At 55.7% G+C, this 57,671-nt stretch carries 55 protein-coding genes, 2 pseudogenes and 1 riboswitch (1 of these 58 cut by a window edge); of the genes and pseudogenes, 39 read left to right on the top strand and 18 right to left on the bottom strand.

The features are described 5' to 3' along the window. The 19 genes and pseudogenes from D7024_RS05410 to D7024_RS05500 form a co-directional block, all read left to right on the top strand. Positions 1 to 315: pseudogene (locus D7024_RS05410) on the top strand (hypothetical protein); the annotation flags it as partial. 87 nt (positions 316 to 402) lie between these two features. Then, a complete protein-coding gene (locus tag D7024_RS05415; protein WP_121450873.1) occupies positions 403 to 609 on the top strand; it encodes a hypothetical protein in 207 nt (68 codons plus the stop codon). An 11-nt stretch (positions 610 to 620) separates the two neighbouring features. Continuing rightward, a complete protein-coding gene (locus tag D7024_RS05420; protein WP_125185628.1) occupies positions 621 to 2,339 on the top strand; it encodes a recombinase family protein in 1,719 nt (572 codons plus the stop codon). Between the two features lie 53 nt (positions 2,340 to 2,392). Continuing rightward, positions 2,393 to 2,761 (top strand): annotated as a pseudogene (locus D7024_RS05425) (ClpP family protease); the annotation flags it as partial. Continuing rightward, positions 2,758 to 2,991, top strand: coding sequence for a YlzJ-like family protein (locus tag D7024_RS05430; RefSeq protein ID WP_121450875.1), 234 nt, complete (start codon positions 2,758 to 2,760; stop codon positions 2,989 to 2,991). The pseudogene D7024_RS05425 and the gene D7024_RS05430, both read left to right, overlap by 4 nt. A gap of 210 nt (positions 2,992 to 3,201) precedes the next feature. Continuing rightward, on the top strand, positions 3,202 to 3,990 hold the full coding sequence (uppP, locus tag D7024_RS05435; protein ID WP_121450876.1) for an undecaprenyl-diphosphatase UppP: 789 nt from the start codon (positions 3,202 to 3,204) through the stop codon (positions 3,988 to 3,990). Positions 3,991 to 4,009: 19 nt separating this feature from the next. Beyond that, on the top strand, positions 4,010 to 4,750 hold the full coding sequence (locus D7024_RS05440; protein ID WP_121450877.1) for a FadR/GntR family transcriptional regulator: 741 nt from the start codon (positions 4,010 to 4,012) through the stop codon (positions 4,748 to 4,750). A gap of 480 nt (positions 4,751 to 5,230) precedes the next feature. Continuing rightward, positions 5,231 to 6,991: an L-lactate permease gene (locus D7024_RS05445; protein ID WP_121450878.1), complete on the top strand. Its 1,761-nt coding sequence runs from the start codon at positions 5,231 to 5,233 to the stop codon at positions 6,989 to 6,991. Between the two features lie 80 nt (positions 6,992 to 7,071). Beyond that, entirely contained in the window at positions 7,072 to 7,671 is a 600-nt protein-coding gene (locus D7024_RS05450; protein WP_121450879.1) for a LutC/YkgG family protein, read from the top strand. Then, positions 7,664 to 9,829: an L-lactate dehydrogenase (quinone) large subunit LdhH gene (ldhH, locus tag D7024_RS05455; protein WP_121450880.1), complete on the top strand. Its 2,166-nt coding sequence runs from the start codon at positions 7,664 to 7,666 to the stop codon at positions 9,827 to 9,829. The genes D7024_RS05450 and ldhH overlap by 8 nt, the downstream gene beginning before the upstream one ends. A 279-nt stretch (positions 9,830 to 10,108) precedes the next feature. Beyond that, on the top strand, positions 10,109 to 12,307 hold the full coding sequence (locus D7024_RS05460; RefSeq protein ID WP_121450881.1) for an FtsK/SpoIIIE family DNA translocase: 2,199 nt from the start codon (positions 10,109 to 10,111) through the stop codon (positions 12,305 to 12,307). A gap of 153 nt (positions 12,308 to 12,460) precedes the next feature. Further along, positions 12,461 to 13,591 (top strand): tRNA 2-selenouridine(34) synthase MnmH, encoded by a 1,131-nt coding sequence (gene mnmH / locus D7024_RS05465; protein WP_121450882.1) that lies wholly within the window; start codon positions 12,461 to 12,463, stop codon positions 13,589 to 13,591. Further along, positions 13,527 to 14,303, top strand: coding sequence for a helix-turn-helix domain-containing protein (locus D7024_RS05470; RefSeq protein ID WP_121450883.1), 777 nt, complete (start codon positions 13,527 to 13,529; stop codon positions 14,301 to 14,303). The genes mnmH and D7024_RS05470 overlap by 65 nt, the downstream gene beginning before the upstream one ends. 11 nt (positions 14,304 to 14,314) lie before the next feature. Further along, the gene (locus tag D7024_RS05475; protein ID WP_121450884.1) at positions 14,315 to 14,638 is read left to right on the top strand and encodes a hypothetical protein; all 324 of its coding nucleotides are present in this window, start codon (positions 14,315 to 14,317) and stop codon (positions 14,636 to 14,638) included. 99 nt (positions 14,639 to 14,737) lie between these two features. Continuing rightward, the gene (gene rimO / locus D7024_RS05480) at positions 14,738 to 16,063 is read left to right on the top strand and encodes a 30S ribosomal protein S12 methylthiotransferase RimO (protein WP_121450885.1); all 1,326 of its coding nucleotides are present in this window, start codon (positions 14,738 to 14,740) and stop codon (positions 16,061 to 16,063) included. Then, complete coding sequence (pgsA, locus tag D7024_RS05485) at positions 16,060 to 16,605, top strand: CDP-diacylglycerol--glycerol-3-phosphate 3-phosphatidyltransferase (protein ID WP_121450886.1); 546 nt, start codon at positions 16,060 to 16,062, stop codon at positions 16,603 to 16,605. Before rimO ends, pgsA begins: the two co-directional genes overlap by 4 nt. A 75-nt stretch (positions 16,606 to 16,680) precedes the next feature. Then, positions 16,681 to 17,226 carry a hypothetical protein gene (locus D7024_RS05490; protein ID WP_121450887.1) on the top strand — a complete coding sequence of 182 codons (546 nt, stop codon included), beginning with the start codon at positions 16,681 to 16,683 and terminating at the stop codon, positions 17,224 to 17,226. Between the two features lie 134 nt (positions 17,227 to 17,360). Beyond that, positions 17,361 to 18,839 carry an AAA family ATPase gene (locus D7024_RS05495; protein ID WP_121450888.1) on the top strand — a complete coding sequence of 493 codons (1,479 nt, stop codon included), beginning with the start codon at positions 17,361 to 17,363 and terminating at the stop codon, positions 18,837 to 18,839. A 157-nt stretch (positions 18,840 to 18,996) separates the two neighbouring features. Then, positions 18,997 to 20,238 carry a competence/damage-inducible protein A gene (locus D7024_RS05500; RefSeq protein ID WP_121450889.1) on the top strand — a complete coding sequence of 414 codons (1,242 nt, stop codon included), beginning with the start codon at positions 18,997 to 18,999 and terminating at the stop codon, positions 20,236 to 20,238. On the opposite strand, the gene D7024_RS05505 is transcribed toward D7024_RS05500, so the two are convergent. Both D7024_RS05505 and D7024_RS05510 read right to left on the bottom strand, forming a co-directional pair. Next, on the bottom strand, positions 20,235 to 20,555 hold the full coding sequence (locus D7024_RS05505; protein WP_121450890.1) for an AzlD domain-containing protein: 321 nt from the start codon (positions 20,553 to 20,555) through the stop codon (positions 20,235 to 20,237). The genes D7024_RS05500 and D7024_RS05505 overlap by 4 nt on opposite strands. Then, positions 20,510 to 21,223 (bottom strand): AzlC family ABC transporter permease, encoded by a 714-nt coding sequence (locus D7024_RS05510; protein ID WP_121450891.1) that lies wholly within the window; start codon positions 21,221 to 21,223, stop codon positions 20,510 to 20,512. The genes D7024_RS05505 and D7024_RS05510 overlap by 46 nt, the downstream gene beginning before the upstream one ends. A 112-nt stretch (positions 21,224 to 21,335) precedes the next feature. On the opposite strand from D7024_RS05510, the gene recA reads away from it, so the two are divergent. The 19 genes from recA (at position 21,336) to thiM (ending at position 40,781) form a co-directional block, all read left to right on the top strand. Then, positions 21,336 to 22,367, top strand: a complete 1,032-nt coding sequence (gene recA, locus D7024_RS05515) for a recombinase RecA (protein ID WP_121450892.1) — start codon at positions 21,336 to 21,338, stop codon at positions 22,365 to 22,367. A 369-nt stretch (positions 22,368 to 22,736) separates the two neighbouring features. Then, the gene (rny, locus tag D7024_RS05520) at positions 22,737 to 24,275 is read left to right on the top strand and encodes a ribonuclease Y (RefSeq protein WP_121450893.1); all 1,539 of its coding nucleotides are present in this window, start codon (positions 22,737 to 22,739) and stop codon (positions 24,273 to 24,275) included. 126 nt (positions 24,276 to 24,401) lie between these two features. Then, positions 24,402 to 24,920 (top strand): hypothetical protein, encoded by a 519-nt coding sequence (locus D7024_RS05525; RefSeq protein WP_121450894.1) that lies wholly within the window; start codon positions 24,402 to 24,404, stop codon positions 24,918 to 24,920. A gap of 17 nt (positions 24,921 to 24,937) precedes the next feature. Continuing rightward, on the top strand, positions 24,938 to 25,717 hold the full coding sequence (locus D7024_RS05530) for a TIGR00282 family metallophosphoesterase (protein WP_121450895.1): 780 nt from the start codon (positions 24,938 to 24,940) through the stop codon (positions 25,715 to 25,717). A 134-nt stretch (positions 25,718 to 25,851) separates the two neighbouring features. Further along, positions 25,852 to 26,112: a stage V sporulation protein S gene (locus tag D7024_RS05535; RefSeq protein ID WP_013823423.1), complete on the top strand. Its 261-nt coding sequence runs from the start codon at positions 25,852 to 25,854 to the stop codon at positions 26,110 to 26,112. Between the two features lie 92 nt (positions 26,113 to 26,204). After that, the gene (locus D7024_RS05540) at positions 26,205 to 27,209 is read left to right on the top strand and encodes a dipeptidase (protein WP_121450896.1); all 1,005 of its coding nucleotides are present in this window, start codon (positions 26,205 to 26,207) and stop codon (positions 27,207 to 27,209) included. After that, a complete protein-coding gene (locus D7024_RS05545; protein WP_121450897.1) occupies positions 27,210 to 28,040 on the top strand; it encodes a PHP domain-containing protein in 831 nt (276 codons plus the stop codon). A gap of 27 nt (positions 28,041 to 28,067) precedes the next feature. Beyond that, positions 28,068 to 29,234: an LL-diaminopimelate aminotransferase gene (locus tag D7024_RS05550; RefSeq protein WP_121450898.1), complete on the top strand. Its 1,167-nt coding sequence runs from the start codon at positions 28,068 to 28,070 to the stop codon at positions 29,232 to 29,234. Between the two features lie 68 nt (positions 29,235 to 29,302). Further along, positions 29,303 to 29,593, top strand: a complete 291-nt coding sequence (locus D7024_RS05555) for a translation initiation factor 2 (RefSeq protein WP_121450899.1) — start codon at positions 29,303 to 29,305, stop codon at positions 29,591 to 29,593. A 143-nt stretch (positions 29,594 to 29,736) separates the two neighbouring features. Continuing rightward, positions 29,737 to 30,153 carry a DUF3842 family protein gene (locus D7024_RS05560; RefSeq protein ID WP_121450900.1) on the top strand — a complete coding sequence of 139 codons (417 nt, stop codon included), beginning with the start codon at positions 29,737 to 29,739 and terminating at the stop codon, positions 30,151 to 30,153. A gap of 45 nt (positions 30,154 to 30,198) precedes the next feature. Continuing rightward, positions 30,199 to 30,371: riboswitch (cobalamin riboswitch) on the top strand. A 107-nt stretch (positions 30,372 to 30,478) separates the two neighbouring features. Further along, a complete protein-coding gene (gene cobU, locus D7024_RS05565) occupies positions 30,479 to 31,081 on the top strand; it encodes a bifunctional adenosylcobinamide kinase/adenosylcobinamide-phosphate guanylyltransferase (protein WP_121450901.1) in 603 nt (200 codons plus the stop codon). Positions 31,082 to 31,129: 48 nt separating this feature from the next. Further along, positions 31,130 to 32,701, top strand: a complete 1,572-nt coding sequence (locus D7024_RS05570; RefSeq protein WP_121450902.1) for a cobyric acid synthase — start codon at positions 31,130 to 31,132, stop codon at positions 32,699 to 32,701. Between the two features lie 151 nt (positions 32,702 to 32,852). Continuing rightward, positions 32,853 to 33,809 (top strand): adenosylcobinamide-phosphate synthase CbiB, encoded by a 957-nt coding sequence (cbiB, locus tag D7024_RS05575; RefSeq protein WP_121450903.1) that lies wholly within the window; start codon positions 32,853 to 32,855, stop codon positions 33,807 to 33,809. Positions 33,810 to 33,823: 14 nt separating this feature from the next. Further along, positions 33,824 to 35,224, top strand: a complete 1,401-nt coding sequence (locus D7024_RS05580) for a cobyrinic acid a,c-diamide synthase CobB (protein ID WP_121450904.1) — start codon at positions 33,824 to 33,826, stop codon at positions 35,222 to 35,224. Beyond that, positions 35,218 to 35,973: an adenosylcobinamide-GDP ribazoletransferase gene (gene cobS / locus D7024_RS05585; protein WP_121450905.1), complete on the top strand. Its 756-nt coding sequence runs from the start codon at positions 35,218 to 35,220 to the stop codon at positions 35,971 to 35,973. Before D7024_RS05580 ends, cobS begins: the two co-directional genes overlap by 7 nt. 15 nt (positions 35,974 to 35,988) lie before the next feature. Then, the gene (cobD, locus tag D7024_RS05590) at positions 35,989 to 37,101 is read left to right on the top strand and encodes a threonine-phosphate decarboxylase CobD (protein WP_243113705.1); all 1,113 of its coding nucleotides are present in this window, start codon (positions 35,989 to 35,991) and stop codon (positions 37,099 to 37,101) included. A gap of 15 nt (positions 37,102 to 37,116) precedes the next feature. After that, positions 37,117 to 37,740: an alpha-ribazole phosphatase gene (gene cobC / locus D7024_RS05595; RefSeq protein ID WP_121450906.1), complete on the top strand. Its 624-nt coding sequence runs from the start codon at positions 37,117 to 37,119 to the stop codon at positions 37,738 to 37,740. 2 nt (positions 37,741 to 37,742) lie between these two features. Then, positions 37,743 to 39,833: a penicillin-binding transpeptidase domain-containing protein gene (locus D7024_RS05600; RefSeq protein ID WP_121450907.1), complete on the top strand. Its 2,091-nt coding sequence runs from the start codon at positions 37,743 to 37,745 to the stop codon at positions 39,831 to 39,833. A gap of 144 nt (positions 39,834 to 39,977) precedes the next feature. Then, entirely contained in the window at positions 39,978 to 40,781 is an 804-nt protein-coding gene (gene thiM, locus D7024_RS05605) for a hydroxyethylthiazole kinase (RefSeq protein WP_121450908.1), read from the top strand. Positions 40,782 to 40,960: 179 nt separating this feature from the next. Here thiM and D7024_RS05610 read toward each other — a convergent pair whose 3' ends face one another. Continuing rightward, positions 40,961 to 42,016, bottom strand: a complete 1,056-nt coding sequence (locus D7024_RS05610; protein WP_121450909.1) for a GNAT family N-acetyltransferase — start codon at positions 42,014 to 42,016, stop codon at positions 40,961 to 40,963. Between the two features lie 111 nt (positions 42,017 to 42,127). Here D7024_RS05610 and D7024_RS05615 point away from each other — a divergent pair, with 111 nt between their 5' ends. Beyond that, the gene (locus tag D7024_RS05615) at positions 42,128 to 42,388 is read left to right on the top strand and encodes a hypothetical protein (protein WP_121450910.1); all 261 of its coding nucleotides are present in this window, start codon (positions 42,128 to 42,130) and stop codon (positions 42,386 to 42,388) included. Here D7024_RS05615 and D7024_RS14755 read toward each other — a convergent pair. From D7024_RS14755 to D7024_RS05680, 15 genes are all read right to left on the bottom strand, one after another. Next, positions 42,378 to 42,539 (bottom strand): hypothetical protein, encoded by a 162-nt coding sequence (locus D7024_RS14755; protein ID WP_165859287.1) that lies wholly within the window; start codon positions 42,537 to 42,539, stop codon positions 42,378 to 42,380. The two genes, D7024_RS05615 and D7024_RS14755, sit on opposite strands and share 11 nt — an antisense overlap. 72 nt (positions 42,540 to 42,611) lie before the next feature. After that, a complete protein-coding gene (locus tag D7024_RS05620; RefSeq protein WP_243113706.1) occupies positions 42,612 to 43,481 on the bottom strand; it encodes a Gmad2 immunoglobulin-like domain-containing protein in 870 nt (289 codons plus the stop codon). 237 nt (positions 43,482 to 43,718) lie between these two features. After that, entirely contained in the window at positions 43,719 to 43,856 is a 138-nt protein-coding gene (locus tag D7024_RS14760) for a hypothetical protein (RefSeq protein ID WP_165859288.1), read from the bottom strand. A gap of 115 nt (positions 43,857 to 43,971) precedes the next feature. Further along, entirely contained in the window at positions 43,972 to 46,242 is a 2,271-nt protein-coding gene (locus D7024_RS05625) for an FtsK/SpoIIIE family DNA translocase (protein WP_121450911.1), read from the bottom strand. Between the two features lie 197 nt (positions 46,243 to 46,439). After that, positions 46,440 to 46,727 (bottom strand): hypothetical protein, encoded by a 288-nt coding sequence (locus tag D7024_RS05630; protein WP_121450912.1) that lies wholly within the window; start codon positions 46,725 to 46,727, stop codon positions 46,440 to 46,442. A gap of 121 nt (positions 46,728 to 46,848) precedes the next feature. Next, entirely contained in the window at positions 46,849 to 47,652 is an 804-nt protein-coding gene (lgt, locus tag D7024_RS05635) for a prolipoprotein diacylglyceryl transferase (protein WP_121450913.1), read from the bottom strand. A gap of 106 nt (positions 47,653 to 47,758) precedes the next feature. Beyond that, positions 47,759 to 47,983, bottom strand: a complete 225-nt coding sequence (locus D7024_RS05640; protein WP_341466949.1) for a hypothetical protein — start codon at positions 47,981 to 47,983, stop codon at positions 47,759 to 47,761. 150 nt (positions 47,984 to 48,133) lie between these two features. After that, positions 48,134 to 49,207, bottom strand: a complete 1,074-nt coding sequence (locus D7024_RS05645; protein ID WP_165859289.1) for a Ger(x)C family spore germination protein — start codon at positions 49,205 to 49,207, stop codon at positions 48,134 to 48,136. Then, entirely contained in the window at positions 49,200 to 50,300 is a 1,101-nt protein-coding gene (locus tag D7024_RS05650) for a GerAB/ArcD/ProY family transporter (protein WP_121450916.1), read from the bottom strand. The genes D7024_RS05645 and D7024_RS05650 overlap by 8 nt, the downstream gene beginning before the upstream one ends. 13 nt (positions 50,301 to 50,313) lie before the next feature. Continuing rightward, entirely contained in the window at positions 50,314 to 51,936 is a 1,623-nt protein-coding gene (locus tag D7024_RS05655) for a spore germination protein (protein WP_121450917.1), read from the bottom strand. Positions 51,937 to 52,096: 160 nt separating this feature from the next. Then, complete coding sequence (locus D7024_RS05660; protein ID WP_121450918.1) at positions 52,097 to 52,399, bottom strand: zinc-ribbon domain containing protein; 303 nt, start codon at positions 52,397 to 52,399, stop codon at positions 52,097 to 52,099. Between the two features lie 197 nt (positions 52,400 to 52,596). Next, the gene (locus D7024_RS05665) at positions 52,597 to 54,426 is read right to left on the bottom strand and encodes a hydantoinase B/oxoprolinase family protein (RefSeq protein ID WP_121450919.1); all 1,830 of its coding nucleotides are present in this window, start codon (positions 54,424 to 54,426) and stop codon (positions 52,597 to 52,599) included. Then, complete coding sequence (locus tag D7024_RS05670; RefSeq protein WP_121450920.1) at positions 54,427 to 56,574, bottom strand: hydantoinase/oxoprolinase family protein; 2,148 nt, start codon at positions 56,572 to 56,574, stop codon at positions 54,427 to 54,429. A gap of 16 nt (positions 56,575 to 56,590) precedes the next feature. Then, positions 56,591 to 57,370, bottom strand: a complete 780-nt coding sequence (locus D7024_RS05675) for an alpha/beta hydrolase (protein ID WP_243113827.1) — start codon at positions 57,368 to 57,370, stop codon at positions 56,591 to 56,593. A 30-nt stretch (positions 57,371 to 57,400) separates the two neighbouring features. Further along, on the bottom strand, positions 57,401 to 57,671 hold the 3' end of the coding sequence (locus D7024_RS05680; RefSeq protein ID WP_121450922.1) for an acetate--CoA ligase family protein. Its footprint extends 1,835 nt past the window's final position; only the last 271 of its 2,106 coding nucleotides appear in the window; its start codon lies beyond the right edge, outside the window; its stop codon occupies positions 57,401 to 57,403.

The following is a 57,671-nucleotide window of genomic DNA, read 5'->3' on the forward strand; positions in this document are numbered from 1 at the left end:
ATGCGTTCGAAGTTCTGCCTGGCCTTCCTGCCGGACGGTACGCCCCCCGCAAAACTGCGGGTGCTGGATTATGAAAACTTTCCCGAAGCAAAAGATTTAAAGCGCTTAAACAGAATCAAATCGGAGGCGGGAAGTCCTGAACATCCCAGGCTTATATTCGAAGAGCCCGATGTTTGTAATACAACTGTTGCTGAACTTGAAACCTTTACACCTTCTGAGAATCAAATCTCGTACGATGCCTCCAGCAAAACGGCAATAAAAGGAGAGGAAACAACGGGTGCGTCCGGTGCCGTGCGGGCCGGGGTGCCCTGGTAGGCATGAGCCGCAGATAGTTTGCGTTTCAAATCGTCGGGACATACTTTATTTCATTCCGGAGACTCTATGCGATAAGGAGGGGATGATATGTCAAAATTGCCCGGGAAGGTTTTGATAAATGATGTAGAATATATTGTAGAAGAAGGCCTGGGCCACATGAAATTAAGAAGGCATGACCCCGTGTCGGGTATGAAAGTGGAGAATGTTTTCATACCCGTGCCCGATTCCAGGGAACGCATGGTAAATTTCAAGGCTAAAGCGGCCCAACTTATTCTGGAGGAAATCACGAAGTAGGGGTGCTTTCCATGACCATTCCGGTAGCATCATTATACAGGGTATCGACCGCCAAGCAGTTGAAAAATAACGAGGAAGACAGCATACCGCTTCAGGCAAACGTAATACGCGAATTCGTTGCACAACATCCGGAATGGGAACTTGTGAAAGAATACGCGGAGGAAGGCGTATCAGCATTTAAATACAGCAAAGACGACAGAGACATCCTGCAGAACGTTCTTGCCGACGCGTTAATGGGTAAATTTAAGATTCTGCTTGTATTTAAGGCCGACCGCCTCTCACGCAAAAGCCTGGAGTACCCGATAGTCTTATGGCAGCTTCACCGTGCCGGTGTCGAGGTCATCGCCGTCGCCGATGTGCCTGGAGGTAAAAAGCTGGAGCTTAAGGACCAGTATGACAAGCTCCTGCGGTTTATCGAAGGGTGGCAATCGGAGACGGAAAGTGTGAACACCAGAATTCGCGTGTCTCATGTTATGCGGCAGAAAGCCAAACAGGGATGCTGGACCGGTGGCCGCCCTCCATACGGGTTCAGGCTATCCGAGTCCAAAAAAGGTTTGCCGCTGGAAGTGGATCGGGAAGAGGCCGCGGTGATTAAGGAAATGTGCAGACTCTACCTGGAAGAAGGCTTGGGAAGCAAAAGGATAGCCGCTGCGTTGAACGAACATGGGTACCGCACCCGGGAAGGCAGGTTGTGGACCGACACCCGGGTGCGGCAGGTGCTTCAGAACCCAATAATCTGCGGGCTTCCGGCCTATGACAGGACGAAACCGGGAAACACTCCCACTTCCAGGGTTCGCATCAAAGGATATACGGACCTGAACAATTTCATCATTCCCCGGGATCAGAATGGAAACCCGAAGCCGGTACCCGAATATTCCATTATTCCCCTGGAAACATGGCAACGGTTAATCCGCAAGATGCAGGAAAATTGTATGTCGAAAACACAAAAAGGAGGAACTCCCAATCCCCGCGCCATGTCCAGCAGTGCACTCCTGACCGGTTTTCTTGTGTGCGGTTACTGCGGCCGCGGCTTTATCAGCTCCGGCCATAACTGGCGCAAACGTAACGGCAAGGTATACCCCTGTAAAAAAAGGGTTTACAGGTGTGTTACCCACGCCCGGGTGGGTGGGGGAGAGAAGCTGTGTGAAGGGCAGGGATCGTACTCCCAGAAAAAGATAGACCGAATTTTCCTCCAGGAACTTGAAAATTTCCTGTCCGGGTTGAATTGTGAAGATCTTTTACAGTATGTTGAACAGAAGCAGGTGGACTACCTGGCTGAAGCGACAAATCGGGTGAAGGCCCTGGAGAAGGAGTTAAGCAAAAACAGGAAAATCTATAATGCCTGGGTAAGACGGTTGGACGATTATTTCGCCGATCCGGACGGCAGTTTGTATTCGGAGCAACTGCTGGCTGAGAAAGTGAACGAATACGGCAGGATAGTAGAATCACTAGAAAAGGAGCTTGAAGAAGTAAAGTCGCAGGCGCGCGTGGAGAAGCATCGGAGAAGCCAGCTGATGGAATTTTCCATGCGTGCCCCTCATTGGTTCAAGCTGTTCATGGAGGCCCCGGTCGAGACGAAAAAGCAGATGCTCGCCCAGATCATCAGCAAGGTGGTTTTGTACCGGGATAAGATTGAGATTCATTATAATGTCGACCTTGCCGAATTCCTGGGGCGGGAAGAAAAACTGGAGCAGGAAAGGTTCGAACTCAAGGTGCTGGCAACGTTTTAACGGGGCGGAAAGTTTCCGTCCTTCGCTCTTTATCAGGGGGTAGCGACATGGGCAGCATCGGGGTGCCCATAGCCGTCGCCGCCCGGTATAGTTTCATTGCTGAAACAGCCAGCATGACCATTCATCCCATTCGTTTAAATGGTCTGGTTATAGGTGTACCCCAAACCTACGAGTATCTGGACAAGATGCAGGACCGGGTGGTGCGCTTCGTAACCCAGCATTCCCGCATCAGCGAAGCCTCTTTTCGCGATCTAATGTTTCGCACGGGGGAACTGGCCCGGGATATTGGGACAGTTCTCATAGGGCGGGAAGCGGTAGAAAAGGGCCTGATCGATGAGGTGGGAGGAGTAGGGCAGGCGGTAAATAAGCTTAAGTTAATGATTGAGGAATGGAAACTGCGAAATGGGGTGCCGGTACAGTGATCTTATATACTCCCATGCAGTTAGAGTTAGTTTTTGAAGGCCTGGAGGAAATGCAGCATGCTCCCACCAGAGAGGTAAACATTGATGGCGTGCCTGTGTTGGTTCAGGACACCGGGCCCGGAGAGGGCAGGGTGGTACGCCTTTTAAGTACCGATCCCCTGGATTATCTCAGAAGCGATCTTTATCCCGGCGTAGTAGTAAAGTTATTTAGATGTACCCAGACGGGCTGACATTCGTGAAAGGCCGGGTTTTCCACCGGCCGGGGGCGATGCCAGCCCTAATTGTTTTGTAGGGAGAGGCTTTTGGCCCGCCTTAGCGTCGCTTTACAATTTGATATGTCAACTTTTTGAACATCTATCTAGCCATATATTTTACCATTATGCTATAATGATAGAGTTAGTGTTGTATAACTGGAAGCAATTACACACGGGGTGATTTAATTGAGCTTGTTTGAGGCCGTAATCCTGGGCGTAGTCCAGGGAGTCGGTGAGTTTTTGCCCATTTCCAGTTCGGCCCACCTGGTGCTTGTTCCCTGGTTGATGGGCTGGCATTATGCGGGATTAACTTTTGACGTGGCGCTGCATGTGGGTACTCTGGTGGCCGTGGTGGCTTTTTTCTGGAAGGACTGGTTAATTTTGATGCACGATGGTTTGCTGCGGCGCCGTACCACCGAAGGCCGTTTGTTCTGGTATTTAGTGGTCGCCACCATTCCCGGTGCGGCCATTGGTTACATGTTTGAGGAACAGGCGGAAACAATTTTCCGGGAGCCCCTGGTAATTGGGATCATGCTCATAGTCATGGGGGTAATCCTTTATCTGGCTGATACCCGGGCTCCCGCTTACAAGCGATTGGAAGAGGTTGGTTTGGGGGAAAGCCTCTGGATCGGCCTGTCTCAGGCTTTGGCGATCATCCCGGGAGTTTCCCGCTCGGGCATCACCATGGCCGTGGGGCGCATGGCCGGCCTGGATCGGGAAACGGCAGCCCGCTTTTCTTTTCTCATGTCTACGCCTATCATTTTCGGGGCTGGAGTAATGCAGTTGCCCAAATTAACTCCCGCCGACCTGAACCTTTCTTTTTTAGTTGGCGTGGCTGTTTCGGCGGTGGTGGGTTTTATTTCCATTAAATTTCTTTTGCGTTTTCTCACCCGCCATAGTTTCGGCATTTTTATCTGGTACCGCCTGATCCTGGGGGCGGCGGTAATAGTCCTGGCTCTTGCCGGAGTCAGATAAAACATTGGGGTAGGAGCAAATGAAGGCCGAATTTAAACCAGTAAAAACTAAACGCACTTCTGAAAGCATTCTGGAACAGATCAAGAAACTGATCATTGAAGGCCAGCTGGCACCCGGTGATAAATTACTTACGGAAAGGGAGCTTTCCGAACGGTTACAGGTGAGCCGGGCCTCGGTGAGGGAGGCTCTTTCCGCCTTGAACCTGGCCGGCATTCTGGAAATCAGGCATGGAGAAGGGATTTACATCAAGCGGCCTGCCTCCAACGCCGTTATTGAACCCCTCACCTTTATTTTGCTGCTGGAAAAAGACAAACTGCAAAATATTCTGGAGGTGCGCAAGGCCCTGGAAGTAGAGGCCGCCGGCCTGGCTGCCGAAAGATGTACTCCCGGACTGTTGCAGGAACTGAAGGCAGTGGTGGAAGAGATGGAAGAAGATCTCCCCGCAGGAGAGAAAGCCGAGCAGCTGGATTTGCGCTTTCACCTTGCCCTGGCCGAAGCCAGCCAGAACCCCTTGTTAAGCCGCTTGATGAATACCGTTCAGGAGATTATCGGTCAAACGTTAAAGGTGACCCGGGCGCTTTGGCTTTCCGCCACTTCCGGCACCGCCCGGCGATTATTTGAAGAGCACCGGGATATTTACCTGGCCGTTGCCGCGCGGGATAGGTACCGGGCCAGGGAATTAATGTACCAGCACCTGTGGAAGGTGGAGGTGGAACTGCTTCGGGTCAACCTGCATAAGCTTCGACAAAATCAAAATTGATATTTTTGCAAAAATTTAATTCGACAAGTCCCCCTTTTTAGGGGAACTTTTTTGCGAAAATTTCGTTATCCAGAAGGATTTTATTAGCCTGCATAGAATAATTTTGAGAATTGGTCAGGCCACCGACTGTTAAGATATACTGATTTTCATGTGATGCTTTTCCTGGCCTTTATGTTGCTGTGAGAGCCGCGGCCTGGTGTAATTGTGGAGGTGAGTCATTCTCTATCACTGTCGCTTTTTTAAAAATAAACGTGATTTTCGGGAAAGAAAAAGATTGTCGAAGAAGGAAAATTTATTATCTTCTAGAATTATAAATCTTGATGGTCAGGCCACCATATTATATGCTGGCACAGACTTCAAAAATATGATGAAAGGGTGGTGGGAGTTATAAAGGACTGATAATTAACATGTATCACTTCAAGTCGAGTTTTCGGACTAATCACTTTCTTGTAAAACTTATTAATAAGGAGGAATTATGCCATGACGTGGACACAGGCAATCAACCCCCTGGGCAACCCGGGTCTTTCGGCTCTGGTAGACGCCCTGCCCATCATCTTTTTGTTCTGTGCCCTGGCCATATGGCGGATGAAAGGGTACATTGCCGGTCTTATCACCCTGTCCCTGGCCTTAGTATTGGCCATAGTAGTTCATGGCATGCCGGCAAACATGGCGTTTTTAACCGCCCTTTACGGCGCGATGGTGGGACTTTTCCCCATTGGCTGGATAGTGGTTACGGCAGTTTTCCTGTATAACCTTACGGTGAAAACCGGCCAGTTTGAAATAATCAAAGATTCCATTGCTTCCATTACTGAAGACCGCCGCCTGCAGGCGCTGTTAATTGCCTTTTCCTTCGGTGCCTTTCTGGAGGGGGCGGCTGGCTTCGGAACACCTGTGGCCATTACAGCGGCCATGCTGGCCGGCCTTGGTTTCAACCCCCTTTATGCCGCCGGTATTTGCCTGATTGCCAACACTGCCCCGGTGGCCTTCGGCGGTATCGGTATTCCCATCATTACTGCCGGTGCGGTAACCGGTATCGATGCCATGGCCATCAGCCAGATGGTCGGCCGTCAGCTACCCTTCCTTTCGGTCTTTGTACCTTTCTGGCTGGTCTTCATCATGGCCGGGTGGAGGGGAGCTATGGAAGTCATGCCTGCCATCCTGGTCAGCGGCGTTTCCTTTGCCGTGGCCCAGTGGTTTTCTTCCAACTATATGACGCCCATGCTGCCGGACATCCTTTCCTCCCTGGTTTCCATAGTTGCCCTGGTTTTCTTGCTCCGGGTGTGGAAACCGAAGAAAGTCTGGCGTTTTGCCGATGAGCCCCAGGCCACATTGAAAGTGAAAAAGCATTCCGCCGGGGCGGTGCTCAAGGCCTGGTCTCCCTTTATCGTGTTGACGGTGCTGATCAGTGACTGGGGTCTGAAGCCGGTCAAGGCGGTCCTGGATACGGTATCCATCAAAATTGTATTCAGTGGCCTGGATCAGGCCATCATTGCTGGCGGTAAGCCCATGAGCGTGGTGTACAACTTCAACTGGCTCTCTGCCGGTGGGACGGCCATTTTGATTTCGGCCATCATCAGCGCCATGATCCTGCGGATCGGCCCCGGCCAGTTCCTGGAGGTCTTTGCAAGAACCTTAAAGGACCTGCGCTTTGCCCTGTTGACTATCGCTTCCGTACTGGGCTTTGCCTTTGTGGCCAACTGGTCCGGCATGACCCCCACCCTGGGGAAGGCCTTCACCGTAACCGGCAGCTTCTTCCCCTTTGTGGCCCCCATCCTGGGCTGGCTGGGAGTGGTGATAACCGGTAGCGACACTTCCTCCAACGCCCTGTTCTGTAAGATGCAGCAGATTACCGCCGAACAAATCGGAGTAAACCCGGTACTTACCGTGGCGGCCAACAGCAGCGGCGGAGTGGCCGGCAAGATGATTTCGCCCCAGAGTATTGCCGTGGGAGCGGCCGCTACAGGCCTGGTGGGTAGGGAAGGCGACCTGTTCCGCTTTACCCTGGCGCACAGTATCTTCTTTGCCCTGATTATCTCGATGATCACCTACCTGCAGGCTTACGTTCTAACCTGGATGATACCGCCACTGACCATGGCCAGTACGGCTGCGGCGACAGCCAAGGCGGTTAGCGGAGGGACAACCATCCTCATGGTTACGGGAATATTCATAGTGATCCTGGGATTGGTCGCTTCCCGGCAGAGGAGCTCTCTGGACGCCTTGAACGGTCGCCGGAGTGCATAGAAGACATTAAAAAGGAGGTATTTGACCCGGCCGGATGGAATGATCCGGCCGGGATCTTCCGAGAAAGGGATGAATAGCCCGTGGCTTTAAACAAAGCGGTATTGCCGGATGCTAACCGGAATCTGGAGCAACTATACGAGGAATTTGTTACCAGGGCCCGGGCCTTGGGAACTGAAGTTTACCGGGTGCCCAATCTGGCTAAAGCCAGGGAACTGGTGGGTAAGCTGGTTCAGGAGATGGGTGTGAGAAAGGTCGCCCTGTCCGAATCACCTCTTGTAACCGCCCTTGACCTGGCGGCAGCAGTAGCCGGGGCCGGAGCGGAAGTTACCGGCGGTAACCCCCGGGAGCGGGCCGAGGCGGCAGACCTGGGTATTTCGTCCTTTGAAATGGCCATCGCGGAGACGGGGACGCTGGTGCAGGACGCCACTGAGATTAACCGGCGGCTGGTGTCCATGCTTCCTCCCGCACACCTGGCCCTGGTATCCACCAACCGGCTGGTGGGTACTCTGCAGGAAGCAATCAATAACCTGGCGGCCCGGGGTCAAATCCCCGGTTACCTGGCCTTTGTTTCCGGCCCCAGCCGTACGGCGGATATCGAGCGCGTGCTCACCATTGGCGTGCACGGGCCGGGCAAAGTGGTGGTCATTTTTATTGACGAGGGAGGGGATGCCGGTGAGTAAGGCAGCCTTGCGGCAGGCGACCCGGGAGGCCCTGGCCAATACAAATGTTTGTTCCGCCCTGGGAAAGTTTGCCGATAACTATGTCATTGCCCGGGAACAGGCTTACCGGCATAAGGATTTTGAGGGACTGCGCCGGGAAGTAGCCCGGATTAAACGGGAAGCGGCGGAACGCATGGAAGAGCTGGCCGCACAATTTACCCGGGAGGCTACCCGTCGTGGCGCCACTGTTTTCCGGGCGGCTACCGCCCAGGATGCCCGGGAGTACATTGCCCGGCTGGCCAGGTCCAGGGGCATCAAGACCATCGTCAAGTCCAAGTCCATGGCCAGCGAGGAGATCCATTTAAACAAATATTTAAAGGAACAGGGTTTGGATGCCGTGGAAACGGATCTGGGTGAGTGGATCATCCAGCTTGCCTGTCAACGGCCTTCCCACATGGTCATGCCGGCCATTCACATGAGCCGGAACGAAGTGGCTGAAATTTTCAGCCGGGAAATTAAAAAGCCGGTAGAACCGGAGATTTCCTCCATGGTCCAGCTGGCCCGCAGGGAGCTGCGCAGGAAATTCCTTTCCTCCTGGATGGGCATTTCCGGTGCCAACATTGCCGTGGCCGAAACGGGTACCATCGTCATGGTCACCAATGAAGGCAACGGGCGGTTGACCACTACCCTGCCCCCGGTGCACGTAATCATCGTCGGCCTGGAAAAACTGGTGCCCTGCTTTACGGACATAGCACCCATACTGGAAGTGCTGCCGCGCAGTGCCACGGCCCAGCACATTACCACCTACGTGACCATGATTACCGGTACTGTGCCCGCGGTGGACCCCGATGGTAATTACCACGAGAAAAAGGAACTGCATATCATTCTTCTGGATAACGGCCGCACCCGGATGGCCGCCGATCCCGTTTTTAAAGAAGCCCTGCAGTGCGTGCGCTGTGCCGCCTGTTTAAACGTCTGTCCCATTTACCAGCTGGTCGGGGGGGTGTTTGGGGATGTTTATACCGGCGGCATTGGGACCGTGCTCACTGCCTTCTTCACCGACCCGCAAAAGGCGCAGCAGGTGCAGAACTTGTGTTTGGGTTGCGGGCGCTGCCGGGATTACTGTTCGGGCAACATTGACCTGCCTGCCCTGATTAGCGAGCTCAGGCGGCGAACGGTTGAAAGGGAAGGCCTGGGCTATGTTGAGAAAGTAATTTTTGAAAGGGTGCTGGTCAATCGAAGGCTATTCCACAGGCTTCTTAAAACGGCTTCCCGGTTGCAGAAACCCTTTGCCAGGGGAGGGAAAATACGTCACTTACCCCTCTTCCTTTCCGGTTTAACCGAAGGACGCACTTTGCCCGCCATTGCCGACATTCCCTTCCGGGATCGGGTTGGTACCCTGCCCCGCCCGGACAGGGCAACCGGCCGCGTAGCTATATTTTCGGGATGCCTGATTGATTTTGTCTACCCCGGTATTGGTGAGTCGGTAGCTAAAGTCCTGGCGGCCCTGGGATTTGAAATCGTTCACCCGGAACAACAAACCTGCTGCGGGTACCCGGCCAAACAGGCCGGTTTGACGAACATTTTTGCCGAGCTGGCACGGCAAAATATTGCAGCTTTTGCGGGTATAGATGCCGGGCATATCCTTACCGCCTGTCCCACCTGTGCCGAAGCCCTGAAGTTCTTGTATCCGGAACTTCTGGCCGGTGATCCGGTTTGGAGCAAACGGGCCAGGGCGCTGGCGGAAAAAGTAACGGATTTTTCCTCTTTTGTTTTTGCTCACAGGGAAAAGCTGGTTACGTTCATGATACCCCTGAAGAAAAAGGTTACTTACCACGATTCCTGCCACTTGAAGCGCCGCCTGCGGGTAACCGGTGAACCGCGCCAGTTGCTGATTGACGCCGGGGCGGAACTGGTGGAAATGACTCCCGCTGATCTCTGTTGTGGTTTTGGGGGGTCCTATTCCATTAAGTTTCCGGAGCTTTCCAGATCTGTCCTGGACCGCAAGCTGCAGGCCGTACTGGGCAGTGGGGCAGAGGTAGTGGCACTGGACTGTCCGGGTTGCCAGATGCAGATTGGCGGCGGTATGGACCGCCAAAATCCGCGCGTACAGGTCATGCATACGGCGGAGATACTGGCCCGGTGCCTTGCCGGTACGGGCCGGGTGCAAAACGGGTAGAGTAAATGTTCAAGTCAACCTGCTTTAGGCACGGCGTTGTCCAGAGCGAACGATTTTGTGGAGCGCCGGTAACAGCACCCCTTGAGCTGAGGTTGCCGGCTCGGCTCTCGAGGACGCCAACTTAGGAAGCAAGGCAGTCCCCGGAAAAATCCGGGGGCTTTTTTATTTGTTGATTTACCCGGGAGATAACAAGCCCATGTTCTTTTTCGTGGTAAAATATAGATAAAATGCAGCACATTACCATTTAATGTGATATAATTAGGACGGAGGCTGGTTTGAGTGAAAGTAAGACCGGTAAAAGACCTGCAAAAGTACGAACTTGCCGGCATTGGTTTAATTTGTATGGCCCTTTTGGCCTTGATCAGCCTGGCAAACCCCGACGTAGGACTGGTCAGCTGGGGGGTAGAGCGGATGCTGCGGGGAATAGCCGGAGAGGGAAGATATCTTTTCCCCCTCCTGCTCGCTTTTTGGGGCTTTAGACTGATCCGGGGAAAGGCCTACGGGAGAGCCGCTGGCCGGCGATTTTACGGGGGTGTCCTGCTCTTTGTGGTGGCCCTCACTCTGTTACACATGCTGGTGCCACAGGATTACTCCCTTGAGGCCGGTCTGGCCGGGGAGGGGGGGGGCCTGGTGGGGGCGGTTTGCTTTTTCCTTCTGGAGCGTTCCTTCGGTTTTACGGGCACCTGCATTGTCCTGGCTACTTTGACTTTGATGGGAGTGCTTTTGAGCAGTAACGTTTCTTTAAGTACATTGTTAGCCAGGCTAATGGGGGTTCTTAAAAATCTCTACGAGCGCGTTGGGGGTTTGTTATTCACGGAAGCGGAAGAGATAGTGGAAGAGCCCGACCCCAGGCCGGTGATCATTGATCAAAGCGGGCCGGGGATATCAACCGGGGAAGCAGCCAGCCCGGAAGTGACCGGTGAAAAGCCCGGTAACAGTAATGCAAGCAATACGGGTATGACCCGGGCTTTGTGCATTGTTCCTTCTCCCGTTTCCCCATCCGGCGGAACCGCCGGGGAAAAGGAGGTTTCATCCGGCTCTTTCCCTTACCAGTTTCCTCCCTTGAGCCTGCTTTCCAAACCGGTACGGCCCAAAAGCATCAAGAATAGCAGGGATATTACCGAAAATATTCGTATACTGGAAGAAACTCTAAGCAGCTTTGGGGTAAAAGCCAGGGTGGTGCAGGTTTCCCGGGGACCGGCCATTACCCGATATGAGATTCAGCCTCCGGCGGGTATCAAAGTCAGCCGTATTGTCGGCCTGGCCGATGATATTGCCCTGTCCATGGCAGCGCCGGACGTGCGGATTGAGGCACCCATTCCGGGCAAAGCGGCCGTAGGTATTGAAGTGCCCAACCGGGAGGTTTCCATGGTCTATTTAAGGGAACTGCTGGAAACGCCCGATTTCCAGCAGGCGCCTTCCCGGCTCACCGTGGCCCTGGGCAAAGATATTGCTGGCAACCCGGTAGTGGCCGACCTGGCCCGCATGCCCCACCTGCTTATCGCCGGCGCAACAGGTTCCGGAAAAAGTGTCTGCCTGAATACCATCATTGCCAGCATTCTTTTTAAGGCCACGCCCGGCGAAGTAAAGTTTTTAATTATCGACCCCAAGATGGTGGAACTGGCCACCTACAACGGGATTCCCCACCTGGTATCGCCTGTGGTTACGGACCCCAAAAAGGCGGCCACCTCCCTGCGCTGGGCCGTTAAGGAAATGGAACACCGCTATGAACTCTTTGCCGCGGCCGGGGTAAGGGATATTACCCGTTACAATGATCTCTGCCGCAGCCAGGAGACGGGTACGGGGACACGGGGACCACTCCCGTTGATTATAATCATCATCGATGAACTGGCTGATTTAATGATGGTAGCGCCGGCCGATGTGGAGGACGCGGTTTGCCGCCTGGCCCAGATGGCCCGGGCCGCAGGCATCCACCTGGTAGTGGCCACCCAGCGCCCTTCAGTGGATGTCATAACCGGCCTGATCAAAGCCAATATTCCATCCCGGATTTCTTTTGCCGTGTCTTCCCAGATTGATTCCCGCACCATCCTGGACATGGCCGGGGCGGAAAAGCTTTTGGGAAAGGGGGACATGCTCTTTTTCCCGGTGGGGGCGCCGAAACCCATCCGGGTCCAGGGAGCCTATCTCTCCGATCAGGAAGTGGAAGCGCTTGTTTCTTTCCTGAAGAAACAGGCCGCCCCTCACTTTGAAGCACAGGTCGTTCATGAGGAAGGCCATGGAGAACAGGAAGAGGAACTGGAAGATGAGTTGTTGCCCCGGGCCGTAGAAATTTTTATTGAAACGGGCCACGCATCCATTTCCCTGTTGCAAAGACGCCTCCGGGTGGGGTACGCCCGGGCGGCCCGGTTAATGGACATTATGGAAAGGAAGGGTATCGTGGGAGGGTACGAGGGCAGTAAGCCCCGGTCCGTGCTCATTACCCTGGAGCAGTTCAAGCAGACTTTCAAAAAAAGGTAGGTTAAAAATTCGTGGTTCGAAAGGAAACCGGCGTTAAGTGTAGAAAAACACTTTGTGGATTACGCCAAAGACACGCCCGGAATAGCATAATGCGAAAGGAAAGTATACTAGGGAAAAGTAATAATTGTGGCCAGTACGACGTAAGGTGACATTATGGTTAAAGATATCAACGTTGCCGAAGCCCTGTCTTTGTCGGATGTTCTGGTAGTAGATGTGCGTTCGGAAGGTGAGTACAGCGAGGCAACCATCCCGGGGGCAGTAAATGTTCCTCTGCTGGATAATGTGGAGCGGGCGCTGGTCGGAACTGTCTATAAGGAAAAAGGGCCAGCAGAGGCCCGTAAATTGGGTTTGGAACTGGTTTCTCCCCGCCTTCCCCGTTGGGTCGAGACTGTAGAACGTCTGGCCCGCGGCAGACGGCTGGTCCTCTTTTGCTGGCGGGGAGGGTTGCGCAGTCAATTTGCCGCGGCCATCCTTGATGTCATGGGCTTTGCCGTCTACCGCATCCTGGGTGGTTATAAGGCCTACCGCCGCTTTGTCAACTCTTACCTGGGGGTAGAAGAACTGCCTGTAAAGGCAGTGGTAATCCACGGGTTGACGGGGGTGGGCAAAACCACTTTGCTTCGCCGCCTGGCGGAACAGGGTCTGCCCGTGTTAGACCTGGAGGGCCTGGCCCGGCACCGGGGTTCGGTTTACGGCAAGATCGGCTTGCCCCCTTCCCCCAGCCAGAAAATGTTCGAGGGTCTTATTGTCCGGGCCTTGATGGCGGCAGAGGAAAAAGGGGTATTCGTTGTCGAATGTGAAAGCCGCCGCCTGGGCAATCTGCTGGTCCCGGCGGTGGTGTTAAGGGCGATGGAAAAAGGGTACAGGGTACTGCTCTATGATTCCCTGGAAAACCGTGTAAGGCGTATCCGCCAGGAGTATACCAGTGGTCCCCAGCAAAACATTCCCGCTTTGCAGGAGGCCACCTCTGCCCTGGCAAAGTATCTGGGAGCACGTCGCGTGGCGGAGCTGAACCAGTTGCTGGCCGGGGGGGAATTTGACCAGGTTTTTTCCTATCTTTTGACCAAATATTATGATCCTCTCTACGGGTATCCAGGTGAGCCCAGCCCGGATTATGACCTTTGTGTGAACACGGCTGATATGGACGAGGCAGTTAACCGGGTGAGGGAGTGGATTACAGGCCTGCCCGAATATGGTCGGGTAGAGGGAGGTGAACCCGATGGATATAGGAAACATACTACGGGAAGCCCGCCAGGCCCGGGGGTTGTCCCTGGAGCAGGCTGAGGAACAAACGAAAATCCGCCGCAAATACCTGGAGGCGCTGGAGGAGGAAGCCTTTGATGTGCTGCCCGGACGGGTTTATGTACGGGGTTTTCTCCGGAATTACGCCAGGTTTTTGGGGCTGGATGCCGAGGCCCTGGTGGCCCGGTTTGAGGAAATGTTCCCTCTGGAGGAGACACAGCCTGTCACGCAGCCGCTTGCCGGAGTCGAGAAAAAACTGCGGCTGAGCTGGCCCTCTGGCCGCCTCGCTTACGTGGCAACGGGACTGCTCCTGGCCGTCCTGCTCTTATGGGGTGCCGGGTGGCTCGTTGGTCTCACCCGGGATACGGCTTATGATGTCGTGTCCCAGGATAAACCCGCCGGTACACCCGGTAGGTCGTCCCCAGGGAACACCGGTCATACGCAAAACCAGGACGCTCCTTTCCCCGCACCAACTTCAACCGGAACCGATAACCGCACGCCGGAAGGGGTTCACCTGGTGCTCAACGTTACCGACGAAACCTGCTGGATGCGGGTGGTGGTTGATGGTAAAACCATGTTTACCGGTGAGGTGGCGGCCAACCAATCCAAGTCCTTCCAGGCCAGGGAGCACATCTGGGTTAAGCTGGGCAATGCCGGTGTGGTAAATGTACAGGTAAATGGCCGGGATCTGGGTGTGCTGGGCGATCGGGGACAGGTGGTGAGCCGGGAGTTTTCTGCCTCTACCCAGGGATAGGAGGGCTTGTGATGGGTTCCTTTATCTGTGACTCCTGCGGTCAAGAGGTCGGCCTGTATGATGGCGTTCTTTCCTGGTACCGGGAAGGGCGGGAACTGGGCAACTTCGCCATTACCCACCGTCCCGGCCAGCACTGTTTGGGGCAGCTAAACAACAACGTGTACCGTGATCTTTTCCGGGTGGCTTCGGTGAAAGGCTATCTTGCCTTTGTACAGTACCTGATCACCCGGTGGAGTGAGGGTTACATTCTTAAGGATTTCCCTTCCTTACAAAAAACTATTGCTCAGATCAACTCCCATATCCATGAAGGAATGGCAAACTTGCTGGGCGAATAAACCCGGTTTTTGCCCGGGCGGCCCTCGCGGGCCGCGCCTTTTTTTGACAGGGCCGTTTTTTTTGAGTTATACTGAACCTGGGTTGGTGAGATAGAGAAAATGTCGTACCGCGTTGGTATGGTCAGTCTGGGTTGTGCGAAAAACCTGGTGGATACGGAACTAATGTTGGGGCAGCTGAATGCGGCCGGATTTATCATTACGCCCCGTCCCGAAGAGGCGGATGTCCTGATCGTAAATACCTGCGGGTTTATTACCCCCGCCAAGGAAGAATCCATCGACCAGATCCTGGACCTGGCGCAGTACAAAAAAAGCGGGCGCTGCCGGGTGCTCCTGGTGACCGGCTGCCTGGCCCAGCGTTACCCCGGGGAATTGCTGGATGAAATGCCCGAAATCGACGGTGTTTTAGGTACTGGAATGGTCAACCGGGTGGTGGACGTGGTCCGGCGGGCTCTGGCCGGCGAGCGGGTTTTAGCCGTAGGGGAGCCCGGTTTTGATTATAATGCCGACCTGCCCCGGATTAGAACCACGGGGGGGTATACGGCCTATGTAAAAATTGCCGAAGGCTGCAGCAACTGCTGTACTTACTGTGCCATTCCCTCCATCCGGGGTCCTTATCGCAGCCGCACCATGGAATCCATCCGGCAAGAGGTGGAAGCCCTGGCCGCTGGGGGGGGTAAAGAGGTTATCCTGGTAGCCCAGGATACTACCCGCTATGGTCTTGATCTTTACGGTGAGCGGAAGCTGGCCCCGCTGTTGCGTTCCCTGAACGGGATATCCGGCATACGCTGGATCCGCGTGCTTTACGGCCATCCCGACGGGATTACCGATGAGTTGATCGATGTTTTTTCATCTTGCGATAAAGTCTGCCGCTATATCGATTTGCCCCTGCAGCACGCCAGTCCGGCAGTGCTGGCCCGCATGGGGCGGGGCCGGAGTGCCTCCAGGTTACGAGAGCTTGTCTGTAAACTGCGCCGGGCTATTCCCGGATTAACCCTGCGCACTACTTTCTTGGTTGGTTTTCCCGGAGAAAGGGAAGAAGACTTTCAACAGTTGCTTGACTTTATGCGCGAGATGCATTTTGAAAGGGCGGGAGTATTTAAATTCTGTGCCGAGGAAGGTACACCGGCTGCTGCCATGACCGATCAAGTGCCGGAAGAGGTTAAAGAAGAGCGCTACCACAGGGCCATGGCTTTGCAACAGCAAATATCCCTGGAATATAACCGTTCTCTTGTGGGTAGCCTCGTGAGCGTTCTGGTGGAAGGGAAAAAGGGCAGCCGTTATTTTGGCCGTACCGAGGCCGATGCTCCCGAAATAGATGGTCGGGTGTACTTTACCGCCGGTCGTATGACTCTTAGCCCGGGTGATTTTGTGGTGGTAAAGATTACCCGGGCCAGTGAGTACGACTTGATGGGGGAGCTCGCATGAATTTGCCCAACCGTTTAACCCTGGCCAGGATATTTTTGGTTCCTATTTTTTTAACGGTGGTATCCCTTCAGGTGCCCTACGGGGATTACGTCGCTGCTGCCGTTTTTATTTTAGCCGCCAGCACCGATGGTTTGGACGGCTACCTTGCCAGAAAGCGCCAGCTGGTTACCCGGTTGGGCAAGCTAATGGATCCCCTGGCAGACAAGCTTTTAGTTTCCAGTGCCTTGATTTCCCTGGTTGAACTGCACCGTTTACCCGGTTGGGTGGCCATGATCATTATTGGGCGGGAATTTGCCGTTACAGGACTGCGCTCTTTAATTGCCGCTGAGGGTACCGTTTTGGGGGCCAGTATCCTGGGTAAGCTCAAAACCATCACCCAAATTGTAGCTATTGTAGCCCTCCTTTTACAGGACTCTCCCTTTAGCGTTGCCCGTTTAACCCCCGGGAATCTGGCCATGTGGATAGCCATTGCTTTTACCATCTGGTCGGGGCTGGACTACCTTAATCGGGGCTGGGCGGTACTGAAAAAGGGCGGTTTTTAGCCGGATTTTTCCTGACATACAGGCCTTCTTCTTCGTGTTATATTTAAACTGAAAATCATTGAAGGGATCAGGTATATGCAGTGGTACGGATGGCGTATTCCAGTTATATTGGCAGCACTGCTGGTTGGCCTTTCTTTTTTCTTTGCAGTTCAGTGGCTCTATAACCGTTATAACTATCAGGAACCCCTGATCCGGGTTTTGGAGGCTGATGGGGCGGTTCAAGCTTTTTCCATTGAAAAGCAGGATCGCGTTTTTAAAATTGCCGTGCAGTTAAAGGATACGGTTGATCTGGGGGAAACCTACCGGAGGTTGAAAAAATCAATTCAGGGGGTTCTTGGTCGCCAACCCTTTGCCCTGGAATTAGAGGATAACCGGGACCAGGAGCTAAAAAAAGCTTTTTATTACAGCCAGTTTGCCCTTTATGAGGCCCAGATACGGGGCAATTACCGGGAGATGGTGCGTTATATTGAAGACCGGGCAGCGTCAGTAGGGGTTGAAGCCATTATTTCCCTTGATGAAGAAAATATCTACGTGCACATGAAACACCGGGACCGCCACCTCTATGAAGTGATCCCCCGCAGGGCCGTTTTAAACCCCGAAACCGCTGGCGTACCCCGGTAGGCATGGCGTTATCACGCCCACTCCAATTGTGGCATAGATTACCTGGACCGGTCATCCCCTTTAGTATGATATAATGAAAATGCTCTGACCAAAAAACTTGCCGGTTAATCAGCTGATTGAAGGGAAGGTATTTCATGTTGAAGGAAATTGGCCTGGGTCTGGTTTTGGCCGGTATCCTTTTCCTGCTCATCAACGGCCATGATGTAACTCCCCTGATCTTTGTGGGCGCGGCCGGGGCGGGTTTATATTATGTGGCCCGGTCCCGCGGCCTGCTGGCCCGCAACTTTGCGGGTGAACAGGTGATTTCCCGGCAAGAGATTTCCTTTGCCGATATCGGCGGTCAGGCGGCAGCCATTCAGGAATTGCGCGAGGCCCTTGATTTTATTAAAAACTATCACCATATCCAAAAGCTGGGTATCAGGCCTTTAAAGGGCATTTTGTTGACGGGGCCGCCTGGCACAGGGAAAACCCTGCTGGCCCGGGCGGCGGCCAGTTATACCGATGCCGCCTTTGTGGCCTGCAGCGGTTCGGAATTTATCGAAATGTATGCCGGGGTAGGTGCCCAGCGGGTAAGGCGCCTCTTCCAGGCGGCCCGGGAAAGTGCGTTAAAGCAGGGCAAGAAGCATGCCCTGATCTTTATTGACGAGATCGATATTCTCGGTGCCAGGCGGGGACAAACCACCAGCCACCACGAATATGATCAGACCCTTAACCAGCTGCTGGTGGAGATGGACGGCCTGAAGGTGGATGACAAGGTGCAGGTACTGGTGGTGGCGGCCACCAACCGGGTGGATATGCTGGACCCTGCCCTGTTAAGGCCCGGTCGCTTTGACCGCCAGGTAAGGGTGGATTTGCCGGACAAGCAGGGAAGACTGGAAATTTTAAAGCTGCACACCAAAAATAAACCCCTGGCCGGTGATGTTTCCCTGGAGGCTCTGGCCAAGGAAACCTTTGGCTTCAGCGGTGCCCATTTGGAGAGCCTGGCCAATGAGGCAGCCATTCTGGCCATGCGCGAGGGTTGCGAAGTCATCCACCAGCGGCATTTCCACGAAGCAGTGGATAAGGTCATGATGGGCGACCGGCTGGATCGCCGGCCCGCCCCGGCCGAGTTGAGGCGGGTGGCCATCCACGAAACCGGCCATGCCCTCTTAAGTGAGCTGGTGAGAAGTGGTTCCGTATCCACCCTGACCATTACTCCCCGGGGGCAGGCCCTGGGTTACATGCGCCAGATCCCCGAAGACGACACCTATTTGTACACCAGGGACTACCTGGAGAATCAGATTGCCGTCATGCTGGCCGGAGCAGTGGCCGAGGAATTGATCCTGGGCAATCGTAGCACTGGCGCGGGCAACGATTTCCGGGAGGCCACCCGCGTGGCAGAGCAGATTATCAGAAACGGCATGTCCCGTCTGGGTGTGGTGGATGTGGAAAGTCTTCCCGGCGGTTTACGTTACCGGGTGCTTACGGAAATTCTGCGGGAACAGGAGGAACGGGTACGTTCCTACCTGAGTGAAAAGCGGAGTGTCCTGGAACGGGTGGCCCAGTTGCTTTTAGAGCAGGAAAAGGTTACCGGCGAGGAGTTCCGTAGATTGATCGACCCGCCGGCTGCATAACAGGGGAGACAAAGGGGTAAATTTGATGGAGGGGAGGTCGCCTTCTGACCTCCCCGTACTACATTTTTCCGGCGGCGGCAGGGTTTCGAGGGGGCCTGGCGAAAAGATAAATGAAGGAGAGGCAAGCAGGGATAGGAAAGGGCAGGGAAGTGAGCATATGCAGGCCGAGCTAATTTTCACCGGTACCGAACTGCTTTTAGGAGAGGTGCTGAATACCCATGCCCAGTATCTGGGCCGGCAAATGGCGGCCCATGGGATTGAGGTTATCCTGCACACCACTGTGGGCGATAACTGGGACCGTCTGGCCCAGGTTCTAAAGGCCGCCCTGGAAAGGGCGGATCTGATCATTGTTACCGGCGGTCTGGGTCCCACCACTGATGACCTGACCAAGGATACGGTAGCCCGGGTGCTGGGGTTACCCATGGTACTCGATGAGCCAACGATGCAGTGGCTCCGGGAGTTCATGGCCCGGCGGGGGACGCCCGTGTCCGAGAGTATGGCCAGGCAGGCCTACTTCCCCGCAGGGGCCAAAGTGTTACCCAATCCCGCAGGTACCGCCCCGGGGGCCATGCTGGAACACCAGGGCAAGGTGGTCATCCTCCTTCCCGGACCGCCGCGGGAACTAAAAGCCATGTTTGAGACCTCGGTGGTTCCCTACCTGGCCTCCCTGGGCAACCCGGGGATGGTTACCCGCACCAGATTGCTCAAGGTGACCGGTATCTCTGAATCGGAGGTCCAGGAGCTCATCGGCGACCTGGGGGGACAGGACAACCCCGGAATAGCCTACGTGGCCAAGCCCGGCGAAGTGCATGTGCGCATTAGTGCCCGGGCTGCCGACGGTGCTGTCGCCGAACAAATGATAACCGGGTTGCTGGAGAAGGTGCGGGAACGCCTGGCCGGTTACCTGTTTGGGATGGATGACGACGTCCTGGAGGAGGTGGTGGGACGGTTGCTGGCTCAAAATGGCTTGACCTGCGCCCTGGCGGAATCCTGTACCGGTGGATTGACCGCCGCCCGCTTAACCTCCGTACCCGGCAGTTCCGAGTATTTTTTGGGCAGTATCGTGGCTTACGATAACCGGGTTAAGGAAAAAGTCCTGGGTGTCCCGGCCGAGACTCTTCAAGCCCATGGTGCCGTAAGCCAGCAAACTGCCGTGGCCATGGCCGAAGGAGTGAGATCCCTTGCCGGAGCACATTTGGGGCTGTCCATTACGGGTATTGCCGGGCCGGGCGGGGGCACCCCGGCCAAACCGGTAGGGCTGACTTATATTGCCCTGGCTGCCCCCGATGGTACCAGGTGCCGGGAATTTCACTTTCCCGGCCACCGTCAGGCGGTGAGACAGGGGGCGGCCAACGCCGCCCTGAACATGATCCGCCTTTATTTACTCACCCGGTTCTAGTCCAGGGCATTTAAAAGGATCATGGAGGCTACGCCTACCAGCAGGGTGAAAAGTAAGCTCCTGGTTTTGACGGCCACCAGAAAGGTGGGAATGGCGGCCAGGAGGTTCTTGTTCTCGAGCGTTAGTGCCGGCTTCCCCCCGGCCAGAAAAATTTCCGGGGCAATCAGGGCCGCCAGTACGGCTGCCGGTACGTAACCCAGCCACCTGGCCCAGAGCGGAGGGATCTGGATCCGGCTTAAAAGTAAAAGCGGGGTCATCCGGAACAGGTAATTTAACGCGGCGATACCGAGGATGATCGTCCAGATGGTTTTTTCCATTTTTCCATCAACACTCCCACCGTAGCGGCCAGGATAGTGGCCACAATGATATTCCATCCGCCGCCGATCATGGAGGCCACCACGACCGAAACCAGCCCGGCCAGGCAGGCTACCATGATGGTGACGCTGTTTCTCAACTGCAGGATTAACAGGCTAATAAACATGGCCGTGAGGGCAAAATTAAGCCCCCAGCGGGCGGTATCCCCCAGCAGCCTGCCCAGTATTCCTCCCGCCGCACTGCCTCCTAACCAGGCCATGTGGGCAGTGACGAACAACCCGGTGAGGTACCACTGGTTAGCGGGCTTTTCGCCCATCCGGCCCATAGCCACGGCGTAGGTTTCATCGGTGATGCCGTGGGCCAGGAAAGAGAGTACGGGAGCGGTCATACGGGAAAGATGGGGTGCCAGGGAGGCACTTAAAAGTATTAAGCGGGAATTGACCAGCATAATGGCGGCAATAATGCTGGCCGGGGCCGCCCCGGCTCCCAGCATGCCCACGGCAATAAACTGGGCCGAGCCGGAATAGATCATGAAAGACATGGCCAGCACCTGGCCAATGGAAAGGTGGCTGGAGCGGGCCAGCACCCCGAAGGCCATGGCCAGGGGGAGGTAGCCCAGCACAACAGGCAGGGCGTCCTTGACCCCCAGCAGGAAATGTCTTTTGTTCATCTTTTACCTGTCCTCTCCTTTCCGTACGATTATAATCATAATCCATCGCGTTAGTTGTGGCCAGGCCTTTTTGGCCGAGTCCGGTGACTTCTTTTTTAAGGTGGTGTTGGGAATGTCCAATGAGAGATTAAAGGTTCTGGAAGCGACCCTGAGTAAAATTGAACAGAATTTCGGTAAAGGGGCCATCATGAGACTGGGCGAGACTGCCAGGCTCAACGTGGAGGTGATTCCCACCGGTGCCCTGTCCCTGGATATTGCCCTGGGGGTGGGCGGGGTGCCCCGGGGCCGGGTGGTGGAAATCTTCGGTCCGGAGTCTTCGGGCAAGACCACCGTGGCCCTGCATATTATCGCCGAAGCCCAAAAAGCCGGCGGCATTGCCGCTTTTATTGATGCGGAACATGCCCTGGATCCGGTTTACGCCAAAAACCTGGGGGTGGATATTGAAAATCTGCTGGTGTCCCAGCCCGACACCGGCGAGCAGGCCCTGGAGATCTGTGAAGCGCTGGTACGGAGCGGTGCTATAGACGTGGTGGTCATCGACTCGGTGGCGGCCCTGGTGCCAAAGGCGGAAATTGAAGGGGAAATGGGCGAGCTCCAGGTCGGCCTGCAGGCCCGCCTGATGTCCCAGGCCTTGCGCAAACTAACCGGTGCCATCAGTAAATCCCGCACTACGGCCATTTTTATTAACCAGTTGCGGGAAAAGGTGGGCATAATGTTTGGCAACCCGGAGACCACACCCGGCGGCAGGGCGCTAAAGTTTTACGCTTCCGTACGCCTGGAGGTGCGCAAGCTGGAAGCATTAAAGCAGGGTTCGGACATCATTGGCTGCCGGACCCGGGTGAAGGTAGTCAAAAACAAGCTGGCTCCGCCCTTCAAACAAGCAGATTTTGATATCATGTACGGTACGGGGATTTCCAGGGAAGGGACGCTTTTGGATCTGGCCACAGAGATGAAGATCGTCACCAAAAGCGGCACCTGGTATTCTTACGGAGAGGAACGGCTGGGACAGGGCCGGGAGAATGTGAAGGAATACTTGCGGGATCACCCGGAGGTAGCCCGGGAAATTGAGCAAAAAATCCGCCAGCAACTGCAGATGGGCGGCATTAAGATGGCTTCAGCAGGCGATCAGACCACAGAGGAGTAATTTTGAACTGCTGGGATGTTAACAACTACCAGTTGTGTTACCCGTTGCCAGTGAGGGATGAACCTTGACATTCTCTAATAAAATATATAGAATTATCGTTGGGAGAAAATAGAATTGGTTACTACTGGTACGGGTTTGAAATAGATACAACCTTCCCAAAAGGAAGGAACATAACCTCAAGATTGACCTCTGAAAAAGGGGTTTAAGGGGTTTTTCTGCCCGTGTCCGAAAACAAAAAGTAGTACCGATTCTTTTTCTACCGAGTTTGACTCGGTCTTTTTTTTGTATACCTGTAACATCCCGGCAGGCCCGGCGGGCTAAAAAGCTGGGGATACCTGCAGGGAGCATGCGTTAAGGAGGTGAGATAATTTGCAAGCCATTACCGTAGTCGTAACAGTGATCGCCGCAGTGGTTGCTTTTGCCATTGGGTATCTGGTTCGCAAATACCTGGTAGAGGCCAAGATTGCTTCGGCCGAAACTGAAGCCAGGAAGATAATAGAAGAGGCAGAAAAGGCTGCAGAGGCGAAAAAACGGGAAGCTATCCTTGAGGCTAAAGAAGAGGTCTTGCGGTTACGGAATGAGATGGAGAGGGAGAACAAGGAGCGCCGGTCCGAGCTACAGCGCCTGGAACGGCGACTGCTGCAAAAGGAGGAAACCCTCGACCGTAAAATTGAGTCCATTGAACGCAAGGAAGAAGCCCTTAACCGCAAGGAGGCAGAGATTGAAAGTCTAAAAGCGCGTTTAAGCGAGATTTATCAACAACAGGTTAGCGAACTTGAACGGATCTCGGGGCTAACTTCAGAGGAAGCACGTCAGCAGCTACTTGCCGGCATTGAAAAGGAAGTGCAACACGAAGCGGCCCTGATGATCAAGGATGTGGAAAACAAGGCCCGGGAGGAGGCGGAAAGGCGCGCCCGGGAGATTATTTCCCTGGCCATTCAGCGGTGTGCCGCAGATCACGTCACCGAAACTACGGTGGCGGTTATTCCCCTGCCCAGCGATGAGATGAAGGGGCGCATCATTGGCCGGGAAGGGCGCAACATTCGCGCTTTTGAAACTCTAACCGGGATCGATTTAATTATCGACGACACTCCGGAAGCAGTAATTCTATCGGGGTTTGATCCCATCCGGCGGGAAATTGCCCGTATTGCCCTGGAAAAGCTCATCGTTGACGGGCGCATTCACCCCGCCCGGATTGAAGAAATGGTTGAGAAGGCCCGCAAGGAAGTGGAAGCCCAAATTCGCGAGGCCGGGGAACAGGCCACCTTCGAAACCGGGGTGCACGGTTTGCATCCCGAGCTAATCACCCTTTTAGGACGTTTAAAATTCCGTACCAGCTACGGGCAAAACGTCCTCAAACACTCCATTGAAGTGGCTCACCTGGCCGGACTGATGGCCGCTGAACTGGGCGTGGACGCACAAATAGCCAAACGGGCCGGTTTGTTGCACGACATCGGCAAGGCGGTGGACCACGAGGTAGAGGGTCCCCACGTATCCATTGGCGTGGAGCTGGCCAAAAAGTACCGCGAGCATCCCGAGGTAATCAACGCCATTGCCGCCCACCATGGGGATCAGGAAGCCCAGACCATTACTGCGGTGCTGGTACAGGCGGCCGATGCCATATCGGCGGCCCGACCGGGAGCCCGGCGGGAAACCTTAGAGGCCTATATCAAGAGGCTACAGAAGCTGGAAGAGATCGCCGGCTCCTTTGAGGGTGTGGAAAAATGCTATGCCATCCAGGCAGGGCGGGAGATCAGGATTATGGTTAAGCCAGATAAGGTTGATGACCTGGGAGCCGTCCGCCTGGGTCGGGAAATTGCCAAGAAAATCGAAAAAGAACTGGACTATCCGGGTCAGATTAAGGTGACCATTATACGGGAAACCCGGGTGGTGGATTACGCGAAATGACCCCGTACAGGGGTCATTTCCCTTCCATGGAATAAATTTTTTTTTGAACTACCTCCGGAAAGAGGCAGGAACTCGCCCGATAAAACCGAATTTAAACGTATTGCTGGTATGAGGGATAAAAGGAAGGTGAATTTTTTGGTTACGGGCAGGGAAGACGTTACAGATAGTGTGGGATTGTTAATTTCCATCCTGGTGCGTTACCCCGAGGTGGCCACCATTAATTTTGATCCCGGCAGGCAGGTTTTGAAGTTTACCTTCATTGCTTCCCGGGTCCTTAATCGCCGGGAGATAGCAGCAGTAAAAGAAAAGCTGCTTGATAGTATAGAGGTTTTCAGCATGCTGGAAGGCAAACAGACCCGGGTTAGCCTCATCGACCATCAAATCTGCGACCACCTGACCATGATTGAGGTTCAGCGTGATGTGGAAACCCTGGTTCAGGAAGAAATAGCCCTTATCGTACAGCTTTTGCGCCAGCTTCTGAACGATAACCTGGTTGCCGAAGCCAATGATTCCCTCTTTGAAGAGGATCTGCTGATCCAGGAAGAAATTATTGAACACATGCTTGACAGCATGCGCGCTGCAGCCGAAGACAAGCATCTTTTTGCCTTTCGTGAGGACGGTCGCGTACTGGTTTTTAACAAGTGACCAGGGGGAAACCTCCAGTGCGTTTGCTTTTCATCGGCGATATTGTAGGCCGCCCCGGCAGGCGGGCTTTAAAAGAAAACCTGCCCGGGCTGCAGCGGGAACTGGACATCGATTTTATTGTGGCCAACGGTGAAAATGCCGCCGGAGGTAACGGCATTACCCGGGAAGTGGCCAGGGAACTTCTGGCCAGCGGCATTGATGTCATCACCATGGGCAATCACGTTTGGGATCACAAGGAAATCTTCGACCTTATCGAACAGGAAAAAAGGATCTTGCGCCCGGCCAATTATCCTCCCGGGGTACCGGGGGCGGGTTTTTACGTATATGAGACCGGGCGTAATGGAAAGATAGCCGTTTTAAACCTGGCCGGACGCGTTTTTATGTCCGAACTTGATTGTCCCTTCCGTAAGGCAGACCAGTTGCTCGCCCAGCTGGGGGGGGTAACCAGGGTGATCCTGGTGGATTTTCATGCCGAAGCTACCTCGGAAAAAATGGCTATGGGCTGGTATCTGGCCGGACGGGTATCGGCAGTTTGCGGTACCCATACCCACGTCCAGACGGCCGATGAACGCATTTTACCCGGTGGCACGGCTTACATTACCGATGTGGGCATGACCGGTCCCCGGGATTCGGTGATTGGCGTTAAAAAGGAGCTGGTGCTGAGCAAGTTTCTCACCCAGTTGCCCCGCCGCTTTGAGGTAGCCTCCGGGCCCTACCAGTTCAATGCGGTGGTCATTGACATTGATGATGAAACCGGTGAAGCGCGGGAAATCAGGAGGATACAAAATTACGAATAATCAGAAGTTAGAAAAAAGATTCCGAAAGGGTGCGTCATAAAAAAGGAATTTTTTTGACCTTAGCGAATATATAATTTATGAACTGCAGCAGGTGCCGGAAAAATATTTCCACAGAAGAAGGAGGTCTTTGGCGCATGGAAGTATTAAAAGTTTCAGCAAAGTCCAACCCAAATTCTGTCGCTGGAGCCCTGGCCGGGGTTCTCCGTGAGCGTGGCTGTGCGGAAATACAGGCCATCGGTGCCGGTGCCCTTAACCAGGCCGTAAAAGCGGTAGCCATTGCCCGAGGATTCGTAGCGCCCCATGGAATGGACCTGATCTGCATACCTGCCTTCACCGATATTATCATTGACGGGGAAGAAAGAACAGCCATCAAATTAATAGTAGAGCCCAGATAAAAATTGAAATAGTAAATTTTTTGCAGGCGGCCTGTTTATTCCGTCGACGAATAAACAGGTTTTTTAGTTCGCTTATGGGAGTGAATGGACGGGTGGACTGGTCATCCCTGCACCACCACAGCCTGGTGGTAGATGCCCATTGTGATGTGCTCACGGCTATGGAGATTCAAAACCGTCATTTATCGGAGGAGGGAAAGGGCGGGCATGTGGATTTAGGCCGTTTGCGCCGGGGAGGCGTAGATGTGCTGTTTTTTGCCGCCTTTATTGCCCCGGTCCACCGGGAGCGGGCCGTTGTCAGGGCCATGGCACTTCTCGACAGGTTTTATAGTGAACTTGAGGCCAACCGGGAAGAATTAATGCTGGTTACCTGTTTTGACGATATTGCGGCGGCCCGGGCTTCAGGTAAAATCGGTGCCCTGCTGGCCATAGAGGGTGGGGAGGCCCTGGGGGGTCGTCTCGAGGTGCTGCGCATGTTTTACCGCCTGGGGGTGAGAAGCCTCACCCTGACGTGGAACGGGCGCAACGAACTGGCCGACGGGGTGGCCGAAGAGGAAACCCGGGGTGGTTTAACCCGTTTCGGCCGGGAGGTGGTGCGGGAAATGAACCGGCTGGGGATGCTGGTGGATGTCTCCCATTTATCCGAGGCCGGTTTCTGGGATGTGCTGGAAGTATCCACCCGGCCCGTGATTGCCTCCCACGCCAACACCAGGCATGTTTGCAATCACCGCCGCAACTTGAGCGACGACCAGATCCGTGCCCTGGCCGCCCGCGGTGGAGTAATAGGGCTGTGCTTTTGTCCCGAATTCGTCCATCCCTCGGAGCCCTCGCTGGACAAACTGCTGGATCATGTGGATCACATGGTTGCCCTGGGCGGGGTGGGCTGTGTGGGGATAGGTTCCGACTTTGACGGTATTAAAAATGTTACCCCGGGACTGGAAGACGTCTCCCATCTGCCCTCCTTAACCCGGGCCCTGTGGCAACGGGGATACCGGGCCGAAGAGATTTCTGCCATCCTGGGGGGTAACTTCTTGAGGGTATTGCATCAGGTTTTGCCCAAGCAGGAACAACCGCCAGCAGCATCGAATGAGGTGAAATAATTGCCCTGTGACCTGCACGTACATACCACCGCTTCCGATGGTACCGACGCTCCCGGAAAGGTTGTGGAAAAGGCCCGCAGGGCAGGTCTTTCTGCCCTGGCCATCACCGATCACGATAACGTTGATGGCCTTCTTCCCGCCCTGGACGCGGGCACAAGGCTTTCTTTTCCGGTTTTGCCTGGAGTGGAGCTGAGTACGGAGGAAGATGGCCACGAAATACATATCCTGGGCTATCTTTTTCAGATTGATCATTCTGAACTGCTGGCCCGGCTTGCCCTTTTTCGCCAGGCACGGGTGGAACGGGTGGTGAAGATGGTGGAACGGCTCCGTTGCCTGGGAATACCGGTGGAGGTGGAACAGGTGCTGGAGCTGGCGGGGGAAGGGGCGGTGGGGCGCCCCCATGTAGCCCGGGCACTGGTTCAGGTGGGGGCCGTGGCCACGGTGGGGGAAGCTTTTGAGAAGTACATCGGCAAGGACCGGGTGGCCTATGTGCCCAGGTACAAGTATACCCCCCGGGAGGCGGTGCACCTGCTTCGCCGGGCGGGCGGAATAGCGGTGCTGGCCCATCCGGGCTTGGTCCGTTGCGATCACCTCATCCCCCGGCTGGTTGCTGAAGGGTTACAGGGTCTCGAAGTGTTTTACCCGGCCCATTCAGAAGAGATGGTGTGGCATTACAAGAGACTCTGCCGGCGTTACCGCCTGGTGGCCACCGGGGGCTCTGACTACCACGGTTCGGACCATCGTGAGTATAACCGCCTGGGGGCGGCCACGGCACCGGATGAAGTAATATCTATATTACAGGAACTGGCCCGGCAAGGCCCGGGAGCTTAAACTTGTTGTCAAAAACGAGGTGGGGACATGGAAGTAGCTCAGCGCATTAAAGGTTTGGAATCGGCCATTTTTAACGAGATGGAACATTATAAGAAACAGGTAGAGGCCCGGGGAGTGAAGGTGATTAATCTGGGTGTGGGCAGCCCGGATCGTCCCCCGGCCCCCCACATCATTGCCGCCCTGCACCGGGCAATTGATAATCCAGTTAACTACCGTTATCCCCTGGAAGGTCTGCCGGCCCTCCACCAGGCGTTGGCCCGCTGGTACCGGCGGCGCTTTGGGGTGGAACTGGATCCGGATCATGAAGTGCTGGTATTAATGGGTTCCCAGGACGGTCTGGCCCACATCGCCCTGGCTTATATTAACCCGGGGGATGTGGCCCTGGTCCCCGATCCGGGTTACCCCATTTATGCCTGCAGTATTCTCTTAGCCGGCGGGGAAATTTACCCCATGCCCCTTCTGGCCGAAAACAATTTTCTGCCCGATTTGTCGGTCATCCCCGGGGAGGTGGCCCGCAAGGCCAGGTTAATGTGGCTCAACTACCCCAACAACCCGGTGGCCGTTTCGGCCAACCGCGAATTTTTTGAACAGGTGGTCGATTTTGCTCGCCATTATGATATCCTGGTTTGCCATGACGTGGCCTATGCCGAGCTGGCTTACGACGGCTTTAAACCCATGAGTTTTCTGGAAGTTCCCGGTGCCAAAGAGGTGGGTATTGAGTTCTATTCCCTGTCCAAGACCTACAATATGGCCGGCTGCCGGATAGGCTTTGCCGTGGGCAACCGGGATGTGCTGGCCGCCCTGGCCCGCATCAAGTCCAACATTGACTACGGTGTATTCCGGGCGGTTCAGGAGGCGGGCATTGCGGCCCTGGAAGGACCCCAGGATTGCGTGGAAGAGACGGCTCGCACTTACCAGCGCCGGCGGGATGTGCTGGTGGACGGACTGGCCCGTTATGGCTGGCATATGCCCAAACCCAACGCCTCCATGTTTGTCTGGGCTCCCCTGCCGGCGGGATATACTTCCTCGCGGCAGTTTGCCCTGGACTTGCTGGAGCGGGCAGGGGTGCTGGTCATTCCCGGGCTGGCCTTTGGAGCCATGGGGGAGGGCTATGTGCGCATGGCCCTGGTCCAGGAAGAGGAGTTGCTGGCCGAGGCCGTGGAACGCATTGGCAGGGCATTTTCCTTCCGGTAGCCCTTCGTCTATTGCCACCAGGAGCAGCATATACTAAAACCAGACCTGCTGCCTGGGGTGGTGGATCGATGGATGTGCTTGAAATGCAACGGCGGATCCAGGAACTGGAGGAAAAGGTGGAACAGCTCCGTTTAAGCCGCCGGGTGTTGATGAATTTAATTGAACGGATGGAGAAGGAAAAATCCTCCTTTCTGGCCCAGCTGGAAAAGGAGAATAAGCGGCTGCACCGGGCTAATTACCGTTACGCCCGGTCCCTTTTACAAAAAAATTTACAAATCCTAGAGCTGGAATCGAGACTTAAGGATTACCTGTCCCGGGATTCTGTTGAAGCGAGGCAACCGGATTCTCGCGGCGGTTAAACCGGTTTCATACCGCCTTCGCAGCGCCGGCGGGATCCGGTCCGCAGCGGGCCGGGGTGTACATCTTACGTGAAGCACCGGTGTAAGCGGGGACAAGCCCCGTTTAAGTTGTGTTTAAAACTAAAGGTTTAGGAGCGAATATTATGCGTATTGCTGTAGTGGACGGGCAGGGTGGCGGTATTGGCAAGCATATCATGGAAAGGTTGCGCCGGGAATTGCCCGAGGATGTGGATATTTTGGCCCTGGGAACCAATGCCCTGGCTACTTCGGTGATGCTCCGGGCCGGTGCTAACGAGGGAGCCACCGGCGAAAATGCGGTAATCTACAATGCGCCCCGGGTAGACCTGATCGTGGGTCCGGTAAGCATTCTTTTCCCCCACGCCATGATGGGGGAGTTAACACCGGCCATGGCCGCGGCCCTCGCCGCGAGCCCGGCAAAAAAAATTTTGTTGCCCCTGGTGCGGGGATCTGTGGAACTGGTGGGATTGCGTGCCGAACCCCTGCCCCATCTGATCGAAGAATTGATCCAGCGCGTAAAAGAATACGTAGAAAAATTTTAACTGTGAAGAGGATTTTCTTTTAAAATAGCGAATTAGCCAACAAAATAATTTTCCTGGCCCGCAGGTGCCCCAACGGGGAGAATAGGGAATCAGGTGAAACTCCTGAGCGGTCTCCGCCACTGTAACCGGGAAGCAGCCCTGCAATGCCACCGCCAGGGAAGGCGTAGGGCAGGTGATGATCCGGGAGCCAGGATACCTGCCTGCGGGTGCCTTTGACCCCTTCGTGAGAAAAGGGGCTTGGCGTATGTTCGGGGCTAGGGACTGGCCTGGCACAAGTTTCCCCGGTCTTTCGAAGGCTGGGGTTTTTGTTTTAAGGGGTGTTGTTATGGCTCTGGTGCTTGTTCTTGGCGGAGCCAGGAGTGGCAAGAGCAATTTTGCCGAAGAACTGGCCGCTTCTTCCGGTTCAAGGGTTGTTTATGTCGCTACGGCAGCCGCCGGCGACGACGAAATGGTCCGCCGGATCGTTAATCACCGCCGGCGCCGCCCTGCCGGCTGGCTTGCTGTAGAAGAAACGCACCAGCTGGAAAGGGTTATCAGGGAATACGAAAGAAAGGCAGACGTCCTTTTAATTGACTGTTTGACCATGTGGGTGACCAATCTCTTGCTGGACGAAAGTCTGCCCGCCTCCGGCGGTACGGCGGAAGATAAAGAAAGTTTCATCCTGGAACAGGCCCGGCAATTGGGCAGGACTGCGGCCGCTTCGCCGGCCCGGGTAATTATGGTAGCCAATGAGGTAGGATTGGGCCTGGTACCGGACAATGCCCTTGGCCGTTCGTTTCGCGATGTGGCGGGGCGGGTAAACCAGCTCCTGGCTCAAGAGGCGGAGGAGGTTTACCTGGTGGTGGCCGGTCTGCCGGTAGAAGTAAAGTCCCTGGCGGTTAAAAACCGCGCCGCGCGCCGGGGTTTCTTTACGACCGAGGGGCTTTGAAGCATCCTTGTTTTATTTAGTACGGATACTCAAAAAGGAGGGTCTTTCATGCTGGCCAGGACCATTATGGTGCAGGGAACCGCTTCACACGTGGGCAAAAGTGTCCTGGTGGCCGCCCTTTGTCGCATCTTTTACCAGGATGGCTACCGTGTGGCTCCGTTTAAGTCCCAGAACATGGCCCTGAACTCTTTTGTAACCCGGGATGGGGGTGAAATGGGCCGGGCTCAGGTGGTGCAGGCCGAGGCTGCCGGGGTAGAGCCGCATGTGGACATGAACCCCATTTTGCTCAAGCCCACGGGACAGGCCTCCTCCCAGGTGATTGTCCTGGGCCGGCCGGTAGGAAACCATTCCGCCCGGGAATATCATAACGGCTATGCCCAAAAGGCATGGGAAATTATATGCCAGGCCCTTGATCGGCTGCGCCGCCGTTATGAGATTGTGGCCATAGAGGGTGCCGGAAGCCCGGCAGAGGTCAACCTCCAGGCTACGGAAATTGTGAACATGCGGGTGGCCCGGCTGGCGGAGGCCCCGGTGCTTCTTACCGCCGATATAGACAAGGGTGGCGCCCTGGCCGCGGTGGTTGGCACGCTGGAATTGCTTCCGGAAGAGGATCGGCGGCGGGTGGCGGGGATCATTATCAATAAGTTTCGCGGGGATTTAAAACTTTTCCAGCCGGCGGTGGACTTCCTGGAAGCAAAAACAGGCATACCGGTGGTGGGGGTAGTTCCCTACTTTGAAGGCTTCCGGGTGCAGGAAGAGGATACGGTTTCTGAGGAAAGCCTGCGCAGAAGTCGGACACCTTCCAGGCGGGAAGTGGAAATTGCCGTCATTCACCTGCCCCATATTTCCAATTTTACTGATTTTGATCCCCTGGAGGACGAGCCCGATGTAAATTTGCGTTATATTGGGAAAGGAACTCCTTTGGGACGGCCAGATCTGATCATCCTTCCCGGAAGCAAAAATACCATTGAGGATCTGGTTTCTTTAAAGCGATCAGGCCTGGCCGGCGAAATATGCCGGTTGGCCCGGGAAGGAGTACCGGTAATCGGTATTTGCGGTGGCTTCCAGATGCTGGGCAAAGAGCTGGCCGATCCCTATCACACCGAGTCCAGCATTCCCAGAATAGAAGGGCTGGGGTTGCTGGATATCAGCACCGCCTTTGAGCCGGAAAAGGTGACCACCCAGGTGGAGGCCACAGTTACCGGCAGAGGCCCCCTTTTATCGCTGGCCCGGGGACAAAGGGTAGTGGGTTACGAGATTCACATGGGACGCACCCAACTGGGGCCCGGGGCCGTACCGGCCTTTCACATCCACCGGCGTTCCGGGGAAGCGGTGGATTGCCCGGATGGGGCACAGGATGAACGGGGACTGGTCTTTGGAACCTATATCCACGGCCTGTTTGACGACGATGGATTTCGCCGGCAGTTGCTTAACGCTTTGAGATTGAAAAAGGGGCTGGCTCCCCTGGAGCAGGGAGGTACCAGCCACCTGGAGCAGCGACAACGGGATTATGACCGGCTGGCTGCGGTAGTGCGGGGAAGCCTGGATATGGGCATAATTTACCAGCTCCTCGGTTTGCCGGGACCCAAGACCAGGGGCCCCATGGCCGGGGCGGTATGAAATTCTCTACAAGAATGAGTTTGGCCCGCGAGGCTCACCGGAGCGAGCGGGAGCCAAAACAGGGTAGTTGGAAAGTGGGGATAACTCAGACGAGAATGCACGGAAAGGGGCGACAGGCCTGGGCGTTTGGATTTGTGCCAGGTAACGGGACATGCTCGGAGTAGTGGCTGCTTACCTTGTGGACCTGCTGGTGGGAGATCCCCACTGGTTTCCCCACCCGGTAGTGATTATCGGTAAAATCATTGCCGGATTAGAAAAAATTTTCCGCCGGGTAGCTAAAAGTCCCCTTTCCCTGCGGGTTGCCGGGGTGGTCCTGGCGGCCGTGGTGGTGGGGAGCAGTTACCTGGCCACGTACCTTTTGGTCAGCCTGGCTGCCCTTGTGCATCCCTGGCTGGCCCTGGGACTGGAGGTCTGGCTGATTTCCACCACCTTTGCCGTCCGGGGGCTGGCCGGGGCGGCCCGGGATGTGCTGCGTCCCCTGTCCCGGGGCGAACTGGACCTGGCCCGCCGGCGGGTAGGCTTTATAGTTGGCAGGGATACGGACCGCATGGATGCCCGGGAAGTGGCCCGGGCTACGGTGGAAACAGTGGCCGAAAACATTGTCGATGGTTTTGTGTCCCCCCTCTTTTATGCCCTGATTGGCGGAGCGCCCCTGGCCATGGCCTACCGGGCGGTGAATACCCTTGATTCCATGGTGGGCTACCGTAACGACCTGTACCGGGATCTGGGCTGGGCCTCGGCCCGCCTGGACGATGTGGCCAATTTTTTGCCTGCACGCTGGGCGGGGCTGTTGCTGGTGGCGGCAGCCTGGCTTTCCGGACGCAGGGCTGGGGAGGCCTGGCAGGCCATAAGAAAAGATGCCCGGCGTCATCCCAGCCCCAACAGCGGCATTCCCGAGGCGGCCATGGCCGGTGCCCTGGGGATATGCCTGGGGGGGCTGAACTATTATGGCGGGGAGGTTTCCTTTCGGGCCTACTTAAACGAATCCGGCCACCCGCCGCAGATAGATCACATCCGGCAGGCGGTGGACATGCTCTACCTCACCGCCGCCCTGGCGGTGTTTAGCGGTTTAGCGGTGAAATTACTCTTTTTTTACTCACTTTTATGAGGAGGCAGGACTCTTTGAACATACCGCGCCTTTTAATTGCCGCTACCCACAGCGGTGCCGGTAAAACCACTTTGGCCACGGCCCTGATGGCCGCCTTTACGCAGGCGGGTTTTGCCGTCCAGCCTTTCAAGGTGGGCCCGGATTATATTGATCCCGGCTACCACACCGCGGCCACCGGACGGATTTCCCGCAATCTGGACACCTTTTTTTTAGGGGCGGCCGGGGTGCGGGAGGTGTTTGCCCGCGCTGCTTCCGGGGCGGACCTCTGTATAATCGAAGGGGTTATGGGTCTTTACGACGGCAAAGGGACTACGGAGCGGGGTAGCTCGGCGGAGGTGGCTAAGACCCTCGATGCCCCGGTTTTGCTGGTGGTGGATGCCCGGTCCATGTCCCGCAGTGCGGCCGCCCTGGTCCTGGGCTACCGCCTTTTTGATCCCCGGGTGCGTTTGGCCGGGGTGCTGCTCAACCGGGTGGGCAGCGCCCGGCACTACGCTACGCTTAAGGAGGCCATTGAAAAACAGGCCGGTGTTCCCGTGCTGGGTTGGGTTGGCCGCCGGGAGGAAATATCCCTTCCCCACCGGCACCTGGGTCTGTTGCCGGCGGTGGAAAAGAATGCCCTGGCCGACCATTTGGAGCTGCTGGTGGCAGTCCTGGAGGAAGGGGTGGAGCTCTTCCGCTTGCTGGAGGTAGCCCGGCAGGCGCCGCCACTGCCCGAAACTCCGCGGGAGATTTTCCCCGCCACACCCCTGCCCCCCCGGGTGCGCCTGGGGGTAGTAAAGGACGCCGCCTTTAACTTTTACTACCAGGATGGGCTGGAGCTCCTGGCCGCTTTGGGAGCGGAAATCGTTTTTGTCAGCGCCCTTGCCGATCCGGCTTTGCCACCGGAGCTTGATGGTATTTACATTGGTGGTGGCTTTCCGGAAATGTTTTTAAAAAGGCTGGCGGCCAACAAAGGGTTCCTTGAAAGTTTGCGCCGGGCCTTTTACCAGGGTATGCCCGTCTATGCCGAATGCGGCGGGTTGATGTATCTTTGCCGGGCCATTTGCGATTTTGAGGGCAGGGAGTATCCCATGGCCGGTTTGTTGCCTGGAATTTGTCGCATGCATTCCCGGCGGGTAGCCCTGGGATATTGTGAAGCCCGGGTACTGGCTGATAATATCCTGGCCCCGGCCGGAACAAGGCTGGTGGGCCACGAATTTCACTATTCCTCAATAGAGGGCATGCCCCGGGATTTCCCCCGGGCTTATGTGCTCTACCGGGAAGGGGATAAGGAGGGGTTGCTGGATGGCTACGTCCATGGCAACCTGCTGGCCTCTTACCTGCACCTGCACTTTGCCGCCTGCCCGGAAGTTGCCCGGCGATTTATTGACCGTTGCGAGCATTATAAAAGGCAAAGAAGGGTGATGGGATGCTGAAAACCCTGGCCATGGCCCTGCAATTTTTAACCAGGTTTTACGTTTACCGGGGTGAATTCGATGAGCGGGCCTACGGGCGGGCCCCCGTGTTTTTCCCCCTTGTGGGCCTTTTCCTGGGCGCAGCCTGGATGGCTCTTTATTTCGGTCTTTCCTCCATCTTCCCGCCGGCAGTCACCGCCGCCCTTTTGGTGCTGGGCATGGTTGTATTTAGCGGGGGGTTGCACCTGGACGGGTTTATGGATACCATGGACGGTATTTTCAGCGGGCGGTCCAGGGAGAAAATGCTGGAAATTATGCGGGATAGCCGGGTGGGAGCCTTTGGCGTACTCGGACTGGCGTGTTTATTGTTGCTCAAGTTTGCACTGCTTTTTAGCCTGCCCCGGGAGGTTTTGCCCCGCTTGCTTTTAATTGTCCCTGCCATCAGCCGCTGGGGGATGGTTTACGCCATCGCCCGCTTTCCCTATGCCCGGCCGCAGGGCCTCGGGCTTTTGCAGGTCCGCCATACCCGGGGGCGGGAGCTGGCCCTGGCATCCCTTTTTGCCCTGGGAGCGGCCGTTCTCGGGGGACCGGTTGGCCTGGTTCTGCTGTTTCTTTCCCTTGTACTGGTTCACCAGTTTGGCCGATACTTAACCGGCCGGTTGGGCGGTCTCACCGGAGATACCTACGGGGCTATCAATGAAATACTGGAAGTGTTTTTACTGCTGGTGGCATATCCTTTACTCAATTACCTGCCAGTAACTCTTTGGTAAAAGGGGGTGCAAATAATGGGCCTTGATGATAAAATAGAAAGGGATTACCAGTCCGTTCCTCCCCACGGCGGCAATCTGGTACGGGCGGCCATGGAATATGGGCTTGGGCCGCGGGATTTTCTGGATTTCAGTGCCAATATCAATCCCCTCGGTCCCTGCCCGTCAGTCCTGGAAGCCATTAAGGCCAACCTGTGGCAAATCTGCCATTACCCGGATCCCGATTGCCGGGAGTTAAAAAGTACCCTGGCGGGGCACCTTGGTGTGGATACCCGGTGCCTTCTGGTGGGGAACGGTGCTAGCGAGTTAATTTACCTGCTGGCCCGGGTTCTTTCCTTCCGCCGGGTGCTCATTCCAGCTCCGACCTTTAGCGAATATGCCCTGGCCGTAAAGGCGGCCGGGGGGGAAGTCAATTATATTTTTTTGGATCCGTCCCTGGGTTTTCCTTTCCCCCTGGAGGAAGTGTTAAGGCGACTGCCGGGGGTGGATGCTCTTTTTTTATGTAATCCCAATAACCCTACCGGGGGGCTTATTCCCCGCCGGGAACTGGAGGCTTTGCTGGAAGCGGCCGCCGCATATAAGGTTATGGTGATTGTTGATGAGGCTTTTATGGACTTTGTGGTAGATCCACAAAGTCATACTTTGCTTTCCTTGACCGGCCGGAACACAAGCTTAATCCTGCTTTATTCTTTAACCAAGATTCTGGCCATTCCCGGTTTGCGTCTGGGAGTGCTGGCGGCACAGCCCAACGTGGTTGAGGCCCTGGAGGGGGCGAGGGACCCCTGGAGCGTCAATGCTCTGGCCCAGGTGGCCGGAGTGGCCGGATTGCAAGAAAAAGAATATATTGAAGCTGCCCGGGATATGGTCGCCCGGGAGCGGGATTTTCTGTTCCGGGAGCTTTCCTCTCTGCCCGGCCTGCGTCCTTTCCCTGGGGCGGCCAATTTCTTGCTGGTGGATATAACTGGCACTAAATATGCGGCGGGGGAACTGGTCCGCCGGCTGGGATGCCGGGGCATCCTGGTGCGTAACTGTGCCAACTTTCCCGGCCTGTCGGAGGGATACATTCGAATTGCTGTAAGAAGGCGGGAGGAAAACCTGCGCCTTCTGGAAGCACTGCGCGAGGTGCTTTAGGGGAGAGAAATTATCATGAGCTGTCGCATTTATCTGGTCAGGCACGGCGAAACAATCTGGAACGCAGAGTTTAGATTTCAGGGTCACAGCGACATCGCCCTTTCCCCGCGCGGATTGGAACAGGCCCGGGCACTGGCCAGGCGTTTGCGCGGGGAAAATTTCAGTGCTTTTTACTCCAGCGACCTCCAGCGGGCATTGAACACGGCCCGCATTCTGGCGGAACCTCACGGCTTGCCCGTCATGGCCCTAAGGGCCCTGCGGGAAATTAATTTCGGTGCCTGGGAAGGACTGACGGTGGAGGAAATTAAAGCCCGCTACGCCCGGGAGCTGCAACAGTGGTGGCATGACCCTTTGTACACGCGCATTCCCGGGGGGGAAACCCTTGCGGAGGTGGTGGAGAGGGTGACGCGGGCGGTGCGGGAGATAGTGGAAAGACACCCCACCGGCCAGGTAGTGGTTGTCTGCCATGGAGGCTGTATTCGTACGCTGGTGGGTACGGTTTTAGGAATGGATTTGAATCAATACTGGCGCCTGGGAGTGAATAATGCCTGCCTTTCTATCCTTGAGTTTTCTTCCTGGGAGAAGGGGATCTTGACCCTCTTTAACGATTGCAGTCACCTGGAGAAGGGGGCACTGTAGAAGTGGCTCCTCCTAAAACTTCCTTTTCCCGACGCCTGGGCATTCTCCTCCTGATAGTGCTGCTGGCCTTTAGCTACCTGATCGCACGCCTGTTCCTGGTTCAGATAGTATGGGGAGGGCAATTGCGCCAGGAAGCAACCGAGATTCGTACCAGGGACATTATCCTGCAACCTAACCGGGGCAACATCTACGACCGCCATCGTAACCTCCTGGTTACCAGCGTTCCTGCTTATTCCATTTATGCCCATCCTGATCAGATAAAGGATCCTGGGAGCACAGCGGATAAGGTTGCGGCCATTTTGGGTATCCGGCGGGACGAAGTGTATAAAAAACTGGCCGGCCGGGGGCCATTTGTCTGGCTGGAACACGGGGTGGAATTCGACCGGGCCAGGAAGCTGCAGGGAATCAGCGGCCTTGGTTTTATCGAGTCCAGTACCCGTTTTTACAAGCAGGGTAACCTCGCCGCGGCCCTGCTGGGCTTTGTGGGGGATGATAACCAGGGCCTTAATGGCCTGGAGAAAAGTTATGACGCGGAATTGCGGGGGACGCCGGGAAAAATGGTGCTGGAAATTGACGCCCAGGGTCGGCAGATCCCCCAGAGCGAGGTAGTGGTACAGCCTTCGGAAGCGGGAAACAACCTGGTACTTACCCTGGATCAGACCATCCAGTACTATGTGGAGCGGGAACTGGACAGGATTATTTCTGCTTACCAGCCGAAGTGGGCGGCCATTCTGGTTATGGACCCCCAAACGGGAGAGATTCTGGCCATGGGCAGCCGGCCCACCTTTGACCCCTCCCGGTGGCAGAAGTTCCCCCGGGAAGTTTGGGAAAAGAATCCGGTCACCCTCTATACCTATGAACCCGGCTCAACCTTCAAGATGATTACCGCGGCGGCAGCCCTGGAGGAGGGTGTGGTGCGGCCCACAGACTGGTTTAATGATCCGGGTTATGCCGTGGTTAATGGGCGGCGCATTTACTGCTGGGATCGCCAGGGGCACGGGCTGCAGTCTTTTGGCCAGGCCGTGGGAAATTCCTGTAACCCGGTTTTCGTCCAGGTAGGGTTAAAACTGGGCAAGGAGAGGTTTTATAAATATGTCCGGGGTTTTGGTTTTGGAACCCCCACGGGCATTGATTTGCCCGGCGAGGAATCGGGAGTGGTATTGCCTGAACAAAGGGCATCGGAGCTGGACGTAGCTACTATGACCATCGGACAATCCATTGCGGTTACGCCCATCCAGCTTTTAACTGCCGTTTCTGCCATAGCCAACGGTGGTTATCTCATGCAGCCCCATGTAGTCAGGGCTGTGGAGGATGCGTCGGGAAAAACTATCCGTGAAATACCTCCCCGGGTGATCCGGCAGGTTATCTCCAGGGATACCGCCCGGCAACTTGCCGGGTTATTAGAAAAGGTGGTTCTTGAAGGAACCGGTAAGCGGGCCCTGGTGGAAGGCTACAGGGTAGCGGGGAAAACAGGTACCGCCCAGGTACCTGGTCCGGGCGGTTATATGGAGGGGAAGTATGTGGCCTCCTTTGCCGGTTTCGCCCCTGCCGATAATCCCCGCATTGCCGCCCTGGTGGTGGTTGGTGAACCCCGGGGGCAGGAATATCATGGGGGTGAGGTGGCCGCTCCGGCCTTTGGCGCCGTAGTTCGGGATACTTTGCGCTACCTGGGGGTCCCTGAAGACCCCGGCCGGAAGAGCCAGCATGCTCCCCAGGAGCAGGGTGATCTGGTTGTCGTACCCAATGTGGTCGGCTTTCCGGTGGCCGACGCCAGCTGGCTACTGCAGGAGCGGGGATTGCGGCCCTGGTCTCCCGGAAAAACCGGCCTGGTGACCGGCCAGGAGCCGCCGGCGGGCAAACGCGTTCCCCCGGGCACTACGGTGAGTTTAAAAATTGCTACCGGCCAGCCTCCGGAACAGCTGGTTGTTCCCGACCTGTCCGGGCTTACGGTAAAAAAGGCGGGCTCAATCCTGGAGGAGTTGGGCTTAAGATTCAAAGCCTCGGGCAGCGGTGTGGCCGTCCGGCAACGTCCGGAAGCGGGCAGCCGCGTGGCTCCGGGAACCACGGTTCTCGTGGAATTCGAACCTCCCTAAGTAATTACATCCCCTGCAGGAATTTTCAATTTGGTGGCGAAAAAATCCACAAGTCTTCCCTATAGAACTGCCCGGTAAAAACTTACCGGGTAGGTTTTTTAATAATTGATTAAACATTAACAGGTATTCCGGAGGGATAACGCTGTGAACTGGGGAAAACAGGTAATTGCTTTGCGGCAAAAGGTGCTCAAGGAGCGCCCGTTAATACACCATATCACCAATTTAGTTGTGACCAATCTGACTGCCAACGTTACCCTGGCCGTTGGGGCTTCACCGGTGATGGCTTATGCCCGGGAAGAAGTGGCTGATATGTCTCGCTTAGCCCGGGCCGTGGTGTTAAATATGGGGACGCTCACGGCAGATGAAGTGGAAGCAATGCTGCTGGCTGGCCAGGCGGCCAATGCAGCCGGTATTCCTGTTATTTTCGATCCTGTAGGGGCGGGGGCTACGCCTTTTCGCACAGCGACTGCGCAGAGGATTATCAGGGAATTACATATCGACATTTTACGCGGCAACGCTTCGGAAATAGCTGCCGTCAGTGGTTTCGGCGGGCAGACTAAAGGTGTGGATGCGGGAGAAATTTCCGTACCCGCCGGTCAAATGGCCAGGCAGGTAGCGCGGGATTTGAGCACCGTGGTTGTGGTAACGGGAGCCACCGATTACATCAGCGACGGAGAGCGATTGATTGCGGTGGACAACGGACATGCCATGCTCACTGCAGTGACAGGTACGGGCTGCTCTGCCACCAGTGTCATTGCTGCTTTCCGGGCGGTGGAAGCTGACGGCGTAGCGGCCGGTGCGGCAGCCCTCGCCTATTACGGCCTGGCCGCAGAGCATGCTGCTGCCACCAGCCGCGGGCCGGCGAGCTTTCAGGTCGCCCTGCTGGATGCCCTGTATAATTTGGAAGGGGAAGAACTGGCCCGGGGTGTAAAAATACGGGAACTGTAACTGTGTAATCCAGCTCCATTGTTTCTCTTCTGGTTGTCTGTCGCCGATAAGACAAAAAAATAGTCGCTGGGATGACAGAAAAAAAAGTCAGCTTATGTCACAATATAGAAAGCACGCATGAAAAACCATATACCTCCTTCTTCCCGTTTCCCACTTCTAACCAGTGGGAACTTTTTTTCTCAGGGGATGTTCCGCTGGTATACCCGGTAACGTCTCACCGGTGGATGCGGGGTTATCCTTTTCACCATTTTCAGTACCACTGTGTTATCCTCGTGGATCTGGGACATTTCTATCCGGCTGCGGGGTGGCAGGGCGGCATAACAGGTTTCCAGGAGCAGGGCATCTATTCCCCTGTGCCGGAATTCAGGGACCACAGCCAAAAGGGCCAGTCTAAAGGCAGGTTTTCCTTCCGGCCCTTCCGGTTGGGGTATGCAGAAGCAAATTCCCGCCGGGTGGTGGTCTACCCGGGCCAGCAGAAGCAAGCGGGGATCCGCCACCCTTTGGTAGTGAGTTAAAATGGCTAAGACTTCGGTGCGGGTCAGGGGAATATAGCCCCAGTTCTGTTCCATGGAGCGGTTCAGGATATAATGTACCGCTTCCACCTCCCGGTTTAAGGGCAAACCAGGATTTAAAGGACGTACAACCGTTCCCGCGTAACGCCTGGCCCGGCAGGCTGCCCGTTTTATTCCCTCCGGTAAAGCTTCTTTAGCCAGCCATTCAAAGGCCAGCAGATCTGCCAGTTTTTGATATCCGCAGTTTTCGAAAAGTTCCCGGTAATAGGGGGGATTGTGAGGAAGGACGAAGGCCGGGGGAGCGGAAAAACCATCAATTAAAACGCCCACCCGCTGGTTGGTGTTTACCATTGCGGGACCGATCATTCTCTGGCATTTCTCTTCCCGGAGCCATTTCCCTGCCGCTTCCAGTAGAGCCCGGGTTATTTGTTCATCCCGGACTGCTTCAAAAGCACCAAAAAAGCCCGTGTTTTCTTCCCGGCAGTGTTCATCCACTGCACAGGCTACCCGACCCACGGGTATGTCGTCTTGCAGGGCCAAAAAAAGGGCCAGGCGAACATGCCGTAGCGCCGGGTTGGCCCGGGGGTCCAACAGGAGAACCGTTTCCCGCCGGTTGACCAGGGCTACCTGGCTATCCCGGCCGTAAATCAATTCCGCCAACCCGAGGAAGGAAGAAAATTGTGCCCTGTTTTGGACACGAACCACTCTCAATGACACTTGCAATTCCCGCCCTCCTTTTTCTTTTCAGGATATGCCGGGGCGGGTAAAAAGGAGAAGGAAATTCCGGGGAAAGGGGGAATCTAAGTAACTATAGATGGAAAAGAGGTGGAGTCAGTGTCCTTCCGTAATTTGCCCGGCCCTTCAAAGCTTGCCCTGGCCATTCTCGCCTGGGCGCTGATTCTGTGGGTTTTTACCCTCGGTTATCCCGCTTTTGCCCCGGTAGCCCGGTTTATTTTTGGAGTCCTGGTGCTACCCTGCGCTTTGGCGGAATGGTTAAAGATGAAAAAAATGGTGGCCGGCAGGGCGGTAAGTGTCCTGCGTCTGACGCTTATTGCTTTTGCCGTGCTCCTCTGGCTGATTAATATTAGAACTTGATGAAATTTCCGGCTATAAGGCCCAGCCCGAAAGCAACGACACTGCTGGTTAAAACCCAGAGCAACTCCCTTTTTACCCGTTTCCTGAGGTGTTCTATGGATTCCCCCTGGGCTGTTTCAACGGTACCGGGTTTGTTTTTTTCTTTGGTCATCTTGCCACCTCGCTTTCTTTCTTGTTTAGCCCTTTATCTATCCTCAAGGTACCATTTACCCGCAAGGATACTTTACGGCCAGCGCACGGGTATGGTTACCTTGTTTTCGACGCTGCCGTCCCTGGCGCTGATCGAGTACACTTCCAGGATACCTTTCCCGTCCTGCGGGGGTTTAAAGTTCAGCCGCATTTCAAAGTCTCCCCGCCCGGGAGCACCCCTGGTGGCGGTGGTATGTGCGCTGACTAAAACGTTGCCCTGGCTGTCCAGTAGCCTGGCGTTGACAGTTCCTTCGAAAACTCTGGCGCTGCCTTTGACCAGCAGCGGCACACCTATTACCTGATCCGGTGTGGGGTGGGTGACCCAAATGGCCGGCTCGTAAACCCTGGACAAATCCCTGCGGAAGGGCTGATCATATAACCCCACATGGCCCCACCAGTCCCGGGTGCGCTCATCTACCTTGCCTTCCACCTGGAACGATACCTGGCGGATTTCCGGGAACTCGGTTAAAGTGTTGACCACGCTTTGGATGCCCAGGGCTTCCCCTTCGGCACCTGCACTGGGGTGTTCCAGTACCTCCCTGGAGAAGTTAACTGTAGCCAGACCGTCCTTTACCGTTACACCCAGGACTTTGGTGTCGGGGGGGAAAATACGCATGGCTCCCGGGGTAGAGGGCTCACCGGAAATTAATTCCCGTACAGCTGCCAGGACCGGATCTTTCGTCGGGGTTATCTGGTGGACTTCCCGCACCAAATAGCTTTCCTGGCCCGTAGATTTTACATAATACACGGCCAGGAATAGGGACTGGGGCGGGGTGGGGTCCGGCGAATGATTTGCCGGTGCCGGTTGCCTGGACCAGGTACAGCTGGATGCAAACAGCAACAGAATGAAAAAGCTTAAAACCAGAACCGGGACTTTTCGCATGGATTTCCTGATTACTTGCACCTGTCATACCCCACTTCCTGTCATTGCTGCCTTTATCTAAGTATACCACTGAAACTTATGCTTTGTCACCCGCAATCCTGCCTGGCTGCGCATTCCGGGTGAGCAAACGGGTGGAATAGAAAAAACAGCCTGTCCTTCCCCGGCTATCTAAAATGATAAAAAATGATAAAACGGCCGGAGTTCCCCTCGCTAACATACACGGGATACAACGGCCGCTTCCTGATGCTTTATTATTGTTTAATGACTGTGATGCCCGCTGGCTTTTTCTTCAACCTTTTCCATTATCCGACTGATTGGCCCGGCAAATATAGCCGCCAAAACGCCCACGCCAAGAATTATAGCCATACCTGCATAAAATGCCGTCCAGTCAACCATAAAATCCCGCCCCCTTATGTTTTCTTCCAACCTCTATGGCGTTTTTACCGCGTTTTCCACTGTCGTGCTCAGGTTTTTACCGTTACTAAAAATGTATCACCGGCAGCATTAGAAGTCAACCAGTGCGACCGAACATTTGTTGATATTGCTCCATGGTCATTAAAATGGCCCGGGGCTTGCTGCCCTCAAATTTGCCCACGATGCCCCGCCGCTCCATAATGTCGATCAACCGGGCAGCCCGGGCATAACCAATATGCAGCCTTCTTTGGAGCATGGAAATGGACGCATTGCCGTTTTCAATAAGTATTTTTACTGCCTGGGGAAGCAGTTCATCTTCTTCCTCCACCCTTGCCTCTTCCTCTTCCACCGGCGGTTCTTCCATTACCCGCTGGTCATATACCGGTTGAGCCTGTTCTCTCAGGAAGGACGTAAGGTTTTCCACCTCCTCATCCGACAGGTAGGCTCCCTGCACGCGCATGGGTTTCGGTGCGCCTACCGGGAAGAAAAGCATGTCTCCTTTGCCCAGCAGTTTTTCTGCCCCTCCCATATCCAGGATGGTCCGGGAATCCATCTGGGAGGAGACGGCAAAGGAAATGCGGGAGGGAATATTGGCCTTGATTAAGCCGGTGATCACGTCCACCGAGGGACGCTGGGTGGCTACAACCAGGTGGAGCCCCGCCGCCCGGGCCATTTGGGCCAGCCGGCAAATGGAATCCTCCACGTCGGCCGGGGCGACCATCATCAGGTCGGCCAGCTCATCAATAATGATCACCACAAAGGGCAAGGGGCCTTCCGGCTGTGTCGTTGTGGCCGTTGCAGTTTCGTCTGGGGGTGGGGCGGCATCTGTTGCCGGGTTTTCCCCGGCCGTCCGGAATAGATCATTGTAACGTTTAATATCCCTTACCCCCGTGCGGGCAAAAAGCTCATAACGCCGCTCCATTTCCTTTACCGCCCAGCGTAAAACCCCGGCTGCCTTTTTGGCGTCGGTAACCACCGGAGACACCAGGTGGGGAATGCCGTTGTAAGTAGTTAATTCCACCATCTTGGGATCGATCATTAAAAATTTAACTTCATCGGGAGTAGCCTTGAATAGAATACTGGCAATTAACGTGTTAATGCACACACTTTTTCCCGAACCGGTAGCGCCGGCTACCAGCAGGTGGGGCATTTTACCCAGGTCCGCGATCACTGGGGCTCCGGCAATATCACGGCCTAAAACTACGGTAAGGCGGGAGGGGCTTTCCATGAACTCCCTGCTTTCCAGCAATTCCCGCAGCTGCACGGTGGCTATTTCCCGGTTGGGCACCTCGATGCCCACGGCTGCCTTGCCCGGGATGGGCGCTTCAATGCGCACACCGGGAGCTGCCATGGCCAGGGCGATGTCGTCGGCCAGGCCCACAATGCGGCTGACCTTAATGCCTGCCGGGGGCTGGATTTCATACCGGGTTATGGCCGGCCCCACGGATACCTGGGTCACCCGGGCTTGAATGTTAAAACTGGCCAGGGTTTCTTCAAGAATTTGTTTTTTTTCGGCAATCTCCCGCTCTAAAATTGAATTATCCCGGGGCCTGGGTTTAGCCAGGAGACCGGTGGGGGGCAGCCGGTAGGGGCGGCCATCGGCCAGGGCGCAAGGGGCTACCTCCGTCTCCATTAATTCCATTCCGTCTTGCTCCCTGGCGTTTTGCTTGCGCCGTTCCTTTTGCTGCCGGCGGTTTTTGGTGCTCTCTTCCTGTGTTTCCGTCTCCCCGGCCAGGGCATCTGGTTGCGGCAGGGGAAGGTTGTCCTTTTTTTCGGGAAGGGCAGGGGGACTGGTTTGTTTCCGGGTGCCCGCTTCTTCCACCTCTTCAAAGAAAAAGTCGGTCAAGCGCTTCCCCAGGCGCTGCGCCGTGCTGCGCACGGCTTGATCTGTAATGCCCAGAAACCTGGCCAGGGATTGGCCGGTGAGCAGGACAATGCCGGTTATGGTGAGAAAGGCCAGCAGGATATAGCTTCCGGCAACACCAAAACACAGATACAGTAAATAGCTGAAGGCGGCTCCCACCAACCCGCCGCCCTGCCCCTGCCAGGCGGCGCGAAAGAACTGGTCCGGCGGTATAAATAAGTGCAAAAAGGTGAGGGTGCTGATCAGCAATATTACCAGGCCCCAGGCACGGGGGGTTATCCCGTTAACCTTTCGTTCGCGCATAACTTTTATGCCGAAAAAAAACAGGACTACGGGCAGCAGGTAACGGCCGCTTCCGGCGGTAACCGTCAAACCCCGGGCAAGAAAGTGTCCTACCGTTCCTGCCGCCGGGGTAAATAAGCTGGCCATGCCGAGCAGTGCCAGGGTTATGATGGCCAGCCCGTAAAGCTCAAATTTAAGCTCCTCCAACCATGGTTTGGCCACAAGTTCCCCTCCTTGCAAGTTAAAGCGACCGGGCGTGACAAAAGGTGCCCATTCTCACCATATCTTGAGCTTACCATAAAGTGGACAAAGAGGCAAGTTTGCCTTGGTAAGCAGGGTTAGAGGCCTTAGAATAATAAAACGCAGCAATGCCTGGCAGGCTGGGCTGCGTCTAGAAAATTTCGTTTTTAAATTAAAGATTAGGCCGGTTTGCGAACTATTGTGCCGTCAGACTGCAACAGGGAACTGGCCACGGCCGGTCCATAAAAAATACGTGCCTGGAAGTACTCGCTGATACGGTCGGGGTCTATTTGGGGGTTCCTTTTAATATGGGCTGCCAGTTCCCGGGCTACATGTTCGCCTATGGATATGTAATAGCCCCTGGGAAATTCCGTGCGCAACTGGCCTGTGCCGCTGATACGGGAAACCTTCAGACCGGCGCTTCGCAAGGTTTTGGCAGCCTCCTCAATGGTAAGATCGTGTGTCATAAATTCAACCTCCGCATGTAGTCCTTGCGGCCAGTATATAGCACCATTGTTAAAGTTGAAATGTGTAGCGGGTTAATTTTTTGTTAAAAATCCTCAAAAGGTGGTGTCCGCCTTTGTTCCTTTACTTAGAACGGGTACTTTGTTTGGAGCTTCGGGGGATATTGGTCCTGGTTTTTGCCCGCCCGTACCATATTCCCGTCACAGCCAGCCCGATCAGGAGCAGGCTGACCAGCTGAGCCACCCGGATGGGTCCCAGCATCAGGCTGTCGGTGCGCAAACCTTCGATAAAGAAGCGTCCTAACGAGTACAGGGCTAGGTATAAAAGGGCTACCTCTCCGGTGAAACGCTTCCTGGGCCAGTACCACATCAGGAAGGCAAAGACTGCCAGATTCCACAGCGATTCATACAAAAAGGTGGGGTGGTAATACTGGCCATCGATAAACATTTGCCGGCGAATAAAGTCCGGAAAGTAAGCCATAAACTCCGGGGATACGGGACCTCCGTGGGCTTCCTGGTTGATGAAGTTGCCCCAGCGACCGATGGCCTGGCCCAGGATGACGCTGGGTGCCATAATGTCGGCCAGCAACGGGACGGATAGTTTATGCCGGCGGGCATACCACACCCCCGCCAGGGTGCCCCCGAGCAGGCCGCCGTGGATGGCAAGCCCGCCGTGCCAGATGGCCAGGGCTTCCAGGGGGTTGTGCTGGTAACTGGACCACTCAAAAATAACGTAATACAGGCGGGCACCAATGATGGCTGCCGGGATAATCAATGTAACCATATTTAAGATGTGATTGGGATCCATCCTGTTTTGCTGCGCCCGGCGCAAGGCTAAAAAAATGCCGGTTAAAAAGGCCGTGGCCATAATGATGCCGTACCAGCGTATCTGCAACGGGCCGATCTGGATGGCTACGGGATCGATCATTGAATCACCTCGTTTGCAAATGTATCAAAATAAACATTAGCGGTCAAGTAAATATTAAAAACATGGATTATACTGCCGGTAACGTTAAACACCAGTACCATACAACCTATTTTAATAATTCCGACACTGGTTTAAACAGGGCCTCGATAGCTTTCGTCGGATTTGGTAACTGTACCCCCAGCACCTGGGGAATGCTTAGGGCCATACCGATGGACAGGTACAGCCAGAAGGCTGCCAGTTCCCGCCACATCTTCTTTTTGACCAGGCCCGGCACTTCGAAAAGGATAATGCCGATGAACAATGCGATGAGCAGGGCGATCACGTTTCCCATCCTCCCTGAAATTTGAGTTTTTAACCGTAGTTACTCTTCCGGCGTACTGGCCCGTCTGGTCAGCAGGCCGATTTCCCTGATATAGGCTTCCACGGCAATGTTAACCTCCGCCCGGGCGAATTCCTCGTCCCATCGGTCTTTCAATTCACGTCATTCTTTTTTGTACTTCCGGTGGAAAGCGTCGCCAAAGCCGAAGATGTCCACGCCGTACTCCCACTGGGCTTTCTCCAGAGCGGCTGCTGCTCTCTTCTTGACCTCCTCGGCCATTTCGCTTTCCAGGGCTTTGATCTTTTCAGGCTTGGCCAGATCCTCGAGGCTTTGCTGTTCCACCATATCCCCTTCCACTCTTACCAGCACGTCAAGCCGCAGGTGTTTCCCGTCGTATTCCGGTCTGACCTTCGTACTTCCCCGCCGAATCTGGATGGAGACCTCTTTATCCGGCTCACCTGGGCTGGGGACAGTGATTACTCCCTTCACAGCCTCACCCTTCAGCCAGAGCAGTCCCCTGGTTTCGTAAGCGTCCAGCCACCCGATTAGCCTGTCCTCCTTAAATACCGCCACCCCGGAAATTTCCACCTGTTTATGCGCTGGGGACTTCTTATCCTGGCCCTGCTCCGGGGTAATCCCTGCTTCTTTTTCTTCAACCGCGGTGACCACCGGCTGTACCCCTTTACTGGCCAGCATTTCAGCAAATTCCCTGACCTGAACGGATTTACCGGTTCTCATCCTGTGCAGAAAGCCGGCGGCCTGCGCCGAGGTTTTTTCCAGATTAGAATAGGTTTCCAGCAAGTCTTTTGCTTCTCCTTTAGCCACCATCACCCACATATTTTCCCGGGGTTGCCCGTTGCGCTGAAAAAAGTTTGTAACCATACGTGTTCCCTTTTTGGCCATTTCTTCCCCGAGGATCAGGATAATGCTATGGCCCCAGTAGATTTCACGAGGGACCTTCATGGCCAGGTATCTTTCGGCCTCCTCAACGGTTTTGCCTTCCGCGGAAACCACCCAGCTGGCAGGCTCTCTTGCCCTGCTCCCCGCTTCACCGCCGCCGTAAAAAGCACCGGGCCTGGCGATCTGTACGGTCAGCCGGATCCGGCCGTCCGCCGTCCAGTCAACTCCTGTTCCCAGCACGATGGCTATCTCGGTTATTTCCTTGCGGCTCCAGCAGCCGCCCGTAAGGCCGGTTAGAAGTATCAGCAAGAGGAGGACGGCAATCTTTTTAACCAACACTTTTTCCTCCCTTTCCCCTGGCCAGAGCAACAATCAGCAATACCAGTGGCATCCCCACCTCAAAGACGCTTAAGGCGTAGGGTGGCCAAACCGCAGCCAGAAAATCAAGCAGCTCTACGATGTTCTTGCAGAGGACCGCCAAGGCCGCCAGGATCACCCCCACCGGTGCCACCAGGGGCCGGTAATCCTTTAGCCCCAGCCACTGGGCGCTGCCCAGAACGGCGGCATAGTAAAATACTCCGACTTTTGCGAACCCTCCAAACATCCACACCGCCACAATAATAGTATCCAGCCGTTCCAGAAAATTGGCGATGGAAACCGCCCGGACTGCGTTGTATGTGGGAAAAATCCAGTGGCCCGTGACATTGGGGCCAAAAATCGTTATTGCCACCAATATGCTTACTAAAAGGAAGAAGCCGGTAAACAAAGTGGCCAGCGCGGCCACCCGATGGGCTTCCTTTGGCTTGTTAAGAAAAGGAATGATCATGGCAAAGGCAACAATTTCCCCCAGCCAGCTCGCGGGTGTGGCGGCCCCTTTTAGAATAGCGATAGCACCCTTATCAAAAACCGGCAGCAGCCTGGCCACCTTCATCTCTTTGGTGGCTAAAATGAAAACGACAAGCAGCAATCCCAGGACAAGGGGCAGGAACAGCTGGTTGAAGCGGCTTAAAACCTCCAGTCCGTTGCGGATCGCGTAGGCCGCCACAGCAATCCCCACAATGAAAAAAACAATGACCGGGGTATCGGGCATTTGAGCGGTACACAGAAAAGCTCCAAACTCATCCATGATCAAGGCATTTGTGTGCAGGAACCACCAGATATACATAAGACCGACAATCTTCCCCGGCACCTTGCCTAGAATTTCCTCCGCGTATTCAAACAGGGTTTTTCCCGGGAAACGGAGGCTCAAGCTCACTACCAGCCGGGCGATCAGCAGTCCTGCCATTGTGGCGACGATGATTGATAGCCAGGCATCCTGTCTGGCGTGCTTCACGGTAATGGCAGGAACGGTGAGGATGGCCGTGGGGAGAACCAGGCTGATCATCAACAAAATGGCCTGTTTGCTATCAATTTTGCCCTGTTCCAGCATATAATCAGCTCCATTATCTCTTCGGCCGGGTTTCCGGAGGGGTTGGTTTTAAACCCTGTTCCTGCCTTTTTTGATCTTGCCTCGCGATCAACCGGGGGCGGGAAAACATGGACCACAACGGTGCCCGGAAGGCCACGTCCTTCAGGTCGACGCCGGTGGTGGGGACTACCGGAGACAGGTAGGGAACCCCGAAGGAGCGCAGTGTGCACAGGTGGATACCGATGATCGCCAGCCCGCTGATCAATCCGAATAAGCCCAGGGTGGCCGATAATAACATCATGGTGAACCGCAAGAGGCGAAAGGCAATACTGGCGCTGTAAAAAAAAGTAAAGGAGGCAATGCCGGTAAAGGCTACAACGATGACGGTAGCGGCGGCCACCAGGCCGGCCCGCACGGCGGCCTCCCCGATGACCAGGGCGCCCACGATGCTTACCGCCTGGCCTATGGGTCGCGGCAGGCGGATCCCGGCTTCCCTTAAGATTTCAAAAGTAATTTCCATGACCACCACCTCAATGAAGACCGGGAAAGGGACCGCCTCCCGCTGCGCGGCGACACTCAGCAAAAGCGTAGTGGGGAGCAGCTCATGATGAAAGCTGACCACGGCAATATACAGCGCAGGCAGCGTAAGCGATATGATCATGGAAAGAAACCGGATTAGCCGCACGGCCGAGGCGAATAGGAACCGCTCGTAATAGTCCTCGGAGGCGTGGAGATATTCGATGAACAGGTTGGGTACGGTCAGGGCAAAGGGGGTGCCGTCCACCAGAATGGCCACCCGCCCTTCCAGCAACATCGCCGCCACCTTATCCGGCTTTTCGGTATGGTTAACCGTGGGAAAAGGGCTCAAGGGATTGTCCTCGATCAGTTCCTCGATGTAGCCACTTTCCAGAACGGCATCAACCTTAATTCTCTCCAGCCGGCTTTTCACTTCTGCCACCAGCTTTTCGTTGGCGATGCCTTCAATATAAGCTATGGCCACATCGGTGTTGGTAACCTCGCCAAGCCTTAAGATTTCGATTTTCAAGTTGGGGCTTTTTATTCTCCGCCGGATGAGCGATGTATTGACCCTTAAGGTCTCGACAAAAGACTCCCGCGATCCCCGCACCGTCGGCTCTGCTTCCGGGTCGGTAATGCTACGCCCTTCCCAGCCCCTGGCCCCGTTGATGATGGCGGAGGTGTGCCCGTCAACCAGCAAAACGGTATCCCCCGACAGAATGGCGTGGATGATATCCTGTAGCTTATCGGTTTCCTTGATCTGGTGTATGCACAGACCCCGCTGTTTGATGAATTCCAGTGCCCGGGCTTTTGTAATCTCCTGGCCGGGCACGGCCATAGCCACTTCCAGGGCCAGCGCCCGCATGATCTGGTCACTGACCTGCCCTTTGTCTGCCAGACCGTCCGTATAGATCAGGGCTAGCCTGATCTGCTCATTCTGGACAAAAACAAACTCCCGGTAAATTACGTCGCTGCATTTATCCAGGATGGCTTTAATCTGCTTCAGGTTAGTTTCCAGGTGCGGGGTCAAAACCTGGTTCTTCCAGGACACGTTGCCAGGGCTGTCTTCCTGGGCTTGATTGACAGGATGTTTGGCCCGGTCCAGGAATCTTGCTCTCAACGGCTTAATGAATCTGGCCATGGATGCACCTGCTTGTCCTAAAAATGGAGTAATTACCCTGTTATAGTATTATTTACTAAAAAAGTACAATTATGCAGTTGCTCATTTTCACATTGCCGTGTGCTCAAAAAAAAACCTACCTGTGATGTACAGGTAGGGTAATGGTCTACGTGTTAAAAAACTAGCGGAAGCTTGCCCGGCGGTTAACCGCCATGCATTCCCGGCAGTAAACCGGCTTGCGGCCGGTAGGTTTAAAGGGCACCTGGGTGGGTGCACCGCAGGTGGAGCAGAAGGTATCGTACATCTGCCGCTCCATTCCCCCGGCGTTACCGTTGCTGCGCTGCTTGCGCCGGCGGCGGCAGTCCCGGCAGCGGGTGGGGTCATTCAGCAGGCCTTTCTCGGCGTAAAAGGCCTGTTCTCCGGCGGTAAAGATGAAATCGGCGCCGCAATCACGGCAGGTAAGCACTCTGTCCTCGTAAGACACAAATACTCCTCTCCTTTCAGGGACTTACTGGTTCAGGGGCCCAAACACAAACTACCCGCTCCCTCATCCAGGAGAAGAGTATTTGCCGGTAACCACCAACCAGTTTGATTCCATAAAATTATATCATAACGGTTCTTTGCTGTCCATAGGGGGGCAGTCCAAAATAGCCCGGCGAAGCGTGCTGACTTAGTATGTTTTCATTGCCCCTTGTGGCGCAATTCTTTCCGCTGCCTGACGGTGGCCTCATGGTCTACCTCAAGATCCGCGGTGAATACGACCCCATACACTTCTTTTGCCGCCCGGCGGCTGACCAGCCCTTCCAGCACATCCTGCCGCACCTGCTCCGGATTCCGTTCCAGGGGGTGACCGTAACCACCCCCGCCGGCGGTTTGCAGTATAATGGTGGTTCCCGCCGGTACCCGGCAGGTAAATTTTCCCTCTTTGAATTCCTGTTTCCCGTTCGTTTCTGTTCCCACTGTTGCTGCCACTGGCAGCCGTCCGGTAGAGCCCCCGTCCAGGCCCGAGCCTGCAAAGGTGGGGTTTGCCTGCCAGACCACCCTGGCCATCGCCCTCTGTCCCGGCAGACCGCCCGCCAGGCCCCAGGGGGGCGATTTTGCCCGTTCAGTGCTTACCGCTACTGTGGCTTCTCCCCTTAAGACGGTGATTTCCCGCACCATGCCCAGGCCGCCCCGGTGTTTTCCGGCCCCACCCGAATCGGGAACCAGGGCGTAGCGCTCCACCCTTAGCGGGTAAGACTGCTCGATTACTTCCACCGGCGTGTTGCGGGTGTTGGTCATGTGCACGTGCACCCCGTCCATCCCGTCCTGGTTGTGTTTTGCTCCCTGGCCGCCGCCGCATGTTTCCACGCAGGAATAGTAGGTGCCGGTGGTGGGGTCGACGCCGCCTGCGGTAAAATTGCTCATGCTTCCTGTTCCCGCTGCCGTTACCCTCTCCGGCACCGCCCGGGCCAGGGCACCCAGGAGCACGTCGGCAATGCGCTGGGCAGTATTAATGCTGGCGTGGGCTACCGGGGCGGGGAAGACGGGATTTACCAGACTGCCTTCGGGTGTAACTACCTCCACAGCCCGGTTGAGGCCATCACTGGAAGGCAAATCGGGGTCCACCACTGCCTTTACTACATAGTAGACACAGGCCAGGGTTACCCCCCTGGTGGCATTAACCGGCCCTTTTACCTGGGGGTGGGTACCGCTGAAGTCTACCGTAAGCCCTTTATCGTGCCGGGTAACGGCTACCCGGATATTGATAGGTTTTTCTTCCAGGCCGTCTCCTTCCAGGAAGTCTTCAAACTCATAGGTCCCCGGGGGTATTATTTCTAAGGCAGCGAGGAGCCGCCAGTGGGTGTAGCTGATGATTTGTTCCATATGCTGCTTCAATGCATTTGCCCCGTAGCGCTCCGCCAGCTCCACAAGCCTTTTTATCCCCCGGTCGTTGGCCGTAAGCTGAGCCTGGATATCACCATGAAACTCCCTGGTGGTCCGCAGGTTGTGGGACACCAGCTTTAAAAGCTCCTGGTTGATCTTGCCCCGCCTGCGGATTTTAACCGGCGGTATACGGATGCCCTCCTGGAAAATTTCCGTGGCCAGGGTGGACATGCTGCCCGGGACTGCACCGCCCACATCCACATGGTGGGCTAGATTGGCCACCAGGGCCAGGGGCCTGTTCCGGTAAAAGACGGGGCTAATCACGCAGATGTCGGGCAGGTGGGAGCCGCTGATGTAAGGGTCGTTTATGATGACCGCATCGCCGTCCTCAAGCTTCGCCAGGGGATATTCCCGTAACACTGCCTGCACCACCGCAGGCATGAGGCCGAGATGAAGGGGAATGTGTTCCGCCTGGGCCACCAGCCGGCCGTCGGCGGTGTAGATGGCGGTGGAACAGTCGCGGCGGTCCTTGATATTGGGGGAAAGGGCCATTCTGGTAAGGATGGCGCCCATTTCCTCGGCCACCGATTGCAGGGCGTGGCGGGTTACTTCCAGTTGTACGGGGTCTATATCTAATTGGGACATCTATCTTCCCCCCACATGGATGATGAGATTGCCCCACTGGTCTACCCGTACGGACGTTCCGGGCCATACCAGGGTGGTGGTGTCGGATTGCTCAATTACCGCCGGTCCCTTCAGGCTCATCTCCGGTTCCAGATCGTTGCGGCGATAAACCGGTGTGGGTAAGAAGCGGTCATCAAAGTACACCGGCCGCTCTTCCAGCGGTTCGGGCATCAACCTTGAACCCTTCTTTTTTACGGGGGTGGAAACGGCGGGGCGGGTCAGGTTTCCCAGGGCCACCAGCCGCAGGTTGACCACCTCTAAAGGGGCTTCCTCACGGCAAAAACCGTATTCCTGCCGGTGAAGCAGGTGAAAGTTGCGCCGTAAAATGGCCAGGTCTTCCGGAGCCAGTTGACCGGCGGGCAATGGGAGGGTCAGGGTATAGGACTGGCCCCTGTAGCGTAAATCTGCCTGGCGGGTGATAATGATCTCCGAGGGGGAAAATCCCTCCTGTTCCAGCTCACGGCGGCCTTTTTCTTCGAGAGGCTTGTAAAGGTCTACCAGTTTGCCGGGCTCCGTGTCGTTTAAAGGCAACAGTGCCGTGCGTACGTAATCACGGCGCACGTCGGCATAGAGCATCCCCAGGGCGGAGGTAACCCCGGGGTAGCGGGGGATGAGCACGTAGGGAATATTCAGCTCCCGGGCCAGTTCCACGGCGTGCAGGGGCCCGGCCCCGCCGAAAGCGACCAGGGTGAAATCCCGGGGGTCATGGCCCCGCTGGACTGAAACAACCCGTATGGCCCGGGCCATGGCGGCATTTACCACCCGGATCATGCCTGCCGCGGCTTCTTCAACGGTAAGTTTTAAAGGACGGGCAATTTTTCCCTCCAGGTATTTTCTGGCCAGCCGGAGCTGCAAAGTAAGCGCGGGATTTAAACTCCGGTTGGGGTTGATGCGTCCCAGCACCAGGTTGGCGTCGGTAACCGTAGGCTCCGTTCCTCCCAGGCCGTAGCAGGCCGGGCCGGGATCGGCCCCGGCGCTGGCGGGTCCCACCCGCAGGGCTCCACCGCCGTCCACCCAGCCAATGCTGCCCCCGCCCGCCCCGATGGTGTGAATATCCAGCATGGGCAGGCTCAACGGGTAACCGCCAATGGTGCCCTCCGTGGTGTGGCGCAGCTGCTCTCCCTTAATCAGGCAGATATCCATGCTGGTGCCGCCCATATCGGCGGTGATTACATTGGGGCGGCCGGTCTGGCGGGCCAGGAACAGCCCGGCTAAAGCCCCGCCGGCGGGACCGGAAAGAACGGTGCGGGCGCTTTCCCGCATGGCCTGGTCGGCCGTAAGCATACCGCCGCTGGACTGCATGATGAACAAACCGGGTGGCCGTCTGCCTTGCCTCCCCGGGCCGGTGATGCCCTTTAAACCTTCCTTCAGACGGGCTACATAATCGGCTATCCGGGGCTGAACGAGGGCGTTAATGGCGGTGGTACTGGTGCGTTCGTATTCCCGGAATTCAGGCAGGATATCGGAAGAAAGGGTCACCCGGGCGGCGGGGTAAACACGGGCAATAATTTCCCGCACCCGCTCTTCGTGCCGGGGGTTGGCGTAGGAGTGCAGGAAGCTTACGGCAATAGAAAATACCCCGGCCCGGCGGATTTCTTCCACAATGGCCTCCACTTCCCCTTCGTCCAGCGGAATGTATACCTGGCCGCCCGCCATGACCCGTTCCGTTACCTCGAAGGTTAAGCGGCGGGGAACAAGGGGGCGGGGTTTTACCGCCCAGAAATCGTAAAGGGCCGGCCGGTTCTGCCTCCCGATGAGCAAAATGTCCTTAAAGCCCCGGGTAACCAGCAGGGCCACCGGTACGCCCTTGCCTTCCAGGAGGGCGTTGGTGGCCACGGTGGTGCTGTGAAGGAGCAATTTTAATCCTGCCGGGTCCAACCCGGCCGCAGCTGCCGCCCCGGCCAGGCCGTCCAGTACGGCCCGGTCCGGATCAGGGGTGGTGGGTACCTTGGAGATAAATACTTCGCCGGTATCTTCCCGGAGCAGGCAGATATCGGTGAATGTGCCCCCCGTATCCACGGCGGCCCGGTAGGTGGGGCTCGTTTCCACGCCGGCCTGGTTTTCCGGGGAGGGGCTTTTCTTTCCCGTAAGCACTCTCTTTCCTAACATTTTCACACTCCTTGCATCAGGGGACCGGCTTTTTAAAATACCTGTCCAGCCAGGTAAACAGGGTTTCCCAGACCTGATGATGATGTTTCGCAAACTGGTGATCCCCTTCTTCAATCCAGACCAGTTCCCTGGGTTCCCCGGCTGCGTTAAAAATGAGCCGGGCGTCTTCGGGCGGAACGACGTCGTCTCTGGTGCCGTGGATGACTAAAAGGGGCCGGGGGGAAAGGCGCGCTGCATCTCCTGGAACATCATAGAGCTTCAGGTCCTGGAAAAAAGCTTTCTTCAAGTAGATGATGCCGTCTTCTCCTGCAATGGCCACCATTTCTTCCGGGCCGTCAATGGGCTCGTCGGTAAATGAGGCAAAAAGATCCAGTAATCTGGCCGGTGCAGCCCAGGTGCACACCCCGGCCACCCTGGGATCCCGGGCTCCCTGGCAGATAACCGTGGAACCGCCGAAACTGCGCCCCACGGTAACAATCCGTTTATACCCCTGTTTGAGCACCCAGTCCACGGTGCAGGTAAGGTCGTCGATCTGTCCCGAGAGGGTAATGTCCGCGAAGTTTCCCTCGCTTTCACCATTACCGGCAAAATCAAAGACCAGGGTAGACCAGCCACGCCGGCCCAGTTCGGCACCCAGCTCCAGGGCCCGTCCACCCCCTTCTTTGCTGCCCGTGAAGCCGTGGCAGTGAATGACAATATCACCTGTTTCCTCCGGCGTGCCGTATAACAGACCGGCCAGGGTTAACCCCCGGGAGTTCCGAAAAGCAACCTTTTTCCAGATATTATTATCGGCCATGATCACCTGTTCCTTTCTACTCCTTTCTATTTATCCTATGGTTATGCGGGCGTCCACGGCCACCGCGCCCTGCGGGCCAACTAAAAGGGGGTTGATGTCCATTTCCATAATTTCGGGCCACCGGGTGACCATCTGGCTGAGGCGCAGGAGGCATTCCACCAGGGCGTCGATGTCTGCCGGGGGTTGTCCCCGGTACCCCTGGAGCAACCGGTAGGATCTGGTTTCCCTGATCATGTCCAGGGCCTCTTCCCGGTTTATTGGTGCGACGGCAAAGGAAACGTCCCGGAACAGCTCCGTATAA

It is taken from the genome of Desulfofundulus salinus (genome assembly GCF_003627965.1).
In the GTDB taxonomy this organism is placed as follows: Bacteria; Bacillota; Desulfotomaculia; order Desulfotomaculales; family Desulfovirgulaceae; genus Desulfofundulus; species Desulfofundulus salinus.

Bases quoted from the DNA above. Each gene is read 5' to 3' on its own strand.
- D7024_RS05415 (WP_121450873.1), top strand. From the start codon at position 403: ATGTCAAAATTGCCCGGGAAGGTTTTGATAAATGATGTAGAATATATT.
- D7024_RS05420 (WP_125185628.1), top strand. From the start codon at position 621: ATGACCATTCCGGTAGCATCATTATACAGGGTATCGACCGCCAAGCAG.
- D7024_RS05440 (WP_121450877.1), top strand. From the start codon at position 4,010: ATGAAGGCCGAATTTAAACCAGTAAAAACTAAACGCACTTCTGAAAGC.
- D7024_RS05445 (WP_121450878.1), top strand. From the start codon at position 5,231: ATGACGTGGACACAGGCAATCAACCCCCTGGGCAACCCGGGTCTTTCG.
- mnmH (WP_121450882.1), top strand. From the start codon at position 12,461: ATGGTTAAAGATATCAACGTTGCCGAAGCCCTGTCTTTGTCGGATGTT.
- D7024_RS05470 (WP_121450883.1), top strand. From the start codon at position 13,527: ATGGATATAGGAAACATACTACGGGAAGCCCGCCAGGCCCGGGGGTTG.
- D7024_RS05475 (WP_121450884.1), top strand. From the start codon at position 14,315: ATGGGTTCCTTTATCTGTGACTCCTGCGGTCAAGAGGTCGGCCTGTAT.
- rimO (WP_121450885.1), top strand. From the start codon at position 14,738: ATGTCGTACCGCGTTGGTATGGTCAGTCTGGGTTGTGCGAAAAACCTG.
- pgsA (WP_121450886.1), top strand. From the start codon at position 16,060: ATGAATTTGCCCAACCGTTTAACCCTGGCCAGGATATTTTTGGTTCCT.
- D7024_RS05490 (WP_121450887.1), top strand. From the start codon at position 16,681: ATGCAGTGGTACGGATGGCGTATTCCAGTTATATTGGCAGCACTGCTG.
- D7024_RS05495 (WP_121450888.1), top strand. From the start codon at position 17,361: ATGTTGAAGGAAATTGGCCTGGGTCTGGTTTTGGCCGGTATCCTTTTC.
- D7024_RS05500 (WP_121450889.1), top strand. From the start codon at position 18,997: ATGCAGGCCGAGCTAATTTTCACCGGTACCGAACTGCTTTTAGGAGAG.
- D7024_RS05505 (WP_121450890.1), bottom strand. From the start codon at position 20,555: ATGGAAAAAACCATCTGGACGATCATCCTCGGTATCGCCGCGTTAAAT.
- D7024_RS05510 (WP_121450891.1), bottom strand. From the start codon at position 21,223: ATGAACAAAAGACATTTCCTGCTGGGGGTCAAGGACGCCCTGCCTGTT.
- recA (WP_121450892.1), top strand. From the start codon at position 21,336: ATGTCCAATGAGAGATTAAAGGTTCTGGAAGCGACCCTGAGTAAAATT.
- D7024_RS05535 (WP_013823423.1), top strand. From the start codon at position 25,852: ATGGAAGTATTAAAAGTTTCAGCAAAGTCCAACCCAAATTCTGTCGCT.
- D7024_RS05550 (WP_121450898.1), top strand. From the start codon at position 28,068: ATGGAAGTAGCTCAGCGCATTAAAGGTTTGGAATCGGCCATTTTTAAC.
- D7024_RS05555 (WP_121450899.1), top strand. From the start codon at position 29,303: ATGGATGTGCTTGAAATGCAACGGCGGATCCAGGAACTGGAGGAAAAG.
- D7024_RS05560 (WP_121450900.1), top strand. From the start codon at position 29,737: ATGCGTATTGCTGTAGTGGACGGGCAGGGTGGCGGTATTGGCAAGCAT.
- cobU (WP_121450901.1), top strand. From the start codon at position 30,479: ATGGCTCTGGTGCTTGTTCTTGGCGGAGCCAGGAGTGGCAAGAGCAAT.
- D7024_RS05570 (WP_121450902.1), top strand. From the start codon at position 31,130: ATGCTGGCCAGGACCATTATGGTGCAGGGAACCGCTTCACACGTGGGC.
- cbiB (WP_121450903.1), top strand. From the start codon at position 32,853: ATGCTCGGAGTAGTGGCTGCTTACCTTGTGGACCTGCTGGTGGGAGAT.
- cobS (WP_121450905.1), top strand. From the start codon at position 35,218: ATGCTGAAAACCCTGGCCATGGCCCTGCAATTTTTAACCAGGTTTTAC.
- cobD (WP_243113705.1), top strand. From the start codon at position 35,989: ATGGGCCTTGATGATAAAATAGAAAGGGATTACCAGTCCGTTCCTCCC.
- cobC (WP_121450906.1), top strand. From the start codon at position 37,117: ATGAGCTGTCGCATTTATCTGGTCAGGCACGGCGAAACAATCTGGAAC.
- D7024_RS14755 (WP_165859287.1), bottom strand. From the start codon at position 42,539: ATGACCAAAGAAAAAAACAAACCCGGTACCGTTGAAACAGCCCAGGGG.
- D7024_RS14760 (WP_165859288.1), bottom strand. From the start codon at position 43,856: ATGGTTGACTGGACGGCATTTTATGCAGGTATGGCTATAATTCTTGGC.
- D7024_RS05630 (WP_121450912.1), bottom strand. From the start codon at position 46,727: ATGACACACGATCTTACCATTGAGGAGGCTGCCAAAACCTTGCGAAGC.
- lgt (WP_121450913.1), bottom strand. From the start codon at position 47,652: ATGATCGATCCCGTAGCCATCCAGATCGGCCCGTTGCAGATACGCTGG.
- D7024_RS05640 (WP_341466949.1), bottom strand. From the start codon at position 47,983: ATGGGAAACGTGATCGCCCTGCTCATCGCATTGTTCATCGGCATTATC.
- D7024_RS05650 (WP_121450916.1), bottom strand. From the start codon at position 50,300: ATGCTGGAACAGGGCAAAATTGATAGCAAACAGGCCATTTTGTTGATG.
- D7024_RS05655 (WP_121450917.1), bottom strand. From the start codon at position 51,936: ATGGCCAGATTCATTAAGCCGTTGAGAGCAAGATTCCTGGACCGGGCC.
- D7024_RS05665 (WP_121450919.1), bottom strand. From the start codon at position 54,426: ATGTCCCAATTAGATATAGACCCCGTACAACTGGAAGTAACCCGCCAC.
- D7024_RS05670 (WP_121450920.1), bottom strand. From the start codon at position 56,574: ATGTTAGGAAAGAGAGTGCTTACGGGAAAGAAAAGCCCCTCCCCGGAA.
- D7024_RS05675 (WP_243113827.1), bottom strand. From the start codon at position 57,370: ATGGCCGATAATAATATCTGGAAAAAGGTTGCTTTTCGGAACTCCCGG.